This is a genomic window from Undibacterium sp. FT79W (assembly GCF_014284215.1).
Taxonomy (GTDB): Bacteria; Pseudomonadota; Gammaproteobacteria; order Burkholderiales; family Burkholderiaceae_D; genus Undibacterium; species Undibacterium aquatile.
The window spans coordinates 171,583-229,253 of sequence record NZ_JACOGB010000007.1 but is presented as its reverse complement, the minus strand read 5'-3'; the positions used below and the strand labels follow the sequence as shown (position 1 = coordinate 229,253).

General features: G+C 50.6%; 51 protein-coding genes (1 of these 51 running past the window's edge). 33 read left to right on the top strand and 18 right to left on the bottom strand.

Annotated features, from left to right (window positions below; translation table 11 throughout):
* From H8K38_RS14300 to H8K38_RS14280, 5 genes are all read left to right on the top strand, one after another.
* On the top strand, nt 1-242 hold the 3' portion of the coding sequence (locus H8K38_RS14300; RefSeq protein ID WP_186885503.1) for a PspC domain-containing protein. It extends 115 nt beyond the left edge of the window; only the last 242 of its 357 coding nucleotides appear in the window; the start codon falls outside the window, past its left edge; its stop codon occupies nt 240-242.
* 68 nt (nt 243-310) lie between these two features.
* A complete protein-coding gene (lpdA, locus tag H8K38_RS14295; RefSeq protein ID WP_186885502.1) occupies nt 311-1,738 on the top strand; it encodes a dihydrolipoyl dehydrogenase in 1,428 nt (475 codons plus the stop codon).
* Nucleotides 1,739-1,991: 253 nt separating this feature from the next.
* Nucleotides 1,992-3,089 carry a cell division protein ZapE gene (gene zapE / locus H8K38_RS14290; protein WP_186885634.1) on the top strand — a complete coding sequence of 366 codons (1,098 nt, stop codon included), beginning with the start codon at nt 1,992-1,994 and terminating at the stop codon, nt 3,087-3,089.
* Nucleotides 3,089-3,499 (top strand): hypothetical protein, encoded by a 411-nt coding sequence (locus H8K38_RS14285; protein ID WP_186885501.1) that lies wholly within the window; start codon nt 3,089-3,091, stop codon nt 3,497-3,499. Before zapE ends, H8K38_RS14285 begins: the two co-directional genes overlap by 1 nt.
* A 276-nt stretch (nt 3,500-3,775) precedes the next feature.
* Nucleotides 3,776-5,041: a DEAD/DEAH box helicase gene (locus tag H8K38_RS14280; protein ID WP_186885500.1), complete on the top strand. Its 1,266-nt coding sequence runs from the start codon at nt 3,776-3,778 to the stop codon at nt 5,039-5,041.
* 66 nt (nt 5,042-5,107) lie between these two features.
* Here H8K38_RS14280 and H8K38_RS14275 read toward each other — a convergent pair whose 3' ends face one another.
* Nucleotides 5,108-6,274 carry a pyridoxal phosphate-dependent aminotransferase gene (locus H8K38_RS14275; RefSeq protein ID WP_186885499.1) on the bottom strand — a complete coding sequence of 389 codons (1,167 nt, stop codon included), beginning with the start codon at nt 6,272-6,274 and terminating at the stop codon, nt 5,108-5,110.
* Nucleotides 6,275-6,364: 90 nt separating this feature from the next.
* A complete protein-coding gene (upp, locus tag H8K38_RS14270; RefSeq protein WP_186885498.1) occupies nt 6,365-7,003 on the bottom strand; it encodes a uracil phosphoribosyltransferase in 639 nt (212 codons plus the stop codon).
* Between the two features lie 209 nt (nt 7,004-7,212).
* On the opposite strand from upp, the gene H8K38_RS14265 reads away from it, so the two are divergent.
* The gene (locus H8K38_RS14265) at nt 7,213-12,621 is read left to right on the top strand and encodes a hypothetical protein (RefSeq protein WP_186885497.1); all 5,409 of its coding nucleotides are present in this window, start codon (nt 7,213-7,215) and stop codon (nt 12,619-12,621) included.
* A gap of 83 nt (nt 12,622-12,704) precedes the next feature.
* On the opposite strand, the gene H8K38_RS14260 is transcribed toward H8K38_RS14265, so the two are convergent.
* A complete protein-coding gene (locus tag H8K38_RS14260; protein WP_186885496.1) occupies nt 12,705-14,069 on the bottom strand; it encodes an ATP-binding protein in 1,365 nt (454 codons plus the stop codon).
* An 18-nt stretch (nt 14,070-14,087) separates the two neighbouring features.
* A complete protein-coding gene (gene ompR / locus H8K38_RS14255) occupies nt 14,088-14,858 on the bottom strand; it encodes a two-component system response regulator OmpR (RefSeq protein WP_186885495.1) in 771 nt (256 codons plus the stop codon).
* 244 nt (nt 14,859-15,102) lie between these two features.
* On the opposite strand from ompR, the gene H8K38_RS14250 reads away from it, so the two are divergent.
* Nucleotides 15,103-15,435 carry a hypothetical protein gene (locus tag H8K38_RS14250; protein ID WP_186885494.1) on the top strand — a complete coding sequence of 111 codons (333 nt, stop codon included), beginning with the start codon at nt 15,103-15,105 and terminating at the stop codon, nt 15,433-15,435.
* A 27-nt stretch (nt 15,436-15,462) separates the two neighbouring features.
* On the opposite strand, the gene smpB is transcribed toward H8K38_RS14250, so the two are convergent.
* On the bottom strand, nt 15,463-15,912 hold the full coding sequence (gene smpB / locus H8K38_RS14245) for an SsrA-binding protein SmpB (RefSeq protein WP_186885633.1): 450 nt from the start codon (nt 15,910-15,912) through the stop codon (nt 15,463-15,465).
* A gap of 111 nt (nt 15,913-16,023) precedes the next feature.
* Between smpB and H8K38_RS14240 the strand changes: the two genes are divergently transcribed.
* Both H8K38_RS14240 and H8K38_RS14235 read left to right on the top strand, forming a co-directional pair.
* Nucleotides 16,024-16,455: a type II toxin-antitoxin system RatA family toxin gene (locus H8K38_RS14240; RefSeq protein WP_186885493.1), complete on the top strand. Its 432-nt coding sequence runs from the start codon at nt 16,024-16,026 to the stop codon at nt 16,453-16,455.
* Nucleotides 16,448-16,750, top strand: coding sequence for an RnfH family protein (locus H8K38_RS14235; RefSeq protein WP_186885492.1), 303 nt, complete (start codon nt 16,448-16,450; stop codon nt 16,748-16,750). The genes H8K38_RS14240 and H8K38_RS14235 overlap by 8 nt, the downstream gene beginning before the upstream one ends.
* A gap of 15 nt (nt 16,751-16,765) precedes the next feature.
* On the opposite strand, the gene H8K38_RS14230 is transcribed toward H8K38_RS14235, so the two are convergent.
* Nucleotides 16,766-17,266: a DUF4124 domain-containing protein gene (locus H8K38_RS14230; RefSeq protein ID WP_186885491.1), complete on the bottom strand. Its 501-nt coding sequence runs from the start codon at nt 17,264-17,266 to the stop codon at nt 16,766-16,768.
* Nucleotides 17,267-17,371: 105 nt separating this feature from the next.
* Here H8K38_RS14230 and guaB point away from each other — a divergent pair, with 105 nt between their 5' ends.
* From guaB to H8K38_RS14195, 7 genes are read left to right on the top strand one after another with little or no spacing between them, the layout of a single operon-like run.
* Nucleotides 17,372-18,832 (top strand): IMP dehydrogenase, encoded by a 1,461-nt coding sequence (guaB, locus tag H8K38_RS14225; protein WP_186885490.1) that lies wholly within the window; start codon nt 17,372-17,374, stop codon nt 18,830-18,832.
* A 28-nt stretch (nt 18,833-18,860) separates the two neighbouring features.
* On the top strand, nt 18,861-19,907 hold the full coding sequence (locus tag H8K38_RS14220) for a GGDEF domain-containing protein (RefSeq protein ID WP_186885489.1): 1,047 nt from the start codon (nt 18,861-18,863) through the stop codon (nt 19,905-19,907).
* A 3-nt stretch (nt 19,908-19,910) separates the two neighbouring features.
* Entirely contained in the window at nt 19,911-21,503 is a 1,593-nt protein-coding gene (guaA, locus tag H8K38_RS14215; RefSeq protein ID WP_186885488.1) for a glutamine-hydrolyzing GMP synthase, read from the top strand.
* Nucleotides 21,504-21,506: 3 nt separating this feature from the next.
* Nucleotides 21,507-22,142 (top strand): 7-carboxy-7-deazaguanine synthase, encoded by a 636-nt coding sequence (queE, locus tag H8K38_RS14210; protein ID WP_186885487.1) that lies wholly within the window; start codon nt 21,507-21,509, stop codon nt 22,140-22,142.
* Between the two features lie 7 nt (nt 22,143-22,149).
* Nucleotides 22,150-22,593: a 6-carboxytetrahydropterin synthase QueD gene (gene queD / locus H8K38_RS14205; protein ID WP_186885486.1), complete on the top strand. Its 444-nt coding sequence runs from the start codon at nt 22,150-22,152 to the stop codon at nt 22,591-22,593.
* A gap of 23 nt (nt 22,594-22,616) precedes the next feature.
* Nucleotides 22,617-23,132 carry a tRNA adenosine(34) deaminase TadA gene (gene tadA, locus H8K38_RS14200; protein WP_186885632.1) on the top strand — a complete coding sequence of 172 codons (516 nt, stop codon included), beginning with the start codon at nt 22,617-22,619 and terminating at the stop codon, nt 23,130-23,132.
* A gap of 9 nt (nt 23,133-23,141) precedes the next feature.
* The gene (locus H8K38_RS14195; protein WP_186885485.1) at nt 23,142-24,059 is read left to right on the top strand and encodes an LD-carboxypeptidase; all 918 of its coding nucleotides are present in this window, start codon (nt 23,142-23,144) and stop codon (nt 24,057-24,059) included.
* A gap of 119 nt (nt 24,060-24,178) precedes the next feature.
* Here the strand turns inward: H8K38_RS14195 and H8K38_RS14190 are convergent, their stop codons facing one another.
* Nucleotides 24,179-25,843, bottom strand: a complete 1,665-nt coding sequence (locus tag H8K38_RS14190; RefSeq protein WP_186885484.1) for an MFS transporter — start codon at nt 25,841-25,843, stop codon at nt 24,179-24,181.
* A gap of 441 nt (nt 25,844-26,284) precedes the next feature.
* Here H8K38_RS14190 and H8K38_RS14185 point away from each other — a divergent pair, with 441 nt between their 5' ends.
* From H8K38_RS14185 to H8K38_RS14135, 11 genes are all read left to right on the top strand, one after another.
* Nucleotides 26,285-27,463 (top strand): acetyl-CoA C-acyltransferase, encoded by a 1,179-nt coding sequence (locus tag H8K38_RS14185; RefSeq protein ID WP_186885483.1) that lies wholly within the window; start codon nt 26,285-26,287, stop codon nt 27,461-27,463.
* Nucleotides 27,464-27,593: 130 nt separating this feature from the next.
* The gene (locus tag H8K38_RS14180) at nt 27,594-29,411 is read left to right on the top strand and encodes an acyl-CoA dehydrogenase (RefSeq protein ID WP_186885482.1); all 1,818 of its coding nucleotides are present in this window, start codon (nt 27,594-27,596) and stop codon (nt 29,409-29,411) included.
* 188 nt (nt 29,412-29,599) lie between these two features.
* Nucleotides 29,600-30,391: an SDR family oxidoreductase gene (locus tag H8K38_RS14175; RefSeq protein ID WP_186885481.1), complete on the top strand. Its 792-nt coding sequence runs from the start codon at nt 29,600-29,602 to the stop codon at nt 30,389-30,391.
* 2 nt (nt 30,392-30,393) lie between these two features.
* Entirely contained in the window at nt 30,394-30,858 is a 465-nt protein-coding gene (locus H8K38_RS14170) for a PaaI family thioesterase (RefSeq protein WP_186885480.1), read from the top strand.
* A 168-nt stretch (nt 30,859-31,026) separates the two neighbouring features.
* Complete coding sequence (locus H8K38_RS14165) at nt 31,027-32,331, top strand: serine hydrolase (protein ID WP_186885479.1); 1,305 nt, start codon at nt 31,027-31,029, stop codon at nt 32,329-32,331.
* Nucleotides 32,332-32,340: 9 nt separating this feature from the next.
* Nucleotides 32,341-33,342: an NADP-dependent oxidoreductase gene (locus tag H8K38_RS14160; protein WP_186885478.1), complete on the top strand. Its 1,002-nt coding sequence runs from the start codon at nt 32,341-32,343 to the stop codon at nt 33,340-33,342.
* 94 nt (nt 33,343-33,436) lie between these two features.
* Nucleotides 33,437-34,336 (top strand): SDR family oxidoreductase, encoded by a 900-nt coding sequence (locus tag H8K38_RS14155; RefSeq protein ID WP_186885477.1) that lies wholly within the window; start codon nt 33,437-33,439, stop codon nt 34,334-34,336.
* A 101-nt stretch (nt 34,337-34,437) separates the two neighbouring features.
* Nucleotides 34,438-35,334: an alpha/beta fold hydrolase gene (locus H8K38_RS14150; protein WP_186885476.1), complete on the top strand. Its 897-nt coding sequence runs from the start codon at nt 34,438-34,440 to the stop codon at nt 35,332-35,334.
* Nucleotides 35,335-35,405: 71 nt separating this feature from the next.
* Nucleotides 35,406-35,840: a thioesterase family protein gene (locus tag H8K38_RS14145; RefSeq protein WP_186885475.1), complete on the top strand. Its 435-nt coding sequence runs from the start codon at nt 35,406-35,408 to the stop codon at nt 35,838-35,840.
* 6 nt (nt 35,841-35,846) lie between these two features.
* A complete protein-coding gene (locus H8K38_RS14140; protein ID WP_370527164.1) occupies nt 35,847-36,275 on the top strand; it encodes a GNAT family N-acetyltransferase in 429 nt (142 codons plus the stop codon).
* Nucleotides 36,276-36,678: 403 nt separating this feature from the next.
* The gene (locus tag H8K38_RS14135; protein ID WP_186885474.1) at nt 36,679-38,424 is read left to right on the top strand and encodes a methyl-accepting chemotaxis protein; all 1,746 of its coding nucleotides are present in this window, start codon (nt 36,679-36,681) and stop codon (nt 38,422-38,424) included.
* Nucleotides 38,425-38,505: 81 nt separating this feature from the next.
* Here H8K38_RS14135 and H8K38_RS14130 read toward each other — a convergent pair whose 3' ends face one another.
* The 3 genes from H8K38_RS14130 to H8K38_RS14120 are packed head-to-tail and all read right to left on the bottom strand — an operon-like array spanning nt 38,506 to nt 41,253.
* Entirely contained in the window at nt 38,506-39,123 is a 618-nt protein-coding gene (locus tag H8K38_RS14130; protein ID WP_186885473.1) for a LysE family translocator, read from the bottom strand.
* Nucleotides 39,124-39,131: 8 nt separating this feature from the next.
* The gene (locus H8K38_RS14125) at nt 39,132-39,941 is read right to left on the bottom strand and encodes an alpha/beta fold hydrolase (RefSeq protein WP_186885472.1); all 810 of its coding nucleotides are present in this window, start codon (nt 39,939-39,941) and stop codon (nt 39,132-39,134) included.
* A 1-nt stretch (nt 39,942) separates the two neighbouring features.
* On the bottom strand, nt 39,943-41,253 hold the full coding sequence (locus tag H8K38_RS14120) for an O-acetylhomoserine aminocarboxypropyltransferase (protein ID WP_186885471.1): 1,311 nt from the start codon (nt 41,251-41,253) through the stop codon (nt 39,943-39,945).
* A 153-nt stretch (nt 41,254-41,406) separates the two neighbouring features.
* Here H8K38_RS14120 and H8K38_RS14115 point away from each other — a divergent pair, with 153 nt between their 5' ends.
* Complete coding sequence (locus H8K38_RS14115) at nt 41,407-41,856, top strand: CBS domain-containing protein (RefSeq protein WP_186885470.1); 450 nt, start codon at nt 41,407-41,409, stop codon at nt 41,854-41,856.
* 86 nt (nt 41,857-41,942) lie between these two features.
* On the top strand, nt 41,943-42,935 hold the full coding sequence (locus tag H8K38_RS14110) for an NAD(P)/FAD-dependent oxidoreductase (RefSeq protein ID WP_186885469.1): 993 nt from the start codon (nt 41,943-41,945) through the stop codon (nt 42,933-42,935).
* A 179-nt stretch (nt 42,936-43,114) separates the two neighbouring features.
* Here the strand turns inward: H8K38_RS14110 and H8K38_RS14105 are convergent, their stop codons facing one another.
* The 6 genes from H8K38_RS14105 to H8K38_RS14080 all read right to left on the bottom strand — a co-directional run bounded on the left by H8K38_RS14105 (nt 43,115) and on the right by H8K38_RS14080 (nt 51,204).
* Nucleotides 43,115-44,920 (bottom strand): ABC transporter ATP-binding protein, encoded by a 1,806-nt coding sequence (locus H8K38_RS14105; protein WP_222610863.1) that lies wholly within the window; start codon nt 44,918-44,920, stop codon nt 43,115-43,117.
* 110 nt (nt 44,921-45,030) lie between these two features.
* Nucleotides 45,031-46,569, bottom strand: coding sequence for a lysine--tRNA ligase (gene lysS, locus H8K38_RS14100; protein ID WP_186885468.1), 1,539 nt, complete (start codon nt 46,567-46,569; stop codon nt 45,031-45,033).
* Between the two features lie 119 nt (nt 46,570-46,688).
* A protein-coding gene (prfB, locus tag H8K38_RS14095) for a peptide chain release factor 2 (protein ID WP_186885467.1) occupies nt 46,689-47,793 on the bottom strand; the annotation gives its coding sequence in 2 pieces (ribosomal slippage) (nt 46,689-47,711 and nt 47,713-47,793; 1,104 coding nt in all).
* Between the two features lie 112 nt (nt 47,794-47,905).
* Nucleotides 47,906-48,196: a hypothetical protein gene (locus H8K38_RS14090; protein ID WP_186885466.1), complete on the bottom strand. Its 291-nt coding sequence runs from the start codon at nt 48,194-48,196 to the stop codon at nt 47,906-47,908.
* Nucleotides 48,197-48,355: 159 nt separating this feature from the next.
* Nucleotides 48,356-50,599 (bottom strand): YgiQ family radical SAM protein, encoded by a 2,244-nt coding sequence (locus H8K38_RS14085; RefSeq protein WP_255423002.1) that lies wholly within the window; start codon nt 50,597-50,599, stop codon nt 48,356-48,358.
* A gap of 176 nt (nt 50,600-50,775) precedes the next feature.
* Nucleotides 50,776-51,204: a ribonuclease HI family protein gene (locus H8K38_RS14080; protein ID WP_186885464.1), complete on the bottom strand. Its 429-nt coding sequence runs from the start codon at nt 51,202-51,204 to the stop codon at nt 50,776-50,778.
* Between the two features lie 143 nt (nt 51,205-51,347).
* On the opposite strand from H8K38_RS14080, the gene H8K38_RS14075 reads away from it, so the two are divergent.
* The 4 genes from H8K38_RS14075 (at nt 51,348) to H8K38_RS14060 (ending at nt 56,456) form a co-directional block, all read left to right on the top strand.
* Nucleotides 51,348-52,307 carry a glyoxylate/hydroxypyruvate reductase A gene (locus tag H8K38_RS14075; RefSeq protein WP_186885463.1) on the top strand — a complete coding sequence of 320 codons (960 nt, stop codon included), beginning with the start codon at nt 51,348-51,350 and terminating at the stop codon, nt 52,305-52,307.
* A 263-nt stretch (nt 52,308-52,570) separates the two neighbouring features.
* Nucleotides 52,571-53,962 carry an MBOAT family protein gene (locus H8K38_RS14070; protein ID WP_186885462.1) on the top strand — a complete coding sequence of 464 codons (1,392 nt, stop codon included), beginning with the start codon at nt 52,571-52,573 and terminating at the stop codon, nt 53,960-53,962.
* An 8-nt stretch (nt 53,963-53,970) separates the two neighbouring features.
* Nucleotides 53,971-55,245, top strand: a complete 1,275-nt coding sequence (locus tag H8K38_RS14065; RefSeq protein ID WP_186885461.1) for a DUF459 domain-containing protein — start codon at nt 53,971-53,973, stop codon at nt 55,243-55,245.
* A complete protein-coding gene (locus H8K38_RS14060) occupies nt 55,242-56,456 on the top strand; it encodes an SGNH/GDSL hydrolase family protein (protein WP_186885460.1) in 1,215 nt (404 codons plus the stop codon). The genes H8K38_RS14065 and H8K38_RS14060 overlap by 4 nt, the downstream gene beginning before the upstream one ends.
* A gap of 181 nt (nt 56,457-56,637) precedes the next feature.
* Here H8K38_RS14060 and H8K38_RS14055 read toward each other — a convergent pair whose 3' ends face one another.
* Both H8K38_RS14055 and H8K38_RS14050 read right to left on the bottom strand, forming a co-directional pair.
* Entirely contained in the window at nt 56,638-56,856 is a 219-nt protein-coding gene (locus H8K38_RS14055; RefSeq protein WP_186885459.1) for a hypothetical protein, read from the bottom strand.
* Between the two features lie 41 nt (nt 56,857-56,897).
* Nucleotides 56,898-57,152 (bottom strand): hypothetical protein, encoded by a 255-nt coding sequence (locus H8K38_RS14050; protein ID WP_186885458.1) that lies wholly within the window; start codon nt 57,150-57,152, stop codon nt 56,898-56,900.
* Nucleotides 57,153-57,671 lie beyond the last annotated feature (519 nt).

The window sequence follows — 57,671 nt, the reverse complement described above, 5'->3', positions numbered from 1 at the left end:
CTTCTTCTCAGGACGCACACAGTAATTCCTTTTCCGGTATCGATGATTCCCTGAATCAATTAAACCGTTTCCGCCGCTCGAATACCGATCGTTGGCTGGGCGGTATTTGCGGTGGTTTAGGCAAGTTCACCGGGTTGGAATCCTGGATATGGCGTTTGCTGTTTGTCTTTTTCACTTGTTATTTTGGCGCGGGTCTGGTCGCTTATGTTTTAGCGTGGATTTTTGTGCCGGAAGAAGAGTGAATCCGCCTGTTCACCGTATGTCTTTTCCTCACGCGTAATCAGAAACAATCAGAAATCAGGATAAATCCATGAGCAAACAATTTGATGTCGTCGTAATCGGCGGCGGCCCTGGCGGCTATATCGCAGCAATTCGTGCTGCACAACTCGGTTTTTCCACAGCCTGTATCGATGCCTGGAGCAACGACAAAGGCGGTCCGGCACCGGGCGGTACCTGCACCAACGTTGGTTGCATTCCATCTAAAGCCTTGCTGCAATCTTCCGAACACTTTGAACATGCTGGTCACGCGTTTGCTGACCACGGTATTTCTGTTTCCGGTCTGGGTATGGATGTCGCAAAAATGCTGGGACGTAAAAACACCATCGTTAAACAAAATAACGACGGTATTCTGTTCCTGTTCAAAAAGAATAAAGTCACTTTCTTCCACGGTCATGGTTCCTTCGTAAAAGCCGACGCGGCTGGTTACGAAATCAAGGTTTCCGGTAAAACAGAAGAAAGCATTACTGGTAAGCACATCATCGTGGCAACTGGCTCCAATGCACGCGCATTGCCAGCAGCTCCGTTCGATGAAAAGAACATTCTGTCGAACGAAGGCGCACTGAATATCGCTGAAGTACCGAAAAAACTTGGCGTGATCGGTGCAGGCGTGATCGGTTTGGAAATGGGCAGCGTATGGCGTCGTCTCGGTGCTGAAGTGACTGTACTCGAAGCACTGCCAACTTTCCTCGGCGCAGTGGATGAACAAATCGCTAAAGAAGCGAAAAAACTGTTCGACAAACAAGGCCTGAAAATCAACCTCGGCGTGAAAATCGGCGAGATCGTCAACAGTGGTAAAGACGTTACCGTCAATTACACTGATGACAAAGGTGCTGAGCACAAAGCCGTATTTGACAAGCTGATCATTTCTATCGGCCGCACACCAAACACCAACGGCCTGAATGCCGAAGGCGTTGGCCTGGCACTTGATGAACGTGGCTTCATCGCAGTGGATGGCGATTGCAAAACCAATCTGCCTAACGTCTGGGCGGTCGGTGACGTAGTACGCGGTCCTATGCTCGCGCACAAAGCGGAAGAAGAAGGCGTTGCCGTTGCTGAACGTATCGCTGGTCAACACGGTCACGTGAACTTCAACACGATTCCTTGGGTGATTTACACATCCCCTGAAATCGCGTGGGTAGGTCGTACCGAACAGCAATTGAAAGCCGACGGCGTTGCGTACAAAGCCGGTACTTTCCCATTCATGGCGAATGGTCGCGCACGCGCACTGGGCGATACTTCCGGTATGGTTAAATTCCTCGCCGATGCAACGACCGATGAAATCCTCGGCGTACACATCGTTGGTCCTATGGCTTCAGAATTGATCTCTGAAGCGGTGGTGGCGATGGAATTCCGTGCTTCTTCTGAAGATATCGCACGTATTTGCCACGCCCATCCTTCTTTGTCGGAAGCGACAAAAGAAGCCGCGTTGGCAGTGGATAAACGTTCGCTCAACTTCTGATCGATACGTCATTTGCACCACGATAAAAATGGACGAGTCAGATACTCGTCCATTTTTATTATTGCCGTACCCGCCGTGTCAACGTATGTGGTTGGCGTTACCGGCGGTCAACGACCAGCCAGACTGGTTCCGTATTTTTCCGATCAGTGAACGATGTGGTTTCTGTTGTCAGCATGAATCAACGCAGGGATGGATGATTGCATCGATGCGTACCGCACAAAATACGTGAGGAAACAGCTTGAAAAAACAGACTATGGACGTACAACAGTTTTACGACGAGGCGCTGACCCAGCGCGGATTTAAAGCCGACGAAGCGCAGAAGCGCGCCGTTGATCGCCTGCAGCAAGCCTATGAAGAATGGGAGCAGTACAAAGGAAAACGGGCGAACAAGCTGACCCGCCTTATCACGCGTCCTGAAGTGCCGCGCGGCGTTTATATGTGGGGCGGAGTAGGGCGCGGCAAGTCGTTTCTGATGGATAGCTTTTATTCCGTTGTCCCGGTTGTGCGTAAAACCCGTCTGCATTTTCATGAGTTCATGCGCGCCGTACATCGTCAGCTCGACGAACTCAAAGGCGTCGCTGATCCGCTGGATGAAGTCGCGAAACGCATCGCCAAAAAATACCGCCTGATCTGCTTTGATGAGTTCCATGTGTCCGATGTCGCGGATGCGATGCTGCTGTACAACCTGCTGAAAGCTTTGTTTGATAACGGCGTGTCGTTTGTCATGACATCCAATTACCAGCCCGATTTGCTGTATCCCGAAGGTCTGCATCGTGATCGCATGCTGCCGACGATCGCCTTGCTTAAAGAAAAGCTCGATGTGATGAACGTCGATTCCGGCAATGATTACCGCAAACGCGCGCTGGAACAAGTGCAGGCGTATCTGACACCGCTCTCAGCCGCTACCGATAAAGCCTTGCGCGATACGTTTTCCCGTATTGCCGACACCAAAGACGAAGACCCGCATGTCGATATCGAAGGCCGCACATTGAAAGCACTGCGCCGTGCCGGTGGTGTGATCTGGTTTGATTTTCATACGCTGTGCGGCGGCCCGCGTTCGCAGAACGATTACCTTGAAATCGCCAGCCGCTTTCATACCGTGATTTTGTCCGCCATTCCTTGCATGTCCGCTGCCATGTCCTCCGAGGCGCGGCGTTTCACCTGGTTGATCGACGTGTTTTACGATAACAAGGTCAAACTGATTATGTCCGCCGAAGTCGCACCGGAAGAGCTGTATACTAAGGGCACACTCTCGAACGAGTTTCACCGCACCGTCTCACGTATCATAGAAATGCAGTCCAAAGAATACATGGAAGCCGATCAACGTCAACTTGCCGATACGATAGCCTGATGAAATTTCTCTTACACTTATTTATTTCCAGCCTGCTGCTGACTGGCATTAGCGTGGCGCATGCCGATACTGTGGCTGATCAGGGAAAAGCAGAACTCGCCAGCATCGCCCAGCTCGTGCAGGACATGGATGGGCGCTATCCGGTCAACAGCATACAAACCAACGAAGTCGCCGATACCGTCATCGCCGAAAGCGAGACTCTGCAACGCCGCCTGCAAACCTGGTATCAGACAGCAGAGCGCCATTGCTATGACATTTTCTTTGTTAACGACTGCCTGCAAGACATCAAAGTGCAACGCCGCCGTTATTTGCCGACTTTGCAGCGCATGTCTATCGAAGCCAAAGCCGTACAACGCCAGATCCGCGTGATCGAAAAAGACCGCGAACAAGCCCGCAAACAAGTCGATTAATCCTCGCTTATTCCCCATTTCACCACCCGTCGCCACCGCCTATGGCGACACTCCCCAGATCGCTGCCAGAACCACAAAAAGTGATAAAAAAGGGGAGTATGTGGCGTTTTCACCTTATTCTCAGCGTCAATACTGGGCTTTAAAATATACTCCCCCCAGTATTTTTAGCCTCATTTAGTAGGCTAGCGGGCTCCGAATCGTGTGTGCATCGCCCTTTGTACTTTCTCAGCCTCAGAATGCGGTATAGTGCCGACCATCTTTCAGTAAAGCATAGTCATGTCATTTTCCAGCCTGGGCCTCACGGCCGCACTTCTGAGCGCCTTGCGCGACCGTAGTTATACCGAAGCGACTGCCGTACAGGCGGCCGCGATTCCTGTGATATTACAAGGCAAGGATGTGATTGCCGAGGCGCAGACCGGCTCCGGAAAAACCGTCGCCTTCTGTGCGCCGCTCTTACAAAATCTGGTGCTGACGGCGGCGCGTCCGCGAGCGGTGCAGGTGTTGATACTGGTGCCGACCCGCGAGCTTGCCGCGCAAGTGGGCACGACGCTGAGCAGCCTGTGTAAATCGGTCGCGCCTGCTGCCAAACTGGCGGTGGTGTTTGGCGGCGTCTCGATTAATCCGCAAATGCTGCATTTACGCGGCGGTGCCGACATAGTGGTCGCGACGCCAGGGCGTTTGCTGGATCTGATCGATCACAATGCCTTGTCATTGGCACGCGTGAATACGCTGGTGTTGGACGAGGCCGACCGCTTGCTGGAGCTGGGCTTTGCCGATGAGTTAAACCGCATCGTGGCGATGTTGCCGGCACAGCGTCAGAATTTATTATTTTCTGCGACGTTTGCGCCGGAAGTGGAAAGTCTGGCTGCCCGCATCAGCCCGCAACCGCAACGTATCCGCATAGAAGTCACCGATGCCGGTAAGCCTGATATCGTGCAAAAGGCCATCAGTGTTGATGCGCCTCGCCGTACCCAATTATTGCGGCATCTGCTGACCAGTGAGAAATGGTCAAGGGTGCTGGTGTTTGTCGCAACCAAATATGCGGCGGATCTGGTGGCGGTGAAATTGCGCCGCGCGCATATTGCAGCGGAACCATTTCATGGCGAGCTGACGCAAGGCAAGCGCGAACAAGTGCTGGCCGATTTCAAGGCGTCGCGCCTGAAGGTGGTGGTGGCAACCGATGTTGCTGCGCGAGGCATCGACATCGCCCAGTTGCCGGTGGTGGTGAATTATGATTTGCCGCGTTCCAGCGATGATTATATTCATCGTATAGGCCGTACCGGCCGCGCTGGTCTCAGCGGGCAGGCGTATAACTTTGTGACGCCGGAATCCGCCGCCCATTTTGCGCTGATCGCGCGTAAGCAAGGTTTGCGTTTGGAGCTGGAATCGATCCCGGGTTTTGAGGCCAGCAGTTTGCCTGTTGCTGCCAGCGAGCGTGTGCTGGATGTGAATGGTGGCGTGAAAGGGAAGCGCCCCAGCAAAAAAGACAAATTACGCGCCCTGGCGGCGCAGCAGGCGGCAGAAGCAAAAGACGATAATTAAGCTGGGCTGCAATGTTGCTGCAATGTCGCCGCGATCTTGCTGCTGATCTGCCGTTATTGTTCAAGCTTACAGCGCAGCCAGTCTGGCGATCGCAGTTTCCAGCGTTGCATCCTGTTTCGCAAAACAAAAGCGCACGACGCCGGATTCTTTTGCTTGCTGATAAAAGGCCGATACGGGAATTGCCGCAACGCCGATTTCACTGGTCAGCCAGCGCGCAAAATCGAGTTCTGGTAAATCTGAAATCGCGCGGTAATCCACACTTTGAAAATACGTACCCGCGCACGACAGCAAGCGGAAGCGGGATTGTTGCAGACCATCGCGGAAGAGGTCGCGCTTACGTTGATAAAACGCGGGCAACTCCAGATACGGCGCGGGATTTTGCATGTACTGCGCGAGCCCGACCTGCATAGGCGTATTCACGGTGAAGACATTGAACTGGTGCACTTTGCGGAATTCTGCCATCAGCGCTGCCGGGGCGACGACATAGCCGACTTTCCAGCCGGTCACATGATAGGTTTTGCCAAAACTGGAAATAATATAGCTGCGCTGCGCCAGTTCCGGGTGGCGGGCGAGTGATTCGTGGCGTTGCCCGTCATAAACCATGTGTTCATACACTTCATCCGAGGCAATGAGGATGCGGGTGTCGCGCACAATGTCGGTCAATGCCGCGATATCGCTGGCGCTCAGCACAAAGCCGGTAGGATTGTGCGGCGAATTGAGCATGATCAGCCGCGTTTTTCCGGTGATGCTGGCGCGGACTTTGTCCCACGGAATGCTGTAGCCGTGCTCGCCTAATTCCATGCTGACGAAAACCGGCACGCCACCGGCGAGTCTGATCGATGGCACATAGCTGTCATACGCAGGCTCGATCACGATCACCTCATCCCCGGCATGCACGCAGGCCAGCAAGATGGTTAATATGCCTTGCGTGGCCCCGGCGGTAACCGTGATTTCGCTGGCAGGATCATATCGATAGCCATAAATAGCCGCGATTTTTGCGGCGATCTGCTCTCTGAAGATGGCGACGCCTGGCATCGGTGGATATTGATTGTGCCCAGCGACCATGGCCTGCGTCACTGCTGCGGGTAGCGTGGGGTCGCAATCGAAATCCGGAAATCCTTGTCCCAGATTCACGGCTTTTTTCTCAGCGGCGAGTGCCGACATCACTGAAAAAATCGTTGTGCCGACTTCGGGTAATTTGGAAGCTGGAATGAAACTGGTGGTCGTCGTCATATTCAGTGCAGGGAAATAGATGTTGTATTTCTGACAGCAGAGACAAAAACGCCCCGGCGCTATGAGGCTGCCGGGGCGTTTTACTTAGATTTATTTGGTACCGAACAATCGGTCACCAGCATCGCCCAAGCCCGGAACGATATAACCATGATCGTTCAGGCATTGATCGATGGATGCGGTAATGATAGGCACATCAGGATGCGCGTTTTGCATGACCTTGATGCCTTCCGGCGCTGCCAGCAGGCAGACAAATTTAATCGACTTCGCACCGCCTTGTTTCAGGCGGGTGATTGCGGCAGCGGCAGAGTTACCGGTGGCCAGCATAGGATCAACCACGATCACCAGACGGTCAGCGATATCTTCCGGCACTTTGTAGTAATACTCGACCGGTTCCAGTGTTGCCGGGTCGCGGTACAGGCCGATATGGCCAACGCGCGCATTCGGCAACAGATCCAGCATGCCATCCAATATGCCGTTACCGGCACGCAGCACAGAGATCACGCAAAGTTTTTTGCCGCTGATCGTTGGTGCATCGATGACCTGAATCGGGGTTTCGATCCGGGTGAATTCGATAGGCAGATCGCGTGTGACTTCGTACGCCAGCATCTGGCTGATCTCGCGCAGCAGACGGCGGAAATTATCTGTTGGTGTGTCTTTGCTGCGCATCAGCGACAGTTTGTGCTGCACTAACGGATGTTTGATTTCAGTCACTAATTCGTTCAAGGTCATTCTCCTGCTGATTTTGGTGTGACCGCTATTTTACGTCCCCGCGCTGTTTTAGGGGAGGCGTTCATTCACGAATAAATGGGAATAGAGGGGTTTTTCTCGCTTTACTCTGGCGATTGTTTGATTTTTCTTCATTGATAATTCAGGGTAAGAAGTTCCGGAGCCGCCAGGCCAGCGACTTTAGGGAACGACTACTATCTCAGGAGTGAAGAATGGACAGCAATCAGTCATTATTAAATAAATTTTCTTTAGGGAATTTCTCCCTTGATCAGCGTATGGATCAGAAAGAAGATTTTTTATCTTCTCCTGATGATCTGGAGTCGAATTCCCGTATCGACGTTAAAGGCATACGTGAAGCGATTGCCCGTGTTGAGGCAGAAGCCCGTGCCACGGTCGCCTCTGAAACCCGTCTGAAAGCAGAAGCACAGGCCCGTGCAATGGCAGAAGCGCGCGCACAGGCAGAAGCTGAGGCTGCTGAGCTGGCGCAGAGAAAGCTGCAGTTGGAAAAGGAAGCAGCAGAAAGCAGCCGCACAAGATTACTCGCTGAAAAGCAATCACAGGCCGCCAGCGCAGCCCGGATTGCCGCGAATGAACAGGAAGCACGTGATTTACAAGAGCGTGCGCAAATGGAAAGCCGTGCCCGCGCACAATCTGAGCAACGTCAGAAGATAGAGCAGGAAGCCAAAGCCCGTGCTGAAATGCAGTTCAAGGCAGAGTCAGAAATTACAGCCAAAGCACAGGCAACGGTAACCCAGTTAAGCAAACAGACAGAAGCCGCAAAAAACTGGGCTGCTGAACGTTTTGCTGCATCCGAAAGTGCTCGTCAGCAAGCCGTTGAGCGTGCCCGTGCGGATGCACGTATTGCAGAACTGGCACGTGAACGCGAAAAACGCGAACGTGAAGCGCGCGAAACCTCAGAAATGCTGGTCAAAGTACGTAGCGAAACGCTGCAGGCCAGTAAAGAGCGTGATCAGGCTGAAGCCATGGCGCTGGAGTTTGCCATCAGTCGCGCCCCTGTGGAAGCACGTGCGAGAGAAGATGCGATTGCCCGCTTAGCCATAGAGCAGGAGCATGAAGCCATTGCGCAGGCCCGCATGGAATCTGAACGTCGCGCTGCAGAAGCAATCCAGATGCGCATGCAGGCAGAGCAAGACTTGTATGCGGCGGCTTCCAAGCGTGAACAGGCAGAAGTGATTGCGACAGCCACGGCACAAGCCCGCCGCGAAGCGGAAGACAAAATCCGCCAGGTCACAGAATCCCGTATCCGTGCGGAGCGCGAATTGCAATCGACCGCAATGCATCGCATTGAAAATGAACAGCAGGCAGATGCACAGGCTCGTACGCGCCTGCAAGCGGAAGCCGAAGCATCTGAAGAAGCGCGTCAACGCCGTATCGCTGAACAGGAGGCAACAGAAATTGCCCGTCAGCGTGCCGCCGAAGAACAGCGTGCCGCCAAGCTGGCCAAAGAACGCATAGAAATTGAACGTGTTGCGGTACAAGCTGCCCGTGAGCAGGCAAATGCCGAACAACAAGCCCTGAGCGCCAGCGCGTTTCAGGTTGATTTGCTCAAGCGTGCCAGCGCTGCTGCCGAGCTGAAGGCAAAAAAAGCAGAAGAATTAGTCGCTGCGGAACAAATGCGGGCGGAAGCCGAACAAAAAGCAGTGAATGCACTCGATGCAAAACTGCAGGCCGAGCGTCAGAAAGCAGAAGAAGCGGAAGCCCGTGCCAAAGCTGATGAAGCCCACGCTGAATTGTTGCGTATGCAGGAAGCGGCAGATCGCGCAGCACGCGTGGCGCAGGAAACTGAATATATCGCAGAAAAAATTGCGCTGGAAAAAGCCATAGAACAAGCTGAGTTGCAGCAAAAAATGGCAGAAGCAACAGTGAAGAAGAGCAGGGACGTCAGTGAACTCCTTCGCGTTCAACAACAATGTGCTCAGGATGAGGCGAAAGCAATGGAACTACTCGATGAGAAACTGGATGTAGAACGTCGTCGTGCCGAGGCGGTTCAGCAAATGCTGAAAACTGCAGAAGAAAAACTGGCGCTGGAGCAGGCTGCACAACTGGAACTCGAAGCAAAACAGCGTGCCGAAGAGGAAATGAAAGCGATTGCTGCCGCAAAAGAGCAAGCCGAGCGTGAGCAAAGACTGGCGCAGGAAGCCGCTAATCAGGCAGAACTGACAGCGCTGGAACAGGCCGAAATTCAAAAAGAAGTACAACGCAAAGCAGCGGCCCTGGCATTGTTGAAATCGCAGCAGGCAGTTGAAATGACGCGTGCCGAGCAGGTTCGTACCGAAGCGGAAAAACAGGCAGTATGCGCAGCGCAGGAAAAGCTGGAAGCAGAAAAAGCCACGGCAGAACAAGTGATCGCCCGTGCCCATGCTGATCGTCAGCATGTCAATGTATTGCAGGCACGTCAGCAACAGGAATCGGAAGCCCGGACTGCGCGTCAGGCATTGATCCAGGCGGAGCAAGCCCGCCTGCAAAAAATGCAGGAGCATGCTGAGTTGCAAAAGCAAGCAGCCAGCGCGGCTCAATCCAAAGTCGCAGAAGCGGAAGAGTTAGGTAAAACCTTGCGCCTGCGCGCAGAGTCAGAACAAAAAGCGCTCGGACTGGTGCAGGAAAAATTACAGGCAGAAAAGAAATTAACGGCAGAATTGCAGGCGAAAGCAAAAGTCGAGCAGGAAGAGCGCGATCAGCATCTGGCCAGACTGGAAGCAGAGCAAGCGCTGCGTACTGCAACAGAATTAAAACTCGCTGAAGAAAAGAAATTGTTCGAGCAAAATGCGGCGCAGGCGCAGGCTGAACAGCAGGCAGCGCAGGCTGCAGCGGCACGTGTTAAAGCGGCAGCGCAGATCACACGTCTGGAACAGGAAAAAGCACAATCGCAACAACAGGCAGCAGCGGCGCTGGAGCAACAAGCGAAACTGGAGCAAGAACGTACCGATGCCGAAAAATCTATCGCGAAAGCTGCAACAGAAAAACTGACGGCAGAAAAAATCGCCCATGCTGCTGCACAGGCAAAAGCGATTGCAGAGCAAGAGCAGGCCGTTGCAGCCGCAGAACGTGCACGTGCCGAGCAAGAGGCAAGTCAGATGGCCGAGGCGAAACTGCAGGCAGAAAAAGCCTTGCAATTGCAGGCGCAGGCGTATGCGGCCAGCCAGCAAAAAGCGCATCAGCTGGTGGTTGAAAAAAATCGACGCATCGCAGAGTTGGAACAAGTTGTACAACAACGCTCTGCTGATGAAGCGGTGTTGCTGGCAACCACAACAGCAAAATTACAGGCAGAACAAAGCGCTCAGCAAGACGTACAAACCCGTCTGGTCAGCGAAAAACAGACCAATGAATTTGCCCAAGCCAACGCATATGCACAGCAGGTGGCACGTCTGGCCGGTGAGGCAACTCTCGCTGCAGAGCAGGCTTTACATCAGGAATTGGCTGCACATGCCGATGCACAAAAGCTGATGGCAGAAATCGCACAACAGCGTTTGCAGCAAGAACAGCAATTGCTGAAAGCAGAGCAAGAACGTATCGCAGCCGAGCAGGCGCTGGTAGCAATGCTGACAGCAAAACAAGAGGCTGAAGTCGCTGCAGCAGCGGAAGTACAGGCGCGTCTGGATGCGGAAGCTGAGCAAGTGGAATTGTTGGCAGCGCGCAAAAATAGCGATGAAGAAGCACGCCTGGCAATAGAAAATCTGAATACGAAAGAAAAAGAATGGCTGGCGCAAGCGGCTGAAGAAGCATTGATCAAGCGTCAGACTGCTGCCGCACTCGAAGAAAAAACCTCCTTATTGCTGGAATCCAGCCGTGCAGAGCAACAACGCCTGGCGACCGAGCAACAACTGAGCGAAGAGTTGCAAGCGAAATTACTGGCGGAACAACAGCAACAGCAAGCGTTGCAACAACGTTTGCAGGCGGAACAAGAAGCAGCGCAGATCGCGGCCTCACGTTTTGAACAGGAGCAGGCGGCAGCACAGGCATCACAATTGCAACTGGAGACCGAGCAGGCGATGTTTGCTAAATCGGTACAACACGCTGAGGCGCAACGTGCAGCGGCAGAGGCGATGGAAGCTAAATTGCGTGAAGCGGAAACGTTGGCGTTGATGGAAAACCGCCGTGCAGCCGCTGAGCTTGAAGAATTGGCCGCTATCGAACAAAAGATGCTGGCAGAACAAAAGGCGTTGGCGGAAGCTGAACAACGTCAGCAAGCTGAACAAGCGTATCTGCAATTGTCTGAGATTCGTGCTCAGGCTGAGCAAGATGCGAACGTGGCAATGCAGATCAAACTGACCGCCGAGAAAGAAGCGACAGAATTAGCGCAAATGCACGCGGCCGCAGAAAAAGAAGCTGCTGAACTGGCGCAGATGCGTGCTGACGAGCTGTTGGCATTGCAGCAGATGGAAGCGCAAAAGGCCGAGCTGGCTCAGCGTGAAATCCAGGCGATGCAACTGCAGAAGCAACGCGAGCAGGATGAGTTGCAATTGAAGCAGCAGGCATTGACGGCGATCAGCCAGAAAATGGAAGCGGAAGCGTTGATACTCAAAGCCTCCGAAGATAGATTGCAAATTGAGGCGGAATTGGCGAAGCAGAGCCAGTTGCGCGCACAAAAAGCAGCCGAGGCTAATGCAGCGGAACAGGAAAAAGTCGCTGCAGAACAAGCATTGATTGCGGCATCTGAAGCGCTGGCAGAGCAAGCCAGAATGGCGACAGTTGAGATGAACGCCCGAATGGAGCAACAGCAGCAACTGGCAGAAATTGAAGCGCAAAGAATTGCAGCTGAGAACAAGCTGGCGCAAGACGTTGCCGCACGTTTGCAGGACGAACAGGCCTTGCTGGCAGACTTGCAGCAACAGGAAGAGCAAGAGGCTGCGTTGGCAGATCTGATGTTGCAACGTCGCGCCGAACTTGCAGCAGCAAAAGCCGCATTAGAACAGGCGAAGAAAAATGCTCTGACATTATCTGCGGAAGAAATAGAGCTGGCGGCATTGCAGCAACAGTTCGCGCAACAACAACAGGCAATGGAACAACAAAAGCAACAGCGTCAGGAGCAGGCTGAATTGCTGAAAGCGCAGTTGGCAGAGATGCAGGCTGCATTGAAAGCGGAAGCCGAGCAAGAAAATCTGAGTCTGGTCGCGGAACATGCGCAGGCTGAAAATCTGGCGCAGGAATTGATTTCCAAGTTGCGCAACAATCAACAACAAAGTGCTGAATGGCGTTTGCAGGCGCAGCAAATGCTGTCGAGTGCGCCGGTGGAAATTACTTACGACATCGGGCAGCAAGCGGAAAAAGATGCGCAGGAACGCTTCCGTCTGCGCCTGCGTCCTTCCGTGCTGGCTGGTTTGATGTTGTGTGCTGGGGTTGCTGGCGCGGGTTTCGCTAATTTCTCTACACCGATGTCTGTTGCCAACGCGATGGCAGCCAAGGCTGCACCGGTTGTTGCCAGCCCTGCGAATGTCGCCGCACCGTCTGTAAAACTGAACAGCGGCATGCAATTGAGCTATGAACTGACACCATCAGCAACACAGGTGAAAAAATCTGCGGAAAATGGCATTGCACAACAAACTGAACCGGTGAAGGCAGAAGAAAAAGCGGCCTTGCAATTAGCGTTGGCGGCGAAGTAAGAGCAGCAGATAAGAGCAGCAGAAAACTACTCTTGAGTAGTAAATAAAAAATCCCGGTGATTATTTATTATTACCGGGATTTTTTATTTGAACTTCATTTCTGGAAAAATCATGACGGCAACAAAGCCTTTGTGCTCATGGTTATAAATCCTTAATCTGCCACGATGACGGCGGACTATCCTATCGACAATCGCCAGACCGAGACCTGAACCGTTTGCCTGGCTGCGTGAGACATCGGCGCGAGTAAAGGGTTTCAGCAGACGCCCGATATCATCGTCGCTCGGAGCACCTTCACCGTAATCCCGGAAACTGATCAATACACCTTGTTTTTTGCCCTTCGTTTTGTGGCTGCATTGAATTTCTACAACGGTGTTGAGTTTATCCGGATTCTTTCCGTAACGGCAGGAGTTTTCAATCAGGTTGCTGAATAGTCGCCTGAGCTCTGTCGCATTTCCTGAAATATACATGTCCGTTGCAATCGCTGAATGCAGGTGAAGGTAGTTCACCCGTGAATACTCCTGAATCACTTGTTTCAGTAATTCGCTGATATTCACTTTATCAAAACGAAGACTGTCGATCGGTTTCGCATAATCAAGAAACTGATTGATGATTGCATCCATTTGCGACAGATCTGATTGCATGCCGGATCGTGCCTGTTCGTCCAGATCGGCCATTTCCACTTCGAGTTGCATACGTGCGAGCGGTGTACGCAAATCATGTGAAATCCCGGCAAGAATGATGGTGCGGTCGGCATCGATTCTGGCCAGATCTGCAACCATGTTATTAAAGCTGGCATTGGTTTCGCGAATTTCTTTCGGGCCGCGTTCAGGCAGAGCCGGTGCCTGCTTACCCTGGGCAAGTAAGCGTGCTGCATTACTCAGGCGGGACAGGGGATCGTTAATGAATTTAGAAATCACTGCTGCACCCAGCAGGGTAATCAACAAGGTGGCGGTGATCCAGCTGAGTACGGGCAAGGTTGTTGGTGGCTCCAGCCGGTCTTCATCCAGCCGCAGCCAGTAATGATCGCCCTCGATCTCCAGACTGATCCAGAATCCGCTATTACCATTCACCGAGCGGGCGAAACGGGTCTCTTTGCCCAGCTGCGCTTTCATCATCTCACTGAATTCGGTCAGAAAAACGGTGGGCTCAAGTTTATCCAGGGTGTCGGCATCATTCCGTAGATAAATCCGTATTCCCTCGCTATGCGCCAGATCGAGCAAAAGCTCTTTGCGTTTTTCGGGCGCAGAATGTGTCAGCGCAGCGCGTGTAATCGTGACGATGGAAGTGATTTGCGCCGTCAGTTGCTGAGCGCGAGGTGTTCGTTCAAGGGTTTTGAAACTGACGAACCATATCATCATACTGGCCATCACAAGGATGGCCAGTAAAAAAAATGTACGCCAGAAAAGACCGCTGCGCAGCCATTCGAGACTATTCAGATATGAGCGCATACGTCTTCAGAGGGAACGCTATTCCTTGCTTGCTTCCGGAATGAAGACGTAGCCGAGTCCCCATACAGTCTGGATGTATAAAGGATTGGATGGATCTGGTTCTATCAGTTTTCTCAGACGTGAAATCTGCACATCCAGACTACGGTCAAATACTTCATATTCGCGGCCACGTGCCAGTTCCATCAGCTTTTCACGGGATAAGGGCTGGCGCGCATGGCGGGCAAAGACTTTGAGTACGGAAAATTCGCCAGTCGTCAGAGAAATAGCTTCGTTGTTTTTTCTCAGAGTACGAGTGCCGAGATCCAGAACAAAATCGCCGAAAGCAAATGTTTGTGGGCCGTCGGAAGGCGCTCCGGGTAATTCATCCGGTACTTTGCGACGTAATACGGCATTGATGCGGGCAACCAGTTCACGTGGATTGAATGGTTTCGGCAGGTAGTCATCGGCTCCCATTTCCAGTCCGATAATCCTGTCCACTTCCTCGCTTTTCGCCGTCAGCATGATGATAGGCGTTTTGTCGCCTGCACCGCGCAACCGGCGGCAAATGGCGAGCCCGTCTTCGCCCGGCAGCATTAAATCCAGTACCAGCATGTCGTAGCGTTCACGCATCCAAAGTTTATTCATGGTCTGCGCATTCTCTGCGCCGACAACATGAAAACCTTGTTCGGTCAGGTAACGCCGCAACAGTTCGCGGAGTCGTAAATCGTCGTCCACAACCAGAATTTTTGCTTTCGGTGCGTTGTTGGCGGGAGTCGGAGTGTTCTCTGTAGGTGTTTGAAGATTTGTCATGTCTGTAATGGTACTGGCATCGTTACCGCCTGGGAACAGTCAGGCAGAGAGGATTACAAAGAGTTACATACTTTACTTCTATGGGAAAGGAATAACAATGTAATTAAATTAAACTACGATGACAATCTGATCATTGGTCATGCGTTTTCTGTTTTTTTTGCCGTTGTTAGAGTTGACTGGAGCAAGCGCCTGATGCAAAAAATGGTGGTATCAAATTCTATGCTGCAAAAACTGAAAACAGTGAATGAATAAAGCTCTCGCTATATTTTTTGCCATCTTGCTGGTGCTGTTGTCGATAGGTTCCGTGATCGCAATACCTTCGCCTGACTCCGGAGCCACAAATCCGACTTCAGGCTTTTTCGCTGGAAAGCATACGCAAGCCAGTGTTGCTGATGTTTCTTTATCTGCGACAACGATAGACAAACACAAAAACTGCGGCTTTAAAAAAATGTCCGCTACATCCTCCTGTGAAAGTCCTTTGGCTGATATAAAGAAAAATAAGCTCAGCGTGGATGAGCGAAAGGTGCTGCGTCGGCAAATTCGTGACGTTGAACAAGAATTTGATGCCGCCAAATAGCCAGCCAGAAAAAACCTTGTGTCGATATTAGCGGCGATGTTGTTTCATTATCTTTTGCTGTTCACGCTGCCAGTCTTTTTCTTTCTCTGATTCTCGCTTGTCGTGTTGCTTTTTACCTTTGGCAAGCCCTATCTGACATTTTATTCTGCCATTGCTGAAGTGCATGTTGAGTGGCACCATCGTATAGCCAGAGCGTTCGACTTTGCCGATTAATTTGCTGATCTCTGCTTTGTTCAGCAATAATTTTCGTGTACGCACCGAGTCGGGATGTATGTGCGTTGAGGCGGTTGGCAGTGCACCGATATGTGCCCCAAACAGAAAAATCTCACCATTACGCACAATCACGTATGCTTCTTTTAATTGAAGACGTCCAGCACGGATTGCTTTGACTTCCCAGCCTTGCAACACCACACCTGCTTCGAATTGTTCCTCGATAAAGTAATCGTGGAAGGCTTTTTTGTTATCAGCAATACTCATGTAATAAGGAAATTGGTTATCTTGCCGTTTCAAAATTTCTTATGATAATTTCGATACGGTGGCGACTCGGTTAAAATGCGAATCTGTGATTCTACCAAATGGTTTCTTTAGATGGCAGTCGTACATAAAACAGTTTTTATCGGATACAGCGCCGCTCAGATGTTTGCGCTGGTTGAGCAGGTCGAAAAATACCCTGAATTTTTGCCTTGGTGTGGCGAGGTTAAGGTAGTGGAGAGATCGGAAACGAATCTGATTGCAACCCTTGCTATTAATTTTCATGGTATCAAACAAAGCTTCACCACAAAAAATATCAATCAGCCGCCACATTCTATGCAGATGAATCTCGTTGATGGCCCGTTTAGGCAACTGACTGGCGGCTGGAAGTTTACTGAATTGCGCCCGGATGCCTGCAAGATCGAGTTCGACCTCAATTATGATTTTTCCAGTAAGTTATTGGAACACTTGATTGGTCCGGTATTCAGCAAGATTGCAAATAGTTTTGTTGATTCATTTTGCTCGAGAGCGGAGGCGATTTATGCCTGATGAAAATAAAATTCAGGTGCAGGTTTGCTATTCATCCGGTGATGCTGTCAGTTTGCTCAATGTCAGTGTGCCTCTTGGTGCCAGTGTTCGTCAGGCGATCGATTCCAGTTGTATTTTGGAGCAGCATCCTGAGCTGAATCTCAATACCCTCAAAATAGGGGTCTACGGCAAACTGAAAGATGAGAGCGCGGTTCTGCACGAGGGCGACAGGGTGGAAATCTATCGCCTCTTGCTTGCCGATCCTATGGAAGCCAGACGGCGGCGCGCGCAGAAACAGCAAAAATTGGCAGTGTAACGGTCATTGCTGAAATTACTGACAGCCAGCCAGTGCTTTTTTTACATCCGCAGCTTCTTTTTCCCGCTGTGCATCTGACAAGTAGTTGCGCTCACCGTTTTTATCGGTAGTCGCTACCCGTTGTCCCGATTCCAGAACTTTCTGATACGACCTTGCGCGTTCACAATTTTTCTGTTTATCAGCATTGGCCTGTTGATCCTCACTTGCTTTCTTGTCTTTTTCAGCTTGTTCAGCGCGGCGTTTATTGAAATCTTCGTTTCTCGCTGACGTTGTCATTGGTTTTTGCTGCGCATTTGAAGCGTCTTTTGATGCGCTCGTAGCGTCGCTGGGTTCTGCTGGTTTTGTTGCTGACTGTCCTGGCGATTTAATGATACGGTTTTTTGGGGTCGATGCCGGAGGAGGGGTGTCAGAAAACTGTTTATTGCCCTTTTCATCTACCCATATATATTGAGCAAAAGCGCTTGCGCAGGTGAGCGTGGCAATGATAAATCCACTGATAAGCTTGAGTTTTAACATGAAGTCGTTCTTTCAAAGAGGGCAAAAGATGCAAGAGTTTTACACGTAGCGAGACTACTTCGCAAGTTTTCTGTATAATTCGCTTTTGCGCCTATAGGAAATAGTATGCGTTTACTTCAAAAAGCACTCACGTTCGATGACGTGCTCCTCGTTCCGGCATATTCGGACATTCTCCCGAAAGATACCTCTCTTGCGACTAAATTGACGCGTAATATTCATTTGAATATACCGTTGGTTTCTGCTGCTATGGATACCGTTACTGAAGCCAGACTGGCGATTGCCATGGCGCAGGAGGGTGGTATCGGTATCATCCATAAAAACCTGACCGCCAAAGAGCAAGCGCGTGAAGTGGCGAAGGTGAAACGTTTTGAATCCGGGGTGTTGCGTGATCCGATCACGATTCCACCTGGTATGAAAATCCGTGAAGTGATTGCCTTGTCTCAACAACACGGTATCAGCGGCTTTCCTGTCGTTGAAGGTAAAGTTGTCGTTGGTATTATCACTAATCGCGATCTGCGTTTTGAGCAAGAATTGGATGCGGAAGCCCGCACCAAAATGACTCCGCGTGAAAAGCTGGTGTGCGTGAATGAGACGGCCGACCTAGCGGAAGCAAAGCGGTTGATGAATAAACATCGCCTTGAACGCGTATTGGTCGTGAATGACGCTTTCGAATTACGCGGTCTGATTACGGTTAAAGACATTCAGAAGTCGACAGAACATCCGTTCGCATCGAAAGATGAACACGGAAAATTACGTGTTGGTGCGGCGGTCGGGGTTGGTGTCGAGAACGAAGAACGTATCGATCTGCTGGCTAAAGCGGGTGTGGACGTGATTGTTGTCGATACTGCGCACGGTCATTCTAAAGGTGTGCTGGATCGTGTTCGCTGGGTGAAAGATAATTACCCGCATATTGAAGTTATCGGTGGCAACATCGCAACGGCAGCGGCTGCGCTGGCGCTGGTTGAACACGGTGCAGATGCGGTTAAAGTCGGCATCGGCCCTGGCTCTATTTGCACGACGCGTATCGTTGCTGGTGTTGGTGTGCCGCAAATTACAGCGATTGCGAATGTGGCAAATGCACTCAAAGGAACAGGTGTGCCGTGTATCGCTGACGGTGGTGTCCGCTTCTCTGGTGACGTGTCCAAAGCATTGGCGGCAGGTGCGTCAACCGTGATGATGGGTAGTATGTTCGCTGGTACGGAAGAAGCACCGGGTGAGGTGATTCTGTTCCAGGGGCGCAGTTATAAATCCTATCGCGGCATGGGAAGCCTGGGCGCGATGGCAGATGGTTCTGCAGACCGTTATTTCCAGGATGCGGCTAATAACGCTGATAAGCTGGTGCCAGAAGGTATTGAAGGTCGTGTTGCATATAAAGGCAGCGTGCTGGCGATTCTGTATCAACTGGTCGGTGGCGTCCGTTCATCGATGGGATATTGTGGTTGCGCGACGATTGAAGATCTTCGGACTAAAGCTGAGTTTGTTGAAATCACTTCTGCCGGTATGCGTGAGTCGCATGTGCATGACGTGCAGATTACGAAAGAAGCTCCGAATTATCGCGCCGATTAATATCTGAACGATACGCCTGGGGTGTTGCATGTCTTTGAATTCGACAGATTTTGGTTTGACAACGCTTCAGGTTAATTCTGGTTTCAGTAAAATATTAGCTGAAAAATTTGAAGCAAAAATTGCCCGCTTTGAACGTGTGGGCATGGGGCTGTTTGGTGTTGCCAATTGTTTTGTGACATTTGGTCGCGTTGTTGGTCGCTCCGGTCTTACTGAGCGTTCCATCACTGAAATGGAAGCTGCGTTTTCTGACGAATTCCCGTTGAGTGACGAAGTGTTGGTTCTGTCTGACCTTAATGTTCATGGCGAATTCGGGCAGCACCGCTTTGTTGCTGGCCCACCAATGATCCGGTTTTTTGCTTCGTTTCCTGTCTACGGTCAGGATGGCAAACTGGTGGCGTGTTTGCGTTTGCTGGATTATCAGCCACACATTTTTGATGATGAGCAGCGCTTGTTGTTGGCTGATCTCGCGATTATGGTCGAGCGGGAATTGGCGTTGAGCGCCGTTTGCCAGAATCAACTTGAATTGATGAAGCAGAACCGGCGCTTAAAGCGGGATACCTTGGTTGATCCCTTGCTCGGCACCTGGAACAAGCCTGCGATCATACGTTCTTTGCGTCTGGAAATGGAACGCTGTGCCAATTCGGGCAAACCAATGTCCTTGTTGTTTTTACTGCCGGATCAGATTGCTGAATTACGGGTAAAACACGGCATGGTTCTGACTGACCAGATCTTGGTGCGAATGGTGAGCCGTATTCGTTCTTGTATTCGTCCATTTGATGCTTTAGGGCGGTTTGATAACGATCAGTTTCTGATTGTGTTGCCTGGTGCATCGCGTTTGGTCGTGATGGCAGTTGCAGAAAGAATCAGACTGTCAGTCATGATGCATTCCGAATGGATAGAAAACGCGGAAGTTTCATTGACGGTTTGCGTTGGATTGGCATCGACTGATGTGTACCCTGATGCAGATCCGGAAATATTAATCAGCTTAGCTGAAAAAGCCCTGCTCTCGGCAAAGAGAGCAGGAAACAATACTGTTGTACAGGCTACGCCCGGGCAACCTGACATGATGATTTGATTTATGCACTCAAAAATTCTTATTCTCGACTTTGGCTCTCAAGTCACTCAATTGATCGCTCGCCGTGTCCGCGATGCAGGTGTTTTTTCTGAAGTTCATCCTTACGATGTCAGCGATGAATTTATCCGCAATTACGGCGCTGCAGGCATCATCCTGTCAGGTGGCCCTAGCAGTGTAACCGAAGGTGATACGCCACGCGCGCCGATGGCTGTATTCGACGCCGGTGTACCGGTGCTGGGTATCTGCTACGGTATGCAAACGATGGCAGAGCAACTTGGCGGTAAAGTAGAAAATGGTCTGGTACGTGAATTTGGTTACGCTGAAGTTCGTGCCCGCAGCCATACAGCCTTGTTAAACGGTATCAATGATTTCGTGACACCTGAAGGCCACGGCATGCTGAAGGTCTGGATGAGTCACGGCGATAAAGTCAATGAAATGCCACCGGGTTTCAAGCTGATGGCATCAACGGATAACTGCCCGATTGCAGCAATGGCGGACGAAGAGCGCCGTTTTTACGCTGTCCAGTTCCATCCGGAAGTCACGCACACAGTACAAGGTGAGGCCATCATTGGCCGTTTTGTACATGAAATCTGTGGCTGTAAATCTGACTGGAATATGCCGGATTACATCGCCGAAGCCGTCGCCGCAATCCGCGCTCAGGTTGGTACCGATGAAGTGATCCTCGGCTTGTCCGGCGGCGTCGACAGTAGTGTCGCTGCTGCATTGATTCATCGCGCGATCGGTGATCAGCTGACTTGCGTGTTTGTCGATCACGGCTTGCTGCGTCTTGATGAAGGCAAGATGGTGATGGACATGTTCGCCAAAAACCTCGGTGTCAAAGTAATTCACGTTGATGCAACCGCCCAATTCATGGGGCATCTGAATGGCGTTACTGATCCTGAAGCAAAACGTAAAATTATTGGCCGTGAATTCGTTGAGGTGTTCCAGGCAGAATCAGCCAAACTGAGCAATGCCAAATGGCTGGCGCAAGGCACGATTTATCCTGACGTGATCGAGAGTGCTGGCAAGGGCAAAAAAGGTTCGCATACCATCAAGAGTCACCATAACGTCGGTGGTTTGCCGGATACGCTAAACCTGAAACTGCTGGAACCACTGCGCGAACTGTTCAAAGACGAAGTGCGTAAACTCGGTGTTGCACTCGGTTTGCCGCATGGCATGGTATATCGTCATCCGTTCCCTGGACCTGGTCTCGGTGTGCGCATTCTTGGCGAAGTCAAAAAAGAATTTGCCGATCTGCTGCGTAAAGCCGACGCTATTTTTATCGAGGAATTACGTACGAACTTCGTTGATCCAAACGCTGAAAAACCAGTCAGCTGGTATGACGCGACTAGTCAGGCATTCGCGGTTTTCCTGCCAGTGAAATCGGTAGGCGTGATGGGCGATGGTCGCACTTACGATTACGTTGTCGCATTGCGTGCGGTTCAGACGCAGGATTTCATGACCGCCCACTGGGCACATCTGCCGCACGAGTTATTGGGCAAGGTTTCCAACCGGATTATCAATGAAGTGCGTGGCATCAATCGTGTTGTCTACGATATTTCCGGCAAACCGCCAGCAACAATTGAGTGGGAATAAGACGTGACCTATAGCGTCAAAGAAATTTTTTACACTTTGCAGGGCGAAGGCAATCATGCTGGTCGTCCTGCAGTGTTTTGCCGTTTTTCCGGTTGCAATTTATGGACTGGCAGGGAAGAGGATCGCGCATCAGCGGTCTGTCAGTTTTGTGATACGGATTTCGTCGGCACTGACGGTGTTGGTGGCGGTAAATTTAAATCTGCACAAGATCTGGCTGCAGCGATTAATGCCTTGTGGCCAACTTCGTATACCGCCAGCAAATATGTGGTGTTCACTGGCGGCGAACCGTTACTGCAACTCGATGCAGACCTGATTGCGGCGATGCATGCTGTTGGCTTTGAAATTGCGATTGAAACCAATGGCACCTTGTCTGTACCTGAAGGCGTTGACTGGGTTTGCGTGAGTCCCAAAATGGGCTCGGAGCTTGTAGTTCGCAAGGGCAATGAAATCAAGGTCGTGATTCCGCAAATCGGGCAAGACATGGCGACATACGCCAATCTTGATTTTGAACATTACTTCGTGCAAGCGATGGATGGGCCATTAAGAGACGATAATCTGCGCCGCGCAATTGATTTCTGCAAACAGCATCCGCAATGGAAGCTGAGTTTGCAGACACATAAACTCCTACAAATTCCTTAAGTTTTACATGTTAACGATTACCCGAAAAATGGAATTCGATGCAGGCCATCGTATTCCCGATCACAGCAGCCAGTGCCGTAATTTGCACGGTCACCGCTATACTTTGCAAATCACGCTGACTGGCGATGTGGTGCAACAGGACGGTGAGTCCGATAACGGCATGATTATGGATTTTGGCGATATCAAGGCGCTGGCCAATCAGCATCTGGTGGGTCTGTGGGATCATTCCTTTATCGTTTATGAAAACGATCATGTGATTAAGAATTTTCTTGCGCAGCTTCCCGATCATAAAACGGTCGTGATTGATCGCGTTCCTACCGTTGAAAACCTCGCGAAGATCGCTTTTGATATTCTCAAAGATGTCTACCATGATCGCTTTGGTCGTAGTCTGAAACTGACCAAAGTGACTCTGTACGAAACGCCTAATTGCTGGGCAGAGATAGACGGCTGATCGTGACTGACGCGTTGACGACCATGCAAGCTGAGTCGGATATTGCATTTATGCGTCTGGCTTACGAGCAGGCAAAGCTCGCATGGGCGGCCGGGGAAGTGCCGGTCGGCGCTGTGGTGGTAAAAGAGGGCGTGGTGATCGCAACGGGCTACAACCGACCGATTGTGGATCATGACCCTACCGCGCATGCCGAAATCATGGCTTTGCGCGCTGCCGCAGATGTACTCGGCAATTACCGTTTGCCCGGATGCGAGCTATACGTCACCTTGGAGCCTTGCGTGATGTGTGCCGGAGCGATGATGCATGCGAGATTATCGCGTGTGATTTTTGCAGCTCGGGACCCCAAAACCGGGGTCGCCGGATCGTTATTGAATATCTTTGATCAGACGCAGTTAAACCATCACACACTAGTGACGCCAGGCGTGCTCGCTGACGAATGTGCGGCACTGTTGAAAGATTTTTTTGCCAGTCGTCGTCAGGCGGCAGCGGCTCAGAAATTACAAGCGAGGGCGACCGTGTCGTCCTCTGTCTCGGAATAACCGATCACCATGCAATTCACACTTCCTACATTAAAAGCGCCGGTTGGCATTGCTGTCGTCGCACCAAGTGGCGGGCCACTCGATGATGCTGCGGTTGTCCGCGGTCTCGACACTCTGCAGCGGCAAGGTTTTGTCGTGCAGAGTTATTATCAGCCAGAACAACGATTTCAGCGTTTTGGTGCCAGTGATGAACAACGTGTCGCGCAGTTACACGCAGCAGCAAGTAACCCTGATGTCAGTATCGTGATGGCGTTGCGCGGCAGCTATGGTTTTTCACGGCTGTTGCCACATCTGGATTTCGATTTGTTGGCGAATAGCGGCAAGGTGTTTGTCGGTTACAGCGATTTCACCTTAATGCATCAGGCTATGCTGGCGCACGGAAGACTCAGTATTGCCGGGCCTATGCTGTACGGCGATTTCACCAGTGACAAACTGTCGGAATACACCTTATCGCAATTCATTCAGTGCATTTCTCATCAGCGTCATCAGGTCGGGTTTTCTTGTGCGGAGTCGTCTGCAATTGAAGTGCAGGGGCGTTTGTGGGGCGGCAATCTGGCGATGCTGACCCATATCATAGGAACGCCTTACTGGACAGAAGTGGAAGATGGGATATTGTTTCTGGAAGATATAGGCGAACATCCTTACCGCGTAGAGCGCATGCTGTTGCAAATGCATTTTGCAGGTATTCTTGAAAAGCAAAAAGCGATCGTATTAGGTGATTTTTCTGGCTATCAGCTGGCCGCGCATGATCGTGGCTATGATTTTTCTGAGATGCTCAACTACGTGCGCAGTGTCGTCAATGTGCCGGTGATTACAGGCTTACCTTTCGGGCATATTCCTGATCGCGCAAGTCTGGTTGTCGGCAGTGCGGCCACATTAAAAGTTGCTGATCAACAGGCACAACTCATCATGGATTATCAGTTTTAATTTTTTGTTTCAGTGCTACTGGAATAAGCCGTGACAGAATAAAAAAGCCGCCCAAATTATTGGACGGCTTTTTCTTTTTACCGGTAGGTTATCGCGCAATTACTTGCCCGTTTTGAGACTTAATCGTCAGCGTAAATATCGTTATCTTTGGTTTCCTTGATGAACAAGGCGCCAATCACAAACGTCATCAACGCAATTACGATCGGGTACCAGAGACCATAGTAAATATCGCCTTTGAATGCCACCAGTGCAAACGCAGTTGTCGGCAGCAAACCACCAAACCAGCCGTTACCGATATGGTAAGGCAAGGACATGGATGTGTAGCGTATGCGTGTTGGGAACATTTCTACCAGCATCGCTGCGATAGGGCCGTACACCATCGTGACGTAGATCACCAGAATGATCAGCAATACCAGTACCATCGGTTTGTCGATCTGCTTAGGATCAGCTTTGGCAGGGTAGCCGGCAGCTTTGATTGCATCAGCCAATTCTTTGGAGAATGCTTTATCTTTTGCTGCAGCTTCTTCTTTTGGCAAGCTTGTTGCATTGAAAGAAGTAATGACTTTGTCACCGACTTTGACAGTAGCTTGCGTACCTGCAGGAGCAACTTCATTGGAGTAGTTGACAGATGCTGCTGCCAGTTTTGCTTTCACGATGTCGCAGGACGAAGTGAATTTCTTCGTGCCTGTCGGGTTGAACTGGAATTGGCAATCAGCAGGATCAGCAGTTACAACCACTGGCGCATTTTTCAATGCAGATTCCAATGCCGGATTTGCGTAGTGTGTCAGCGCGTTGAAAATCGGGAAGTAAGTTACTGCAGCAATCAGGCAACCAGCCAGGATGATAGGCTTACGACCAATTTTATCGGACAGTGAACCGAACACGATAAAGAACGGTGTACCGATAACCAGAGATGCGGCGATCAACAGATTCGCTGTCGCTCCATCGACCTTCAATGTTTGTTGCAGGAAGAACAGAGCGTAGAACTGACCTGTGTACCAAACCACTGCCTGACCAGCGGTCAGACCAACCAGCGCCAGAATAACGATTTTCAGGTTTTTCCATTGACCGAAAGATTCAGTCAATGGTGCTTTCGAAGTTTTGCCTTCAGCCTTCATTTTCGCGAACGCTGGCGACTCGTTCATGGACAAGCGAATCCAGACGGAAATCGCCAGCAGGAACACAGACACCAGGAACGGAACGCGCCAGCCCCATGAAGCGAATTCTTCTTCGCCGATTGCCTGACGAGTACCGAGAATCACCATCAATGACAGGAACAAGCCCAGTGTTGCTGTGGTTTGTATCCATGCAGTGTAAGCACCGCGCTTGTCATGCGGAGCATGTTCCGCAACGTAAGTTGCCGCACCGCCGTATTCGCCACCGAGAGCCAGACCTTGCAGAATACGCAAAGAGACCAGAATGATCGGCGAGACAATTCCCCAGCTTGCGTAGCCTGGCAGCAGGCCGACGCAGAAGGTGGAACCACCCATGATCAGAATCGTGACCAGGAAAGTGTATTTACGGCCTATCATGTCGCCGAGGCGACCGAATACCAACGCGCCGAAAGGACGGACGATAAAGCCGGCGGCGAATGCCAGCAAGGCAAAAATGAACGCAGTGTTAGGATCGGTGCCAGCAAAGAATTGCTTAGCAATGATGGCTGCCAGTGAGCCATACAGATAAAAGTCATACCATTCAAAAACGGTCCCCAGAGAAGATGCAAAAATTACTTTTCGCTCTTCCGCTGTCATTCCGCTTGACGTTGCAATAGGTGCTGTCGCCATGCTTGTCTCCTGATTTATGTTTTATATATATAAAGTATGTTGGCAAAGCCTGTCATTGATGGAAATAGAACTTCTGACATTTTTTGCACAACTTGAGTGTGCAAGCTGAAACTTACGGCATGCTTTCTTCAAACTTACAGAAACTTACAAGAGTGAAAATTTTTTCGCTGATTTTTTACCGGGAAAACAGGAATAAAATAAGCTGAAAATTTTGCGAACGGTCGTACTAAATTATGCTATTCTGCTTCGCAAGCAATTTATTCCGCATCCGTTTTTATCTGCATTGCTGCGTCTTAATGTGGCTGTACATAGAGAGGAATGTAGTAACGGGACAGTATTTGCAGGTGCATTACCTGCTCAGGTTGTGCAGATCCGTTTTTCAGTAGTCAGTTTTTAGTAGCACCAAGAATTACTTAAAATTCAACTCACAGGAGACACCTCATGAATGATGCAGTTATTGTTTCTACCGCCCGCACTGGTTTAGCTAAGTCCTGGAAAGGGGCTTTTAATATGACGCATGGCGCCACTCTCGGTGGGCATGTGTTAGCCGCAGCGATATCCCGCGCTGGTATCGATTCAGCAGAAGTGGAAGATGTCATCATGGGGTGTGCGACACCTGAAGGTGCGACTGGCAGCAATATCGCCCGTCAGATCGCATTGCGTGGCGGTTGCCCGGTCACCACCAGCGGCATGACTGTGAATCGTTTTTGCTCGTCCGGTTTACAAACAATCGCGATGGCAGCGCAGCGCATTATTGCCGGTGAAGGTGATATTTATGCTGCTGGCGGTGTTGAGTCTATTTCCTGCGTACAAAATGAAGCGAACACGCACATGCTGGTGGAACCCTGGTTGAAGCAGCACAAGCCAGAAGTTTACTGGCCGATGTTGCAGACCGCAGAAACAGTCGCCAAGCGTTACAACATTTCCCGTGAACGTCAGGATGAATACGGCGTACAAAGCCAGTTACGTGCAGCAGCAGCGCAAGCGGCCGGCCTGTTCAACGCTGAAATCGTACCGATGACGACCACCATGGGTGTCGCCGATAAAGCCACTGGTATGCTGGTGACACGTGAAGTCACGATCGCGGCTGATGAAGGCATTCGCGCAGACACGACACTGGAAGCAGTATCAAAAATCCGTTCTGCTGTTCCGGGTGGTGTGATCTCTGCGGGGAATGCAAGCCAGTTTTCCGATGGCGCTTCGGTTGCTATCGTCATGAACAGTAAAGTCGCTGAAGCCAAAGGCTTGCAACCGCTGGGTATTTTCCGTGGTTTTGCTGTCGCTGGTTGCGAACCGGACGAAATGGGTATCGGCCCTGTGTTTGCGATCCCTAAACTGTTGAAAAAAGCCGGACTGAAAGTAGAAGACATCGGCTTGTGGGAATTGAATGAAGCATTCGCGGTACAAGTTTTGTATTGCGCCGACAAGCTCGGTATTCCTATGGACAGATTGAATGTCAACGGCGGTGCGATTGCGGTCGGCCATCCTTACGGTGTATCCGGCGCTCGTCTGACGGGTCATGCATTGATCGAAGGCAAACGCCGTGGCGTGAAGTATGTGGTCGTTACGATGTGTATCGGTGGCGGACAAGGCGCAGCCGGTTTATTTGAAGTCGTCTGATAAAGTCTGGTCTTGGGCGTTCATGTGAGCCGGTGTCGCTGACACTGTCTCGCATGAACTGCCTTATGGTCTTACTAACCGTCTGATTCAAGGTCTGATCACCATTTTCCGAAACGTCACCGGAACTGCCATGTCATCCAAAATTCTCTCCCGCCGCGACCTCGATTTTTTGCTGTACGAATGGCTGAATGTCGAATCCCTCAATCAACGTCCCCGTTTTGCTGAACACAGCCGCGAAACTTTCAGTGCGGCGCTCGATACCTGCGAACAAATCGCGACCGACTTATTTGCCACCCACAACAAGAAAAGCGACCAGAATGAGCCGCATTTTGATGGCGAAAAAGTGCATATGATTCCCGAAGTCAAAACTGCCCTGAACGCGTTTCGCGATGCGGGCTTACTGGCCGCCGGTCAGGACTTTGATTTCGGCGGTATGCAACTGCCTTGCGTGGTTGAAAAAGCCGGTTTTGCGTATTTCAAGGGTGCCAATGTCGGCACCGCATCCTATCCGTTTTTAACGATAGGCAACGCGAATACCTTGCTGAAATGCGGCACGCCGGAACAAATCGAGTCGTATGTCAAACCTATGCTGGAAGGGCGTTTCTTCGGCACCATGTGTTTGTCCGAACCGCAGGCCGGTTCCAGCTTGTCCGATATCGTCACCCGTGCCGAGCCGCAGGCCGATGGCAGTTTCAGACTGACCGGTAACAAGATGTGGATCTCTGCCGGTGAGCATGAGCTGTCGGAAAATATTGTTCATCTGGTGCTGGCAAAAGTGCCGGATGAAAATGGCAAACTGATTCCCGGTGTCAAAGGTATTTCTTTATTTATCGTTCCTAAGTTCGTGCTGGACGAGCAGGGCAATCCGGGCGAGCGGAATGATGTGGTGCTGGCTGGTCTGAATCACAAAATGGGCTATCGTGGCACCACGAATTGCCTGCTGAATTTTGGTGAAGGCAAGTACAAGCCGCAGGGCAAAGCCGGTGCTATCGGTTTCCTGGTTGGTACTTTGCATCGCGGGCTTGCGAATATGTTCCATATGATGAACGAAGCCCGTATCGGTGTTGGTCTTGGTGCGGTCATGCTGGGTTATACCGGCTATCTGCATGCACTCGATTATGCCCGTAATCGTCCGCAGGGACGCGCGCCACTGAACAAAGATCCGGCAGCGCCGCAGTTGCCCATCATTCAGCATACGGATGTGAAACGCATGTTGCTGGCGCAAAAATCGTATGTCGAAGGCGGTCTGGCGTTGACGCTGTATTGCGCACGGCTGGTCGATGAAGAGCGCACCGGCACCACGCCGGAAGCGCGGCAAAACGCCAGCCTGTTGCTGGAAATTCTGACGCCTATCGCTAAATCCTGGCCTTCGCAATGGTGTCTGGAAGCGAATAATCTGGCGATACAAGTGCATGGCGGCTACGGCTACACCCGTGAATATAACGTCGAACAGTTTTATCGCGACAACCGGCTGAACCCGATTCATGAGGGAACGCACGGCATTCAGGGGCTGGATTTACTTGGTCGCAAAGTCGTGATGCAGGATGGTGCTGCGCTCGAAGCACTGGGTACGGCGATACATAAAACCCTGTTAAAAGCCGCAACGCATCCTGAGCTGGCGGCCTACGACAAAGCGCTGGCGCGGGTGCTGCAGCGTCTTGCGCAAGTGACGCAGCAATTGCATGCCTGTGGCGACACCAATAAGACACTGGCAAATGCATCTGCCTATCTGGAAGCTTTCGGTCACACCGTGCTGGCGTGGATATGGCTGGAGCAGGCGTTGCTGAGTCTGCATAAAGAGGATGCGCATGACGCAGACTTTTATGCCGGCAAGCTGCAGGCGTGTAAATATTTCTTTCAATGGGAATTACCGAAGGTACATCCGCAGCTGGATTTACTCGCCAGCATCGATACAACGACCTACGACATGCAAGATAACTGGTTTTAATACTCCCGGGAGTATATTTTAAAACCCAATGAATATAAGGAGATAAAGGGGATTTTGAAGGATACTCCCCCTTTATCCTCTTTTTATCTCATTTTTCAGAACAAATTCCGGCATAAATTCGACATAAATTTCGACATAAATTTCGACATAAATTTCGGCATAAATTTTGACATAAACGGAGACGACCGATGAGCACAGCACGTACAGTTCAGCAATTATTCAATCTGAGTGGTAAAACCGCTCTGATCACGGGTGGTTCCCGTGGTCTGGGTTTGCAAATGGCCGAAGCGCTGGGTGAGCAGGGCGCCAGCATCGTTTTATCTTCGCGCAAGCAATCCGATCTGGATGAAGCCGTTGCGCATTTACAAAGCCGTGGTATTCAGGCCAGCGCCATCGCTGCAGATTTATCCAAAGAAGAAGCGGTGACGCCGCTGGTGGACGAAGCCTTAAAACGTCTTGGGCATATCGATATTCTGATCAATAACGCTGGCGCCACCTGGGGTGCACCGGCGGAAGATTATCCGGTCGATGCCTGGGATAAGGTGATGAATCTGAATATCCGCAGTATTTTTTTACTGTCGCAGGCGGTCGGCAAACGTTCCATGATTCCACGCAAATCGGGGCGGATTATCAACGTCGCTTCGATTGCCGGTCTGGCGGGTAATGCGCCGGGTACGATGCAGACGATTGCGTATAACACCTCAAAAGCCGCCGTGATCAATTTCACCCGCACGCTGGCCGGTGAATGGGGTGTCCACGGCATCACGGTCAATGCGATTGCACCGGGATTTTTCCCATCCAAAATGACCAAGGGTTTGCTCGAACATCTGGGCGAAGAAAAAATCGCCAGAGAAGCGCCTTTGCAACGCATCGGTGATGACGAGGATCTGAAAGGGGTTGCCCTGTTGTTCGCTTCGGATGCCGGCAAACATATCACCGGACAGACGCTGGCGGTTGATGGCGGTGTGTCGGCGGTGTAAGCATGAGCAGCGAAACTCCAACAGCGCAGCCGTTACAGCAGCCGAGCCAGACCTTAAATCCTTTTCTGCATGATCTGGGTGTCGAATTTCTGGAAATGGAAGATGGTCACGCCAGACTCTCGCTCGATCTGACGGAACGCCACATGAACAGCTGGCAGATCACTCACGGCGGCGTCATCATGACGATGCTGGATGTGGTGATGGCCATGGCTGGGCGTTCGCTGCATGAAGATCTGAAAGGCGTCGTCACGGTAGAAATGAAAACCAGTTTTCTGCAGCCGGGCGGTGTCGCCGGTGGTCGTATCGAGGCGCGTGGTAAGGCTTTTCATCAATCGACGACGATGTGCTTTTGCGAGGGAGAAGTCTGGAATGGCGACAGACTTGTTGCCAAGGCGATGGGAACGTTTAAATATCTGCGGCGCCTGAAATCCGGTGAGAACATGAAAAAGTTATACGGCAGTGACTAGAAAGGTTTGAGCTGACGAATGTGGTAAGGAGTGACAGGACGAAGAAGCCTGAGCCGCGTGAACGTACTGACCCTCAGCAAAAACAAAAGTAAAAAGTAAAAAGTAAAAAGTAAAAAGTAAAAAGTAAAAGCAGTGCTTGCAAGTCCAACTAAAAAAACAGGAGACAACATGCAGCAGACTTTCACCATCACGGTTCTGGCAACGATACTTGGCGGACTCTGTATCAGCAGTGCCATCGCCCAGAGCAGCTTGCCCGACCCCGCTGCCACCGACCCGCAAAAGCTGGGCTGGATGCAGGGTTTTCCACCCGCACCTGACAAACTCGTTCAGTTTGCGAATGGCAGCAGCTATCAGTTCCCGCGCACCCGCTGGTCGTTCTCACATTCCCGTGAGCTGGGGCCCACCGCGAATGTCTGGCATGGTGCCGGGCATGTTTCAGTGTTGCCGCAGGCATTGCAATCACTTGATGATCTGCGTTTCAAGGACGGTAAAAATACCGAAATCCGCTGGGCGGATATGCTCGCGAATACCTACACCGACAGTGTGCTGGTCATGCATAAAGGGAAGGTGATCTACGAAAAATATTTCGGTATCAGCAAACCTTATCTGCCACATATTGCGATGTCGGTCACCAAATCTTTTGTTGGCACTTTAGCGGCCATGCTGGCAGCCGAAGGAAAAATTAATCCGTCTGATCCGGTGACGAAATATATCCCTGAGCTCAAGGACAGCGCGTATGCCGATGCAACGGTGCGTCAGGTCATGGATATGACAATCGGTGTGCAGTATTCCGAAAATTACGCTGATCCAAAAGCTGAGATATGGGATTACGCGCGCGCCGGTGGTTTGCTGCCGACAGCACCCGGTTACAGCGGGCCTAAGAATTTTTACGATTTCCTGACTAAACTTAAAAAAGAAGGCGAACACGATCAGGCCTTTGCCTATAAGACCGTGAATGCAGAAGTGCTGGCGTGGATAGTACGCCGCGCGTCCGGCCAGTCTTTGTCTGATTTGATGTCGGACCGTCTGTGGCAGAAACTGGGTACCGAAAACGATGCCTATTTTGCGGTCGATAGTCTGGGCACGGAGCAGGGCGGTGGCGGTCTGAATCTGACCCTGCGCGATATGGGGCGTTTCGGTGAAATGATGCGTAACGGCGGTCAGTTTAACGGTCAGCAGATTATCCCGCAGGAAGTGGTCGCTGATATTCGCAAAGGCGGTGATCCTGCAAAGTTTGCTCAGGCAGGCTACAAAAATTTGCCTGGTTATTCTTACCGGAATATGTGGTGGGTAGGACATAACACCCATCAGACCTTTGAAGCGCGCGGCATTCATGGTCAGCGTATTTATATTGATCCGGTGGCTGAAATGGTCATCGTCAAATTTTCATCCCATCCAACCGCTGCGAATGGCGCGAGTGACCCTGTCACTTACCGTGCGTTTCAGGCGCTGGCTAATCATTTAATGAAGTGAGATTAATTTATGTCTTCTACTTATCAACGTATCGTTTTAGCTTCCCGTCCACAAGGTAATGTCAGGGCAGACAATTTCCGTCTTGAGACATTACCGGTACCAGAAATCAAGGATGGCGAAGTCTTAATCCGCAATCATTTCTTATCGCTCGATCCGTATATGCGTGGTCGTATGGAAGAAACGAAAAGCTACGCCGCACCACAGCCTTTAAATGAAACCATGATAGGCGGCACGGTCGGCGAAATCATCGCCAGCAACAATCCGCGCTTCGCTGTTGGCGATAAAGTGCTGGGCATGTTGGGTTGGACTGAAGTGGCCGTGTCCGACGGCGCATTGTTACGCAAACTCGATGCAGCGTCGCCGATTCCTTTATCGGCTTACCTTGGTGCTGTCGGTATGCCGGGCCTTACCGCGTGGTATGGGCTAACACAAATCATGCAACCGAAAGCCGGTGAAACCGTCGTCGTTTCTGCCGCCAGTGGTGCAGTTGGCAGTGTGGTCGGGCAATTGGCGAAGCAAATGGGTTGCCGCGTTGTCGGTATTGCCGGTGGCGCCGAAAAATGTGCTTACGTGGTCAATGAGCTGGGCTTTGATGCTTGCGTGGATTATAAGGCCGGCAATCTGGATGCCGATCTGGCGGCAGCAACGCCGGATGGCACTGATGCCGTTTTTGAAAACGTGGGCGGCGAAGTATTTGATGCGAGTCTGGCGCGTATGAATCCATTTGGCCGTATCGCCATGTGCGGCATGATTTCCGGTTATAACGGCGAGCCGATTGCCATTAAAAATGCGCGTGCATTTCTGACGATGCGACTGACGATGCGCGGTTTCATTGTGTCGGAACACATGGATTTATGGCCGCAGGGTCTGAAAGAACTGGGAACGCTGGTAGCGACCGGAAAATTGAAATTCCGCGAATCCATCGCTGAAGGTATTGCGCAAGCGCCGGAGGCATTTATCGGTCTTCTGAAAGGACAGAATTTTGGTAAGCAGCTCGTTAAGCTGAGCTGAAAAATAAACTCAAAAATAAACTGAAAAATAAATTTAACAACTGTGTGATCAGGGAGTGATATCCCATTTTCATTCGTAAAAATCAGGAGACAAAATGAAAGTATTTAAAGACAGAGTGGCCGTCATTACAGGTGCAGCCAGCGGTTTTGGGCGTGAATTTGCATTGATCGGTGCCCGTCTCGGTATGAAGCTGGTGCTGGCGGATGTACAGCAGGATGCATTGGATAAGACTAAGGCCGAGCTGGAGCAGCTTGGTGCGCAAGTGATTGCGTTGCGTTGCGACGTCCGTCATGCCGAACAGGTGCAGGCGCTGGCGGATGCCGCGATGGAAAAATTCGGTGCGGTTCACCTGGTCTTTAATAATGCCGGTGTTGGTTCCGGTGGTCTGGTCTGGGAAAATACTCAGGCTGACTGGGAATGGGTATTAGGCGTGAATTTGTGGGGCGTGATCCATGGCGTTCGTATCTTTACCAATTTGATGCTGGAGTGTGCCAAAAAAGATCCGGAATACGAAGGCCATATCGTGAATACCGCATCAATGGCCGGGATGCTGAACGCGCCTACGATGGCTGTCTACAACGTTTCCAAACATGCAGTTGTCTCGTTGACTGAATCTCTGTATCAGGATCTGAAGCTGGTTGCAGCACCGATCGGCGCTTCAGTGTTGTGCCCTTATTTTGTGCCGACCGGCATTTCACAATCGCACAGAAATCGTCCGGAAGATGTGCCTGGCGCAGCGCCAACGGCCAGTCAGCGTGCCGCGCAGGCGATGTCGGATAAAGCGGTTAGCTCGGGCAAAGTGACTGCGCAAGAAGTCGCAGAAAATACGTTTAAAGCGATCAGCGATGAACAGTTTTACGTGTTCTCGCATCCGGGTGCCTTGAGTAATGTGCAGGAACGCATGGAAGATATCGTCTTGCAACGTAATCCGGGTGACCCATACAAGGCGGCACCGCATATCCGCGATATGCTCAGAGAAAAACTGAAGGTATAAATCAATAAAAAAATGAGTCAGGAAAAGTCGCTGTGAGCACGAAGAGCGCAGACTCAGGTGCTGACCGCGACGCTCTTATTTACAGATGATCCGGAGACACGATGACCGCAACGATAAAGGCAAATCAATTTGCCACTTTAGATAATGGTACCCGCCTGCATTACGCCAGCGCTGGCGAGCAGGGGCAGCCGCTGATTTTATTTGTCCATGGCTTTCCTGAGTTCTGGTATGAATGGGCGGCGCAGTTGCCCGAATTTGGTCGTGATTATTTTGCAGTCGCACCAGATTTGCGAGGTTTTAATTTATCCGATATGCCCGCGGATCTGAGTGCCTACAAAGCAAAACATATCGTCGATGATTTGCGTTTACTGATACAGCATCTGGGCTATCAGAAAGCCATTGTCGTAGCGCATGACTGGGGCGGTGCTGTATGTTGGAATATGGCCATCGCTTTACCGGCGATGATAGAAAAACTGATCATCATTAATTCTCCGCATCCTTATCTGTTTATGCAGGCACTGGCGAACGATCCGGCACAAAAAGCCGCCAGCGAATACATGAACTGGCTGCGCGCAACCGATTCTGAAATTGCGCTGGCAAAAGATGATTTCGCCTTGATGGATGGATTCTTTAACGGTATGGGGCAGGCGCAGGCGAAGTGGTTTGACCAGGCGACCCGCGGTCGGTATCACGATTGCTGGCGCAAAGGATTGTCAGGCGGAGTAAATTATTATCGTGCCTCGCCGCTGCACCCACCCACCGCTGAAAATCAGGGACCTTTGCAATTACATCTGAATCCGGATGATTTTAAAGTGAATGTGCCAACCCGCATCATTTGGGGCGAGAACGATAAAGCCTTGCCGAAAACCCTTTTGAATGGCATCGAAGATTTCGTTGCCGACGTGCGTATTGAGCGCATTGCCGAGGGTTCGCATTGGCTTATTCATGAACAGCCTGAACGCATCAATCAACTGATACGGCAGTTTCTTGCAGAATGAGTGTGTGCATCCGCGACATCAGCGGATGCACGACAACGATACACCGTAGTGATTTTTAACAGAGATTTATCATGGCAAGATCCGATTTCGCTTTTTTTCATGCCTTACGAGTGCGCTGGTCGGAAGTCGATATGCAGGCGATTGTTTTTAATGGACATTATCTGACTTATTTTGATGTCGCCTTTACCGAATACTGGCGCGCCACAGGTTTGCCCAGCGCAATCATGCAGGCCAAAGAAGGCAAAGAATTGTTTGCCCGCAAGGCAGGCATAGAATACCTGGCGTCTGCCAGGTTTGATGATGTGCTGGATATAGGCGTGCGCTGTCAGACGATAGGTCGTTCGTCCATCCAGTTTTTGATTGAAATTTTTCGGGGTGAAGAACATCTGATATCGGGTGAATTAACTTATGTGTACGCCGATACCACACTGCGCAAGGGAGTTGCATTTCCTGCAGATTGGCGTGCGATAATCACCAGCTTTGAAAAATTGAAACCAGTAGAGTGACTTGTTATGATGACTCCCGCACGCATTGTTTTAGGTGATTGGACTACCTTGCAAAAAGACGCACAGGCAGTACGTTATTCTGTTTTTGTGATTGAGCAGCATATTCCTGTTGAGCTGGAATGGGATGTGATGGATGCCCAGTGTCTGCATGCTGTTGCTTACGATGAAGAGAATCAGGCGATAGGCACAGGCCGTTTGCTGCCTGACGGTCATATTGGTCGTATGGCTGTATTGGAGTCCGCCCGCAATTCCGGTGTCGGTGCGCAGATACTGCGTATCCTGATGGAGCAGGCAAAACTGCGCGGAGATACCGGCGTGCGACTGAATGCACAACAGACAGCTGAAAATTTCTACGTGAAAGAAGGATTTTCACGCGATGGCGAGGTCTTTATGGAAGCCGGTATTCCGCACGTATCTATGTCTCACCCTTTGTGAACCGAAGAGATAGCGAATTGAGGATTGAAAAATTCCTTGTCTGATCCGGTGGAAAACACCTCTTTGTAGCAGGCTCTGGCTGCATCCTTAAAAGCGCATTGTTTATACGGTGCGCTTTTTTATTTGTATTACGTTCACTTTGCAAATCTGATGCAGGGCGGAGACATCATCCTGGCAAAAATATTTTCGTGCGACGTATTTTCATATTTAAATTGACAAATATTAATATGTTATTAAATATGTTATTAAATATGGTATTAGATTTACAAGTATTAATAAATTACATTGATGTATATAGAAAGCAGACGACAGCAGACGATTAAAAAACGATTCAGATAGTGGGCTACACCGTACCAGACATTGAGTATTTCAGTATTCATTTCATTACCGGGAGACACAAATCATGAGAATTGAAGACACCAAGGTATCAAGTCGCTTAACCGCCGGATTTGGTCTGGTATTGAGTTGTTTGTTAATCGTGCTCGTGTTGGGGATCAGCTATCTGCATCAGATGAATAAGCGGATGGAACAAATCGTTCACTTTAACGATGAGGAAATACGGTTGGCGCAGAGTATGTATCTGACGGTTACTGAGAGAGCATTGGCGCTGCGGAATTTGTTGTTGCTGACTGAACAAAAAGAGATACAGATAGAAGTTGATCGTATTACTGCCCAGAATAAAAAATACCATGAGGCCGAGGATAAATTAGAGCAACTCATGAAGCGGGATAGCGAGACGAATGACGCACAACTTAGTTCATTAAATAAAATCCGCGAACAGGCAAAATTATCTGAGCCTTTCATCGCTAAAAGTCTGCAATTAATTCAGCAAGGTAATAAAGATGATTCTTATAAGCTTCTGCGGTATGAATATCGTCCGGTACAAAAGAAATGGTGGGAACTGATCAATGATTTTGTCGTAGATCAGGAAAAGGAGAATAAAGAAGCAGTCATTAAAGCAGAAGCAGATTATCGTGACGCACGAAAAATGCTGATCATATTGGGACTGTTGGCGATCCTGGTTGGTGTGGTCGCTTCGTGGCTGATTATCCGTAGCCTGCTGAGGCAATTAGGTGGCGAGCCACGTTATGCGGTAAAAATTGCAGAAAAAATTGCCGCAGGGGATCTGAGTGTCGATATCCAACTGGCCGCAGGCGATGAGCATAGTCTTATGCACGCAATGCGCGTCATGCGTGATGGTCTTGCTGATATTGTCGGTATGGTGCGCGCCGGTACTGAAACGATAGCGTCAGCTTCAAAGCAGATCGCCTCAGGAAATCTGGATTTGTCTTCCCGTTCAGAACAACAGGCCAGCTCGCTGGAAGAAACCGCCTCTTCAATGGAAGAGTTGACGTCAACTGTGAAGCAGAACACCGATAGTGCACGTCAGGCAAATCAACTTGCGGTGTCCGCTTCAGATGTTGCCGTTAAAGGCGGTACCGTTGTTGCCGAGGTCGTTCAGACGATGGGCTCGATCAACGAATCGTCTCGTAAGATTGTCGACATCATCGGGGTGATTGATGGTATTGCTTTTCAGACCAACATCCTTGCACTGAACGCCGCCGTTGAGGCGGCTCGCGCAGGTGAGCAGGGGCGTGGTTTTGCTGTGGTTGCTACGGAGGTGAGAAGTCTTGCTCAGCGTTCTGCTGAAGCTGCCAGAGAGATTAAAAAGTTGATTGATGATTCTGTCAGTAAGGTGGAAATTGGTGCGAAACTGGTTGATCAGGCGGGATCGACCATGGTCGAAATTGTCAATAGTATTCAGCGCGTGACCAGCATAATGAGTGAAATCATGATGGCGACGCAAGAGCAAACCGCAGGCATCGAACAAATCAATGAGGCGATCGTTCAGATGGATGATGTGACGCAGCAAAATGCTGCACTGGTAGAGCAAGCGGCAGCTTCAGCGTCGGCGTTGCAGAATGAGGCGGATCATCTCAGCCAGCTTGTCAGTACATTTCAGCTCGCTAATATGACAGCGATCCCGCTTGCGGGCACTGAACCCGTCACAAAGCGTGTAACAACGACTTTGCCTGGTAAAAAAGCTGCTGTGGTGAGGGCGCAGACCTCAAGTATTAAAAGACTCAGGCAAGTGAATGATACTGCTCCTGAGAAAAAAGCGGCATCAGATGCCTGGGAAGAGTTTTGATGGTCGGGAGCCAGTTGAGAATCAGTTGATATAAATTGAAATAGATGTCTGAAAAAAGGGAGAGGGTATTCTCTCCTTTTTTCAGACGGCGGCAACCAGCGTGGCAGCACACAATATCAGTACACCTGCGATACGCTCTGTCATTACTGCATATTTTTCTTGTGTCGCCCAATGGCTCGCTTTGCTTGCCAACACACCGTATCCCAGCAAAATAAAAAATTCAGGAATAATGGAGCAGATGGCCAGAATCAGCATTTGCAAACCGACGGCTTCATGCTGATCGATAAACTGCGGCAGGATGGCAACAAAAGTAAGCAATATCTTGGGATTGGTCAATTGCAGACTAAGAGCGCTGAAAAAGATGCGGCTTCCTTTTTGTGGCGGCCCATCCAGTCTGGAGATGCTGATGGGTGAGGGTTTCCCCAGTATTGCTGATAAGCCCAGATAGACCAGATAGGCAGCACCAAGATACTTGATTCCCATGAACAGCGTCGGCGATGTCAGCAGCAGGCTGCCGATACCGGTTGCCGAGAGCGCAAAGTAAATCGCATTCGCTGTCAAAATTCCCAACGTGACAAACAAGGATGTTTTCCAGCCCCGCGCAATGCCATACGCAACCACCATCATGACTGCTGGGCCGGGTGAGAGTGACATTGCGGCTTCTGTCGCAGTGAACAAGGCCCAGCTTTCAAGATTCATCGCCACACTCAGCTACCCCGCACGAAATCGAATAAGGTATCCAGCACGGCATCGGCCTGTTCTGCCATCAGGTCGTGTCCACAATTGTCTATAACGGAAGTTTTGCTATGAGAAATCAGACTACGCAAGCCTGCAATTGCTTTTGGCGGGGTCATCTGATCTTTTTTGCCGAGCAGGAATAAGGTCGGACACCTGACTGATTGCGCAGCGATTTCGCCGTTGCTGTAGGTGTTACAGGCGAAAAAATCCGTATAAAAAACCAGCTCTGGGTTGATGGCAGAAATGCGTTGCATCAGCCTCTTGCTGCCGCCAAGGATGGAAAATCCAGGTCCCGGGCAGGACGGTTTATGCGCAATGCTGCTGTGTGACCAGATGTTCACCATATCAATCGCCGTTTGCTCGTCGTCGCGTGCCGCATTCAAAAGCAGGTCTGATACCTTCATCGGGTAGGCTGTACCTATCATTGCGAGATGACTGACTCTGTCAGGCGCCCGATAACTGGCTTCCAGAGCAATCAGCGAGCCCATACTGTGTCCTGCCAGTGCTGTGCGCTCAATACCGGCAGCATCAAGCAAAGCAATCAGCCAAGTCGCCATCTGCTCTACGTTATTCAGCGCCTGGCCTTTGCTGCGGCCATGGCCCGGTAAATCCACAGCGAGGACGTTATAACCATGATGGGCGAAATAGCGGGACTGTAAGGCCCAGACGGAATGATCATTCTGTGCGCCATGAATAAACACGATGCTTGGCAGCGCAGGATTGAAGGTTTTACCTCCGGTGTAGCAATAAGCGTCTTTTCCTTGAATCTGAAACAGCATCTCAGGCTCCTTTCTGAGCAGCTTTCAAGCCGCGTGTCAGGTCTTCAATCAGGTCTTCGACGTTTTCCAGACCCACAGATAAGCGCAGTGTTCCTTCCGTAATGCCGGATGCCTGCAATTGCTCTGCCGGGACGCGGAAATGGGTGGTGGATGCCGGGTGTATCACCAGCGATTTCGCATCGCCGACGTTCGCCAGATGTGAAAACACATTCAGTGATTCAACAAAGCGCTGACCAGCGGCACGATCGCCTTTCAGATTGAACGAGAAAACCGCTCCACAACCTTTGGGAAGCAGGGTTTTTGCCAGTTCGTAGTCAGGATGTGTTTCTAATTCCGGATAAGAAACCGCAGCAACAGCAGGATGTTTTACCAGGAAATCAACGATTTTGCGGGTATTGGCGACATGTCTGTCCATGCGCAAGCCCAGTGTTTCTATGCCTTGCAGGATAGCGAATGCATTATGTGGGCTCATGCAGGCGCCAAAGTCGCGCAATCCTTCGCGTCGAGCCCGCAAGGAAAATGCGCCGACAGTCGACTCTTCGGCAAACACCATGCCGTGAAAGCCGTCATAGGGTTCGCAAAGCTCGGCAAAACGTCCGGTTCGGTCATACGCTTTCTGCCAGTCGAATGTGCCGCCATCGACCAGTAAGCCACCAATCGCAGTGCCATGCCCGCACAAAAATTTAGTTGCGGAGTGAAAAACCAGATCTGCACCATGATCAAACGGACGTAATAAATACGGCGTGGTAAACGTTGAATCCAGCATCAGCGGTAAATCGTGTGCGTGGGCAATTTCTGCGATCAAAGGTATGTTCAGAACATCCAGTCCGGGATTGCCGAGAGTTTCAGCAAACAAGGTTTTAGTATTTGGACGTATCGCCGCCCGCCAAGCGTCCGGGTCACGCGGATCAACGAAGGTGGTTTCTATGCCAAAGCGTTTTAAGGTATAGGCGAGAAGGTTTTGTGAGCCGCCATACAAAGCACGGGAAGCAACGATATGTGATCCGGCACTGGCAATGGTCGTTAAACCCAGATGCAATGCGGCTTGTCCGCTGGCGACGGCAATGCCAGCAACGCCTCCTTCAAGCGCGGCAATCCGCTCTTCCAGTACTGCATTGGTCGGATTTGAGATACGCGAATACACGTGACCGGCGCGCTCCATATTAAACAGCGATGCGGCGTGATCCGAATCTTTAAACGCAAATGAGGACGTCAGATAAATGGGGGTCGCACGTGCGCCTGTTGTTGGGTCGGGCGTCGCACCAGCATGTAAAGAAAGTGTATCGAATCCGGGATAATGGGGGGCACTCATAAACTCTGGTCTCCGTATTGTGATCATCCAATGCTACCATTAAGACTGCAAAATGAAATTCCGTTTTCATGTTGAACTTGCTGGATTTTTTGCATGGCTTGCGATACATTGAAAACAGTTTTAAAAAAACAGAATACACAGGAGGGGAGCCCCATGAAAGTTTCGGAAATTCTTCAGGTCAAAGGCAACATCCTTTTCACTATCACACCTGATACGCCGATTGCAGATGCGATCAGTGTCATGGAAGAAAAAGACATCGGTTCTCTGGTTGTAATGGAATATGGTGATCTGGTTGGCATACTGACCTTCCGCGAAGTGATTCGCGCGATTCATACGAATAAGGGTTCGCTGGGAAGCGGTACCGTCCGTAAATATATGGACGACCATCCTATGACGGTCACACCGGAAACCGAAGTTAACGAAGTACGTCGCATGATGCTGGAAAAACATTCACGCTATCTGCCTGTCATGGATGCAAAAACGCTGATGGGCGTGATTTCGTTTTACGACGTGGCGCGTGCAGTGCTCGAAGCGCAGAGTTTTGAAAATAAAATGCTGAAAGCGTATATCCGCGATTGGCCTGTTGCCGAAAATGAAGAATAGGTACCGCCTGATGCCGGTTTGATTCGAAATAACGCCCGCTAATAATCAGATGCGGGCGTTTTTTATTGTCTGGAAAAGGGGAAATTATGCATATCGCCATCGTAGGTGCCGGATTATCCGGACTCACCGCAGCTCGTCAATTGCAATCGCAGGGACATCATGTCACCGTGTATGAAAAAAGCCTGGGTGTCAGCGGGCGCATGAGTACACGACAAACTGAGGTTGGCGGTTTTGATCACGGCGCCCAGTATTTCACTGCGACGTCTGACCGCTTTAAAAAAGAAGTCGCCGATTGGAAAAAGCTGGGCTGGGTTGCCGCCTGGGATGCGCGTCTGGCAACACTGGATGCCGGACATGCTAAGCCTGCGGGGCGCAGTTCGACGCGCTATGTTGCCGTGCCTGGTATGAATGCACTTGGTAAACAACTGGCTCATTGTCTGGATGTCCGCAAAGAACAACAAGTACTCGGATTGGAGCCGCATGACAAACAATGGCTACTCAAAATTCAGTCAAATACGGTTGCGATTCCAGCGACGGCTGGCCCATTTGATGCGGTCGTACTGGCAATCCCGGCCGATCAGGCGGTGCCTTTACTTGCTATTGCGCCTAAATTCGCTAAACAAGCGGCACAGGCAAAGCTCGCGCCTTGTTGGACGATGATGCTGGGATTTCAGAACTCTCTGGAGCTGCCTTACGATGGTGCATGGGTTAATCAGTCGCGTCTTGGCTGGATAGCCAGAGATACCTCCAAGCCAGAACACCGCGTAGGCGAACGCTGGGTTGCGCACGCAACACCGGCATGGAGTCTTGAGCATCTGGAGGAAGACCCGGAGCGCGCTAAGGAAAAATTATTAAAAGCCTTCCATGAATCCACCGGATCGTGGGTACAGCCTATTTACGCGGTAGTTCATCGCTGGCGTTTTGCGCAGGCAGAGCATCCATTGGCGCAGGATTGCTTATGGGATGCCAAACTGGGAATCGGTGTCTGTGGCGATTGGTTTGCGACCGGACTGGAAGGCAATGGCAGAGTAGAGCATGCTTTCCTCAGCGCGCTTGCCCTGGCAAAAACAATTTCCTGATGTGTTGAGAATGCTGACAACCCCTATTGCAAGGGTTGTCAGCATCGGCAGTCAATCTGGTTCAACGTGATTGCAATGATTATCGTTGCAGATAAAAAAGCCGGCTGACCCCAAATGTTGGGTGCATGCATCATGCCGAAAAAATTAAATTTAAGCAGACAGCATTACGTGGCTGATCATTACGTGGCTGATTGTGTTTGACCTTGTGTGCGTTCGCCTGTTTGCAGACGCCACAGTGCTGCATAGCCAGCATTTAATTTCAGTAAATCGTCATGGGTGCCACTTTCGACAATTCGGCCCGCTTCCAGCAAATAGATACAATCGGCCTGTCTCACCGTTGACAACCTGTGTGCGATGACGATGGTGGTGCGGTCACGACTGACGACATCGAGACTGCGCTGTATTGCGGCTTCGGTTTCATTGTCAACTGCGCTGGTTGCTTCATCGAGAATCAAGACCGGTGGATTTTTTAAGATTGCCCTTGCCAGTGCCAGCCGTTGGCGCTGGCCGCCGGAAAGTTTCTGCCCGCGCTCGCCGATACGGGTGGCAAAACCCAGAGGTAGCTTGCTGATAAATTCAGTCGCTTCCGCCGCCTGAGCGGCAGCGGCAATCGCTGTTTCTGTCACGTTGTCTGAGCCGTAGGCAATGTTGTCAGCGATGGTGCCATCGGTTAAAAAACTATCTTGTGCAACGTAACCGATCAGACGACGTAAATCTTGCAAATTCACGCTATCGGTCGCAACGCCATCAATAAAAATTTTTCCGCTTTGCGGTGTGTAGAATCGCAATAACAGTTTGACCAGTGTTGACTTTCCGGAGCCGGTAGAACCGACGAAGGCGATAGTTTTGCCAGCCGGAATTTCGAGGTTGATATTGTGCAAGGTTTGTTGCTCGCCATAGGTAAACCCAACTGCGTCGAAACGGATATGCCCCTTCACATCGGCAGCCGGCAAGTGTTGTCCTTCGTAGGTGATGTTGATTTTCGTATCGAGCAAATTCATGGCGCGGTCAATGGCTGACATCGAGCGTTGATACATATCCGCCACCTCTGCCAGGCTGGTCATCGGCCATAACAGGCGTTGCGTCAGATAGACCAGTACTGAATATGCGCCGACTGCCAGCTCATCATGCAGGGTCAGCCAGCCGCCGTACACCAGCGTCGCGGTGAAGCCTGCCAGAATTGCCATCCGGATAACCGGGGTAATAGCAGCGCTGACCGCAATTGCCCGCGCATTGGCTTCACGATAAGTATTGCTGGCTTCGGCAATGTGATTTTTTTCAAAATCTTCGGTGGCAAACGCTTTGATCGTGGCCAACCCGAGCAGGTTATTGTTCAGGCGGGCGCTGACATCGCCAGCTGCTTCGCGGACTTCGGCGTAACGCGGGGCCAGCCGTTTCTGGAACCAGAATGCACCGAACAGAATTGCCGGTACTGGCAGCAGGGAAATGATCGCTAACGAAGGTTGCAGCACAAAGAAGACAGCGCTGACCATCACGGAAGAGCAGATCACCTGAATGATCTGATTCGCGCCACCGTTCAGAAAACGTTCCATCTGATTGATGTCTTCGTTCAGCACCGACATCAGATTGCCGGTACGCTGATCTTCAAAATATGCCATCTCCAGTTTTTGTACGTGGTCGTACGTGTCGAGACGTAAATCATGCTGCAGGTTCTGCGCCAGCTTGCGCCATTTCAGCGACAGCAAATATTCAAACCAGGATTCACCCATCCATATAAACGCATTGACCACGCCCAGAAACACCAACTGGTGCCAGGTTTCCGTAATGCCGAAGCCGCCCAGCACACGTTTAGCAAGGAAGCTTTTTTCGCCATTGACGACGATATCGACTGCCACGCCGATCAGCACTTCCGGCAGCACATCAAAAAATTTGTTCAGTATCGAATACAGTGTCGCCAACCGTAGATCAGTTTTATAAGCACTGGCGTAGTGCAGTAATTTTTTAAGCGGATGTATTACTGGCATGGTATGTTGCTCAATCTGAGTAATTCACGTAAATGAAAGAAACAAAAAAGGGACTGCTTGATACAGTCCCTTTTCGTTACTTACGGTGTGTTTCGCTATCGTACCTGAGATCAGTCTTCGCGGCGCAGATGCGGGAACAGAATCACGTCACGGATATTCGGCGAATCAGTAATCAACATCATCAGACGATCAATGCCGATACCGCAGCCGCCGGTCGGTGGCAGGCCATATTCGAGTGCGCGGATGTAATCAGCGTCGTAGTACATCGCTTCTTCGTCGCCCGCATCTTTGGCGGCAACCTGCGCCTGGAAGCGCGCTGCCTGATCTTCGGCATCGTTCAATTCCGAGAAACCGTTCGCGATTTCGCGGCCAGTCATGAACAGCTCGAAACGCTCGGTGATGCCGGGAACAGTATCAGAAGCACGTGCCAGTGGCGACACTTCGACTGGGTAGTCGATGATGTACGTCGGATTCCACAACTGTGCTTCGGCAGTTTCTTCAAACAGCGCCAGTTGCAAGGCACCAAGTCCAGCAGTAGCAAACGGTTTGACACCGAATTTTAGCAATTCAGCCTTGATGAATTCAGCATCGTGCAATTGTTCTTGCGTGTATTGCGGTGCGTATTTATTGATTGCGCCGACGATAGTCAGGCGCTCAAATGGTTTCGACAGATCAAGTTCTTTACCCTGATACGTCAGCACTGCTGTGCCGTGTGCGTCTTCTGCGGCTTTGCGAATGACTTGTTCAGTGAAGTCCATCAGCCATTTGTAATCGACATAGGCTGCGTAGAATTCCATCATCGTGAATTCAGGATTGTGACGCGGCGATACGCCTTCGTTACGGAAATTACGGTTAACTTCGAATACGCGGTTAAAGCCGCCGACGACCAGTCGTTTCAGATACAGCTCAGGCGCGATACGCAGGTACATTTCCATGTCCAGCGCATTGTGATGCGTAATGAAAGGCTTGGCTGCCGCACCACCTGGGATTACATGCAGCATCGGTGTTTCGACTTCCATGAATTCATGGCTGGCCATGAAATTACGGATCGATGTCATTGCCGCAGTACGTGCTTTGAAGGTGCGGCGCGTGTCTTCGCTCATGATCAGGTCAACATAGCGCTGACGGTATTTGGTTTCCTGATTTGCCAGACCGTGGAATTTATCTGGCAGAGGGCGCAGGGACTTGGTCAGCAAACGCAAGGTCGTGACTTTAACGGTCAGCTCATCCGTTTTGGTTTTGAACAGCACACCTTCAACACCGAGGATGTCGCCCAGATCGTAATGGCGGAAGGCTTCCATCGCCTCTTCACCGGTTTTATCCAGCGTCACATACAACTGTATGCGGCCATCAGCCTTCAGGCCGGACGCATCTTGCAAGGTCGCGAAAGCGGCTTTTTTACCAGCTTCGCGCTTAAGCATCATGCGGCCAGCAACGCTGACTTCGACATTCATCGCTTCCAGCTCTTCGCGGCCTATCGTGCCATACTGCTCTTGCAGGCTGGCGGCTTTATGTTGCGGGCGGAAGTCGTTAGGGAAGGCAATGCCTTTGGTACGGATAGCATCGAGCTTGGCACGGCGTTCCGCGATGATGGAATTTTCATCGACCGGCAATTCGCTGGCAGCGGTTTGATTATTCAGTTCTGACATAAGATTTCTCTCAGATTTCTCTTAGTTGTCCGGGCAGTTTGTCTGCCTGTTTGTTTTGTCGGCGCAATTTCAAATGCCGGAAATTGCGCCGTTGTACTTGCTTGTTACGTTCGATTTATTTAAACGCCTTGCTTCAATGAAGCAGCGATGAACTCATCAATGTCGCCATCGAGCACTGCTTTGGTATTACCTGTTTCAAAACCGGTACGCAGGTCTTTGATGCGGGACTGATCGAGTACGTACGAGCGAATCTGATGACCCCAGCCGACATCGGTTTTGGAATCTTCCAGATTTTGTTTTTCGCTCATGCGTTTGCGCAATTCGAGTTCAAACAATTTCGCTTTCAGCATTTCCCAGGCTTCCGCACGGTTGCGATGCTGGCTGCGATCATTCTGACATTGAACAACAATGCCTGATGGGCCATGTGTCAGACGAACGGCAGAATCAGTTTTATTAATATGCTGACCACCAGCACCGGAGGCGCGATAAGTATCGGTGCGCACATCGGCTGGATTGATGTCGATCTCAAATGAATCATCTACTTCTGGGTAAACGAACAAGCTTGAAAACGAAGTGTGGCGGCCATTATTTGAGTCAAATGGTGACTTGCGCACCAAGCGATGTACGCCTGTTTCTGTGCGCAGGAAACCGTACGCATAGTCGCCTTCAACTTTCAGGGTAGCCGTCTTGATGCCGGCAACATCACCATCGGATTGTTCAAGAATTTCCACCTTGAAGCCTTTGCGTTCGCAATAACGCAAATACTGGCGCAACAGCATCGATGCCCAATCCTGTGCCTCGGTTCCGCCAGCACCCGCCTGGATATCGATGAAGCAGTTGTTCGGGTCCATGGGGTTGTTGAACATGCGGCGGAATTCCATACCTTCGATCAGGCCGCGCAAATGCTGCGCGTCGGTTTCGATGGATTCCAGCGTATCGTCGTCGTTTTCTTCTTTCGCCATAGCAAACAGATCGTTCGCATCGCGCAAGCCGGATTCCGCTTCGGTCAGCGTGTTGACAACGGCTTCAAGGGATTTTTTTTCTTTGCCCAGATCCTGCGCTCGCTTAGGATCGTTCCAGACCGTTGGGTCTTCTAATTCGGCGTTAACTTGTTCGAGTTTCTCTGACTTGATATCGAAGTCAAAGATACCTCCGTAGTTCGGCTTCACGGACCGTCAGGTCGGCAAGCAGGGATGACAGGCTATTGAGGCGTTCGGCTTCCATAATATTAGCTTTTCTTATGCAATCAAACCTTGCATTATACCTTGTACCGCGCCAAGAATACTGAATTTGCCTGCCTGCGGATGTTTATCTGATGCGCTTGTGCTCTATTACGTTACCAGACTGAAGTCGTGGTTGTCGGTTTTGCGTGGCGATGACTTTCAAACCATTTTGCCAGATGGTCTTTAAAGCAGCTTGGGCAAATATGATATTGAGTGAGTTTCGACTGGCCGCCGTTCGGAAACGATTCTTCCTCTTCCATAGAAATAGTGGTGTTAATTTTCTCGTATTCTTTTGTACCCCAGTTTTCATCCCACAGAGATTCTGCGCCACAGACATCGCAGGTAAGTTTGTCAAAGACTTCTTCAGTGTGTTCAAGAATCAGAACCGTTTTCATGTGTTTCATATTTCCTCCGTTGGATGATGTTGGAATCGAAGCAGCGATGAATTGATTCTACATCAGCCAATTGTGGTGAAGTGTCAGAAAAAGAAAAAAGCTGCGGAGCGGGTATGCTCGCAGCTTTGAAATAGACTTGTCCGATTTGCGCCGGATTGTGCCTGATTATTATCGTCTGCCTGATTTTGCTGGACTGGTTTTCGGTTTTGCTGATTTGTAAGCCAATGGCGGGCGGGCAGCTGTCGATGAGGCTGGCCTGGATGTGGTCGCGGCATTGCCACGCGCAACTGGCTTTTTGCCATAAGTATTGATTTTTGGTGCAGCTACACGTCGCCCATTGGCTACACCGCTTTCATCGACAGTGACAGGGATTGCGGGCTGGCGAGGCGGTATCAGATGACGCGGGCTGCTGCCAATCAGATCGCGCCGTCCCATGCGTACCAAAGCTTCGTGGATGATTTCCCAATTTTCCGGCGCATGATAGCGCAACAGTGCTTTATGCAGTTTCCGGATTTTTCCTGAACGCGCTGTTTCCACGGCTTCAGAATCCGCACTGACTTTTTTGAGCGGATTTTTGCGGGTATGGTACATCGTCGTCGCCAGTGCCATCGGCGTTGGCATAAACGTTTGTACCTGATCGAGTTTGAAGTCGTTTTTCTTGAGCCAGATCGCGAGGTTCACCATGTCTTCATCGGTGGAGCCTGGATGTGCAGCAATGAAATAAGGAATCAGATATTGTTCCTTATTCGCTTCGCGCGAATATTTTTCAAACATCTGCTTGAATTCATCGTAGCTGCCGATGCCTGGCTTCATCATTTTCGATAAAGTATCCGCCTCAGTATGTTCAGGTGCGATTTTTAATAAACCGCCAACGTGATGCGTTACCAGTTCTTTCACATATTCTGGGGAACGTACAGCGAGGTCATAACGCAGTCCGGAACTGATCAGAATTTTCTTCACGCCCGGTATCGCCCGTGCTTTGCGATAAATCGAGATTAATTTGCTGTGATCGGTGCCGAGGTTTGTACAAATTGATGGATAAACGCAAGAAAGCCGGCGGCAGGATTCTTCGATTTTTTTATCTTTGCAGGCGAGACGATACATATTCGCCGTTGGGCCACCCAGATCAGAGATGGTGCCGGTAAAGCCTTTGACTTTGTCGCGTATTTCTTCGATTTCGCGAAGAATAGAAGGTTCTGAGCGGCTTTGTATGATGCGACCTTCGTGCTCGGTAATGGAGCAGAACGTGCAACCGCCAAAACAGCCACGCATGATGTTGATGGAAAAACGTATCATTTCCCAGGCTGGAATACGGGCTTTGCCATATGACGGATGCGGTGCACGTGCATAGGCGCGGTCGTAGACGCCGTCCATTTCATCCATCGCCAGCGGCAGCGGTGGTGGATTCAGCCAGACATCACGTTCACCATAGCCTTGTCGCAGCGCTTTGGCATTGCCGGGATTCGCTTCCAGGTGAAATACGCGTGATGCGTGCGCGTACATCACAGGGTCATCCTTGACTTCATCGAACGATGGCAGGCGTATCACCGATTTGTGTTGCTTATTCTTGAGCATCAATTGACGTTCTTCTCGGCTCATCATACGAACCGCCTGCTGCTTAACAACATCCGTTTTCACTTCCGTTGTTGCCGCTGTTTGCGCAGGATTTGTGTCCGTTGCACTATCGCCTTCACCCGTTGCGCATTTCGCGCCGTCTTCCGGTGTCATGGCGTACGGATCAGTGTGAGCTTCGACTTTTCCCGGCGTATCAATTTTGACGGAATTGATTTCTACCCATTCGTCATCCGGTAACCAGCCGCGTGGCACCATAAACGCCGTACCGCGCAAATCACGTATTTCTTTGATCGGTTCACCTGCTGCCAATCGGTGTGTCAGATCGATCAGTGCCCGTTCAGCGTTACCGAATAATAGTATGTCTGCCTTAGAGTCAGGCAAGACAGAGCGGCGCACTTTATCTGACCAGTAATCGTAATGGGCGATCCGGCGCAGACTGGCTTCGATACTGCCGATGACGACGTTGGCATCCGGAAAAGCTTCGCGCGCGCGTTGTGCATACACGACCAGCGCACGGTCAGGGCGTTTGCTGCGGTCGCCATCGGGTGTGTAGGCATCTTCCGAGCGGATTTTTCTGTCGGCAGTGTAGCGATTGACCATAGAATCCATATTGCCGGCAGTAACGCCAAAATACAGATTTGGCTTGCCGAGAGCGCGGAATGCGTCGGCCGAATGCCAGTCGGGCTGGCTGATGATGCCGACACGGAAGCCCTGATGTTCAAGTACGCGGCCAATCAAGGCCATGCCAAAGCTTGGGTGATCGATATAGGCATCGCCGGTGACCAGAATGACGTCACAACTGTCCCAGCCGAGCGCATCCATTTCAGCGCGTGACATAGGAAGAAAAGGTGCAGCGTTGTCACCACCAACTTCAGGGCGGAAACGTGGGCGTGAGAAGAGATTTTTAGGCAAAGGATTCATGGGCGCGATTGTACCGGAAAGCCTGCAACCTTGCCCGCTGGCCGATGAATTTATGCTGAAGAATCAAATGCTTGCGTACTTTAAACGGCGTATCAGGTGCGTAAAAGCTGGTCGGTTTCGATATTTTTATGTCGCGGCACCCATTTCAACTTTAATCGCGGCAAAGATTGCATCAGCTCCAGCGCCTGCTGGCGATAAGTAGATAGCAGTCTGGATGCCTTCGCTTCCACGGCCAGAACATCGTTGATCACAACCAGACTGTCTCCACGCAGCAGTACCGTTTGTGTTTCTGGCTGCGTCACTTGTTGTGTCAGTAGTGTCAAGGCTGCGATCAGTGCCTGATATTCGGCGTCGCTGCTGTCACCATGACCAATGTTGGCGGTGTGCTGTGTGACTTTGCCATCAGGACTATGCAGTATGCAGGCGATTTTGCAGTTGCCGGGATTCGGTTTTGCAGAGCCGTCAAACCAACCCAGCCAGTCGGCTTCGTGGGAATTTTTCAGAGAAGAAGAGGGCGGCATAAAAAGGGCGCTTGAATAGCTTAAGAGGTCGCTTGAGCACTCATTATATTCTGTGGGTAGGGCATTCATGGGAGATTGCGTCATTGCTGGCGCGTCGCGGTATGATCTTGCTTTGTTAAAAATCCAAAAAGAAGCACCATACAATGAAACCAGATCACGTCAGAATGCCGATTCCTTTTGTTGCTGCATCTGACTATACACAGACGAATGCCTGGGTGCAGGCCTTGCAGCAGGCGATGCCAGATGAACGAGTCGTCGCGTTTAATCAATTATCCGAAAGCGAAAAGCAAAGTGTGACGGTCGCGATTGTGGCGAACCCCGATCCGGCGAATTTACAGCAACTGCCCGCGCTGACGTGGGTGCATAGCGTCTGGGCCGGCGTAGAGCGTCTGGTGGCTGACCTTGGCCGGGGCCAGTTAAAGATCGTGCGCCTGGTCGATCCGCAACTGGCAGAAACGATGGCAGAAGCTGTGCTTGCCTGGACTTTATATCTGCACAGGGAGATGCCAGCCTATGCGCGACAGCAGAAAAATAGCCAATGGCTGGCGCGGGAATATATCCGGCCACAATCTAAAACGATCAGTTTGCTGGGGTTGGGTGCTTTAGGTGAGGCAGCGGCGAAACGCTTGCTGGCAGCGGGTTTTCAGGTGTGCGGCTGGAGTCGCAGTCAGAAAAATATTGCCGGAGTTGATTGTTTTTCAGGGGAAGCTGGTTTGTCTGCGATGTTCGCCCGAACCAATATTCTGGTTTGCCTGTTACCGCTGACACCGGACACCAGAGGCTTGTTGAATGCCGCGCGGTTGGCGCAGTTGCCTAAGGGGGCATCACTCGTGAATTTTGCTCGCGGTGCGATTGTGCAGGATGCAGATTTGCAGGATGCACTTAATACTCAGCATTTGCAGCATGCGGTGCTGGATGTGTTTGAAACGGAACCGTTGCCTATAGCAAGCTGGCATTGGCAGCATCCACAGGTCACAGTATTGCCGCATATTTCTGCTCCCACAGACAAGCAAACCGCCTCGGCGATTGTTGCGGGTAATGTTCGCCGTTATCGTGATGATGGCAGTTTACCGGTATTGGTGGATGTGGCTAAGGGGTATTGAGTAGGGTAAAAAGCGTATTAAAAGGGAGGGGACGTAAGACTAGTGTCCGTAAATCCTTGTCGCATCATTCACTGCAAATGGCTTGTGCAATCGCGATGCAACAAGATTGAAACAGCTTTGCGGGTTTCGGGCACGATTGTTGTGAAATGCATTGCGTAAAAATATTGAGATAATGTAAAGTCTTCCTCTTTGTTTTCCGCTGCTTATTGTCATTGCTGGCGGTTGATTGATTTTCGTTTGCGTATTTTGTCTCCGAACCTAGCATGAGTTACCTGTCGCCCGAATTTGCTGTTTGCTTTTTGTTGTTTCTATTACTTTACTGGGCGCTGGCACGTTGGAGTTCTGCACAAAAAGTCGCTTTGCTGCTCGCGTCCTACGCCGTGTATGCATCGCTGGACTGGCGTTTCAGCGCGACGCTGGCATGCTATACGGCGTCGCTATTACTGTTGCTCGCTGCGGCAAAGCGCTGGTCGCAGCACAGAAAAAAGCTGGCTGTTGCGGGTGTCACCGCATCAGTGATCAATCTGGCGGTTTTTAAATATTTTGATTTCTTTCGCGAGGGTTTTCAGCTCGCAGCTGCTGCGTTGCAGTCCGATTGGGTGATTCCTGCACTGGATATTATTCTACCTGTCGGTATTTCGTTTTATACGTTTCAAGCCATTGCCTATATCGTCGCGGTTGGTCGCAATGAGCGCGATCCTGCCAATCCGCTCGATAGCGCTTTGTACCTCGCGTTTTTCCCTACACTGATGGCGGGCCCTATCTGCCGTCCGGATACGTTGCTGGCGCAGATCGAAGAAAAAACCGTGCGTCAGATTCGTCAGCCTGACCGTATTTTCTGGTTATTACTTTCCGCATTGATTAAAAAAGTCTGGCTGGCAAGCTGGATTGCTACAACCTGGGTCAATCCGTTGTTTGCGAATCCCGATGCCTATCAGGGTGTCGAGCTGTTGTTAGGTATGTATGCGTTTGCGATTCAGATTTATTTTGACTTCAGCGGCTATTCCGATCTGGTCATTGCAATGGCGATGCTGCTTGGATACAAGTTAAATCAGAATTTTAATTTGCCTTATCTGGCCGTCAATCTGCGTGAATTCTGGCGGCGCTGGCATATCTCACTCTCGACCTGGATACGGGATTACGTATATATACCAATGGGGGGGAATCGTGGCGGCTGGTGGGCAACGCAACTGACCATTCTTACTTCCATGCTGATCAGCGGAATATGGCATGGCGCCAGTATTAAATATCTGATCTGGGGCGCATTGCACGGGCTGGGCATGGTTGCACAAAACGTGCTGGAAAAAATCACCGGTCGCAAAGCGGACGGCTTTCTCAGCGGTGTGATGACCTTTCATTTTGTCTGCGTTGCCTGGATATTTTTCCGTGCCGATGGTTGGCAGGAGGCGCTCAATTATCTGTCTGGCTTTACTCGTCACGGCGGCGCGATTGAACTCAATGTGCTTGGCGGATGTGCTTTGTTATTGTTATTTTTCTGGGTGTCATATTACTTTGAGCAAGTACGTGACAGCAGTCTGGGCTTATTAGAAAAAACGCCTTTGATATTAAAACCTGTGCTGCTTGCTTTTCTGGTGTTACTGATTAATTTGCTAGGGCCATCAGGGGTGCCAGCGTTTTTATATTATTCCTATTAAGAGCTTGCATGATGGCGAAGGTCAAAACAAGAGTAAAACCGAAAACCGGTACAGCGTTAAGAGCAACGAAAGTCGATACTGGTTCGATGCCGACATTGGCGGTCATCGCACTCACGTTGGGTTTATTGTTCTGGTTGCGGCAAGATGCGCTCGATATTTACTGGCAGCAGACGCGGCACGGAGAATTAGGGCTGACGCATCTGTCGGATGCCGAGTTATGGCACAGCGGAACGGACGTCACCAAAGTCGTATCGCGGACATTGAATCAGCAAATCGGCGCAATGGAGGAAACGCAGGAACGTCTGATGCTCGCGGCTAATGTGTTGTGGCTGGGTAAATCAGCGCTGATGCAAAAGGATGAACCGACACTAGCTGTAGCACAAAAAACACATACAACGAATGGCCTGACGTTGAAGGCGCACGCGGATGGGATTGCTGCCAACGTATCGACATCGCCCGTTGCCGGTAAAAAAACGAATAAAGACAGTGGCAGTGATGTCGGGCAAAGTCAGAAAGAATCAGATAAGGTCGCCAGCGTCAGCAGCGACGCGCAACAGCATACAACTGAAGCCGTGACCGAAACGGAAGAAAACCGGGCAGTTCCATTGACTCAGTTTGCGTCACTCAATGAAGATGGGCGTATCGTGCTCAGTCCCAGCGACAAAGTCTTGCTGGTCGGTGACTCCATGATGCAGGGCGTGGCGCCGCATGTCGCGCGGGCACTGCAAAATGGGAATGTGAAGTCATTGGATCTGAGTCGTCAGAGTACGGGGCTGACTTATCCCGGTTATTTTGACTGGCCAACGACGATTAAGAACACGATCAGCAAAGAACGCATTTCGGTGCTGGTGGTATTTCTTGGCGCGAACGATACCTGGGATATGGTGTTTGGCAACAAATATGAACGCTTCGGCAGCGAGAAATGGCAATCGACCTACGCGTCCAGAGTGGAAAGTATCGTCCGATATGCGCATGCGCAGCATATACGCGTGATCTGGCTGGGTGCGCCGAATATGGGGCGGGAAAATATCAACCGCGGTGTGAAGGTATTGAATCAATTATTTTCTGCGGCGATCAAAGATAGTGCTTCGCGCTATTTATCGACCCGTGAGCTATTAAGCGATAATGCCGAGACCTATCAGAAAGCGATTACGAGGGAGGATGGAAAAAGTGTGACTGTCCGCAACGAAGACGGCATCCATTTCACCCGTGCCGGACAGAAAATTCTGAGTGATCTGATTTTGCGTCAGTTTGCTTTACCAACAGTGAGTAAGCCTTTGTGATCAATCCTTTTTTGTTCGGACGTCTGGCGTCTGTTTTGCTGACGTTCTGTCTTTTTTCATCCGCTGTGGAGGCGACGGTATTGCAGGATTATGGCGATCCGAATGCAGCGCGGCTCTGGCGTCAACTGGCGGCATTGGAACGTGGTGAAAGTAAGGATGTCATTCATATTCTGCAATTAGGCGACTCTCATACCGGCGGCGATTATTTTACCCAGGCGTATCGCGAGCGTTTGCAGCAGCGTTTCGGCAATGCGGGCATAGGCTGGATTACGCCAGGTTATGTTAAAAACCAGCGTTCTGCGCAGGTCTTGATGAAAATGGCAGGACAGTGGAACACCCGTATCAGCCGTGCGAATCCGGAAAATTTTCCGCTTGGCGGTGTTGCCAGCATGCCGTCTTCAGGCGCTTACATGGAAATTTTACCGAAGCAGCCTTTGAATGGTGTTTACCGTGTCAGCATCTGGTCGCGCAAAGTGTCTGATCAAGCCGCAGGCGGCTGGAAACTGGCTTTTCCCGATGGCGATATCCGCGATCTGGCACCACCAGCGGGCAATGATTGGCAGGTCAGCTACGTGATCGGCAGCGGCGCGGAACTGAATAGTTTGTTTCTGCGTTCCGAGGGTAATCCGGCGGAGCTGGGCGGCATTGCAATTGATGCGATTGCACCGGGCGTCAGCGTTGATGCGCTGGGTATCGTCGGGGCAACGCAACGGGTGATCAGTCGTTGGCAACCGGAAGCGGTGCGCGATCAGCTGCGCTGGCGTCGTCCGCAATTGCTGATTTTGTCGTATGGAACAAACGAAGCGTTTGACAGTAAACCTGACTTTGACGCTTACCGGCTGGACTTGCAAACGACGATACGACAATTGCGCAGCGCTGCGCCTGAGGCGGCGATTTTATTGATCGGCGCGCCGAATTCAGCGAAAAAGACCGGGCCTGGCGAGAGTGCAGGGTGCCGTTATAAATTGCCAATGGCATTGCGTACCGTGCAGACCATACAGCGTGAAACGGCGGTCGCTGAAAAATTATTGTACTGGGATTGGGCGGCGGCGATGGGCGGTGATTGCGCGATACAACGCTATGCTGAAGCCAACCCGCCACTGGCGCGACCAGATCTGGTGCACTTTACGGAAGATGGTTACGCCCGCAGCGGCAATGCTTTGTATGAAGCGCTGATGCAGAAATATCAGCAACACCGTTCTGCCAGATAAATGCGCTGACAGCATTCAGAAGGCTGCTATCCGACCCCATAAGTGACTAAAAACAGGGGAGTATCTGCCGATTTTGCCTTAATGTCTCAGTAAATAAAGGGGGTTAAAATATACTCCCCCCAGTATATTTTTCTGATTTTTTAGTATTTTTTGCTTCTGGATGATGAAAATCTGGATTGAATCAGTCGCGCCATTGTCCTGTTGCGATTCTGTGTTTTGCCTCGCGGATAACTTCTTCATCAGCTTGCGGCTCGGTCTGACAGATCATGTCAAGCTCCAGTACGCCGCCTTCTTCCCCGGTCAGTAAATTCCTGATCGTGGCATATGGTGCGATCGCCGCGGTGTCCTGAATATCATGCTCAAAGGTGATCTCGAAATTTCCGGTTTTAAACGTTCTCAAGATGGTTTCCTTTCAGGTGTTAAAGCCTGTCGGCGTTGTCTTCAGGATTGCTGAACCCAGCCGATTTCGATATCGGCGCTGTGCAGATAATAACCTTCGCTCTCTATGCCCGCGATTGCTGCTGCAACATCCAGAGCCACAGGTTTGACCAGCCCCAATGTGTCGAAGCCGCGCTGTATCAGCCGGACATCGGCATAATCAGGGTCTTCCAGATTTAATAGTTTGATGTCGGTATTGGCAGCGACAGACAGGTGCTTTTTGGGCTGAGCGACACTCTGATAAATATCAATTTGCATATTTCCCTCAAAAAAATGATGGGTGGCTGCGTGCATTCAGAAAAGATCAAAAGGTCATATCTTGCCAGAACAATTTGAATACTGACGAAAATAAAGGATACAGTTTTATGTCCTTGTTGTGATCATGTCTTTTGTTCGTTTGTGGTTTATCTGACTGATCAGTATCACCGCGTCGTATGTCGCACTTTACCTGAGTTATTTCGGTAACTCGTCATTAAGTAAAATGCAACGCTGCGCAGCGTTGTGATGTAGAACGCAGATATTTCTCCTGGCACAATGGTTTGCAATTCATTTCTGTACTTTTGAATATAATTTCTACCAACCTTCCTTCGACAGGTACGTCACCTCGTTGGCGAAGTGTTTCTTGCCAAATCTTATTGGCGAACGATACAAGCTTGTTTTCGTTTTTTCTTCAGAATGGTCGTGGTTTGAGTTGTCAGTACAGGCGGTTAATACGCTGCTGAATGCCCTCATTACGCCAGTTGCTTGTTGCTGGGTATTTGCCGATTGAACACTGTG

Coding starts and splice junctions, on each gene's coding strand:
- lpdA (WP_186885502.1), top strand. CDS start 311: ATGAGCAAACAATTTGATGTCGTCGTAATCGGCGGCGGCCCTGGCGGC.
- zapE (WP_186885634.1), top strand. CDS start 1,992: ATGGACGTACAACAGTTTTACGACGAGGCGCTGACCCAGCGCGGATTT.
- H8K38_RS14285 (WP_186885501.1), top strand. CDS start 3,089: ATGAAATTTCTCTTACACTTATTTATTTCCAGCCTGCTGCTGACTGGC.
- H8K38_RS14280 (WP_186885500.1), top strand. CDS start 3,776: ATGTCATTTTCCAGCCTGGGCCTCACGGCCGCACTTCTGAGCGCCTTG.
- H8K38_RS14275 (WP_186885499.1), bottom strand. CDS start 6,274: ATGACGACGACCACCAGTTTCATTCCAGCTTCCAAATTACCCGAAGTC.
- upp (WP_186885498.1), bottom strand. CDS start 7,003: ATGACCTTGAACGAATTAGTGACTGAAATCAAACATCCGTTAGTGCAG.
- H8K38_RS14265 (WP_186885497.1), top strand. CDS start 7,213: ATGGACAGCAATCAGTCATTATTAAATAAATTTTCTTTAGGGAATTTC.
- H8K38_RS14260 (WP_186885496.1), bottom strand. CDS start 14,069: ATGCGCTCATATCTGAATAGTCTCGAATGGCTGCGCAGCGGTCTTTTC.
- ompR (WP_186885495.1), bottom strand. CDS start 14,858: ATGACAAATCTTCAAACACCTACAGAGAACACTCCGACTCCCGCCAAC.
- H8K38_RS14250 (WP_186885494.1), top strand. CDS start 15,103: ATGAATAAAGCTCTCGCTATATTTTTTGCCATCTTGCTGGTGCTGTTG.
- smpB (WP_186885633.1), bottom strand. CDS start 15,912: ATGAGTATTGCTGATAACAAAAAAGCCTTCCACGATTACTTTATCGAG.
- H8K38_RS14240 (WP_186885493.1), top strand. CDS start 16,024: ATGGCAGTCGTACATAAAACAGTTTTTATCGGATACAGCGCCGCTCAG.
- H8K38_RS14235 (WP_186885492.1), top strand. CDS start 16,448: ATGCCTGATGAAAATAAAATTCAGGTGCAGGTTTGCTATTCATCCGGT.
- H8K38_RS14230 (WP_186885491.1), bottom strand. CDS start 17,266: ATGTTAAAACTCAAGCTTATCAGTGGATTTATCATTGCCACGCTCACC.
- guaB (WP_186885490.1), top strand. CDS start 17,372: ATGCGTTTACTTCAAAAAGCACTCACGTTCGATGACGTGCTCCTCGTT.
- H8K38_RS14220 (WP_186885489.1), top strand. CDS start 18,861: ATGTCTTTGAATTCGACAGATTTTGGTTTGACAACGCTTCAGGTTAAT.
- guaA (WP_186885488.1), top strand. CDS start 19,911: ATGCACTCAAAAATTCTTATTCTCGACTTTGGCTCTCAAGTCACTCAA.
- queD (WP_186885486.1), top strand. CDS start 22,150: ATGTTAACGATTACCCGAAAAATGGAATTCGATGCAGGCCATCGTATT.
- tadA (WP_186885632.1), top strand. CDS start 22,617: ATGCAAGCTGAGTCGGATATTGCATTTATGCGTCTGGCTTACGAGCAG.
- H8K38_RS14195 (WP_186885485.1), top strand. CDS start 23,142: ATGCAATTCACACTTCCTACATTAAAAGCGCCGGTTGGCATTGCTGTC.
- H8K38_RS14190 (WP_186885484.1), bottom strand. CDS start 25,843: ATGGCGACAGCACCTATTGCAACGTCAAGCGGAATGACAGCGGAAGAG.
- H8K38_RS14185 (WP_186885483.1), top strand. CDS start 26,285: ATGAATGATGCAGTTATTGTTTCTACCGCCCGCACTGGTTTAGCTAAG.
- H8K38_RS14180 (WP_186885482.1), top strand. CDS start 27,594: ATGTCATCCAAAATTCTCTCCCGCCGCGACCTCGATTTTTTGCTGTAC.
- H8K38_RS14175 (WP_186885481.1), top strand. CDS start 29,600: ATGAGCACAGCACGTACAGTTCAGCAATTATTCAATCTGAGTGGTAAA.
- H8K38_RS14170 (WP_186885480.1), top strand. CDS start 30,394: ATGAGCAGCGAAACTCCAACAGCGCAGCCGTTACAGCAGCCGAGCCAG.
- H8K38_RS14165 (WP_186885479.1), top strand. CDS start 31,027: ATGCAGCAGACTTTCACCATCACGGTTCTGGCAACGATACTTGGCGGA.
- H8K38_RS14160 (WP_186885478.1), top strand. CDS start 32,341: ATGTCTTCTACTTATCAACGTATCGTTTTAGCTTCCCGTCCACAAGGT.
- H8K38_RS14155 (WP_186885477.1), top strand. CDS start 33,437: ATGAAAGTATTTAAAGACAGAGTGGCCGTCATTACAGGTGCAGCCAGC.
- H8K38_RS14150 (WP_186885476.1), top strand. CDS start 34,438: ATGACCGCAACGATAAAGGCAAATCAATTTGCCACTTTAGATAATGGT.
- H8K38_RS14145 (WP_186885475.1), top strand. CDS start 35,406: ATGGCAAGATCCGATTTCGCTTTTTTTCATGCCTTACGAGTGCGCTGG.
- H8K38_RS14140 (WP_370527164.1), top strand. CDS start 35,847: ATGATGACTCCCGCACGCATTGTTTTAGGTGATTGGACTACCTTGCAA.
- H8K38_RS14135 (WP_186885474.1), top strand. CDS start 36,679: ATGAGAATTGAAGACACCAAGGTATCAAGTCGCTTAACCGCCGGATTT.
- H8K38_RS14130 (WP_186885473.1), bottom strand. CDS start 39,123: ATGAATCTTGAAAGCTGGGCCTTGTTCACTGCGACAGAAGCCGCAATG.
- H8K38_RS14125 (WP_186885472.1), bottom strand. CDS start 39,941: ATGCTGTTTCAGATTCAAGGAAAAGACGCTTATTGCTACACCGGAGGT.
- H8K38_RS14120 (WP_186885471.1), bottom strand. CDS start 41,253: ATGAGTGCCCCCCATTATCCCGGATTCGATACACTTTCTTTACATGCT.
- H8K38_RS14115 (WP_186885470.1), top strand. CDS start 41,407: ATGAAAGTTTCGGAAATTCTTCAGGTCAAAGGCAACATCCTTTTCACT.
- H8K38_RS14110 (WP_186885469.1), top strand. CDS start 41,943: ATGCATATCGCCATCGTAGGTGCCGGATTATCCGGACTCACCGCAGCT.
- H8K38_RS14105 (WP_222610863.1), bottom strand. CDS start 44,920: ATGCCAGTAATACATCCGCTTAAAAAATTACTGCACTACGCCAGTGCT.
- lysS (WP_186885468.1), bottom strand. CDS start 46,569: ATGTCAGAACTGAATAATCAAACCGCTGCCAGCGAATTGCCGGTCGAT.
- H8K38_RS14090 (WP_186885466.1), bottom strand. CDS start 48,196: ATGAAACACATGAAAACGGTTCTGATTCTTGAACACACTGAAGAAGTC.
- H8K38_RS14085 (WP_255423002.1), bottom strand. CDS start 50,599: ATGTCACGCGCTGAAATGGATGCGCTCGGCTGGGACAGTTGTGACGTC.
- H8K38_RS14080 (WP_186885464.1), bottom strand. CDS start 51,204: ATGCCGCCCTCTTCTTCTCTGAAAAATTCCCACGAAGCCGACTGGCTG.
- H8K38_RS14075 (WP_186885463.1), top strand. CDS start 51,348: ATGAAACCAGATCACGTCAGAATGCCGATTCCTTTTGTTGCTGCATCT.
- H8K38_RS14070 (WP_186885462.1), top strand. CDS start 52,571: ATGAGTTACCTGTCGCCCGAATTTGCTGTTTGCTTTTTGTTGTTTCTA.
- H8K38_RS14065 (WP_186885461.1), top strand. CDS start 53,971: ATGATGGCGAAGGTCAAAACAAGAGTAAAACCGAAAACCGGTACAGCG.
- H8K38_RS14050 (WP_186885458.1), bottom strand. CDS start 57,152: ATGCAAATTGATATTTATCAGAGTGTCGCTCAGCCCAAAAAGCACCTG.